This window comes from Achromobacter sp. GW823-FHT04E03 (genome assembly GCF_058796095.1).
In genome coordinates this window covers 280,963-336,360 of record NZ_JBXAIJ010000002.1, presented here as the reverse complement: position 1 = coordinate 336,360, position 55,398 = coordinate 280,963, and the positions used below count along the sequence as shown (strand labels likewise).

Sequence of the window (55,398 nt, the reverse complement as noted above, 5' to 3'; positions counted from 1 at the left end):
GCCGTGCTGTGCGGCGGCAAGCTGATCGCCGTGAAGCCGGTGTCCGAATGGACGCCCGCCACGGTGGGCCTGGCCATGACGGGCACGCAGGGATGAAAACCCGCTGCGTCCCGCGCGTCTCCACTACCTATCGAGCATTACTCGCATGAAACTGATCCTGGAACGCCGCCCGGAGCCCAGCCGCCTGGCGCTGGCCCTGGCGCCCTTCGCGGCCATCGCCTTCACGCTGGCGGTCTGCACCCTGCTGGTGGCCTGGGCTGGCGCCCCCGTGGGCCGCACCTATGCCTTGCTATTCGAAGGCGCGTTCGGCTCGCGCTTTGCGCTGTCCGAAACACTGACCCGCGCCACTCCGCTAATGCTGACCGGCCTAGCCTGTGCAGTGGCATTCCGCGCGCGCTTCTACAACATCGGCGCCGAGGGCCAGCTATATCTGGGCGCACTGGCCGCGGTGGCGGTGGGCGGCCTGCATGACGGCACCGGCTTCGACCTGCCCGTGCCCGCGCTGTTTGCCGGCATGATGCTGGCGGCAGCCCTGGCCGGCGCCTTGCTGCTGCTGATCCCCGCCATTCTCAAGACCCGGCTGGGCGTGGATGAAGTGGTGACCACGCTGCTGGGCAACTTCATCGTGCTGCTGTTCGTGTCGATGATGCTGGACGGCCCCATGAAGGATCCCATGGCCATGGGCTGGCCGCAGTCCGTGGCGCTCAACGGCGACCTGGAGCTCGGCAAGCTGATCGAGCGCACCCGCGCCCATACCGGCCTCTTGTGGGCGGCCGGCCTGGCGCTGGGGCTGTGGCTGCTGAATCGCTATACCGTGTTCGGCTTCCAGATGCGCGCGGTCGGCGCCAACGCGCACGCCTCGCGCTTCCTGGGCTTGCCGGTGAACCGTGTGATGCTGGGCACCGCCATGCTGTCGGGCGCGCTGGCCGGCCTGGCCGGCGCGATCGAAGTAGCGGGCCGCACCGGCTACGTCACGCTCGATATGTCGCCGGGCTATGGCTACACCGGCGTGGTGGTCGCCATGCTGGCCGGCCTGCATCCGCTGGGCGTGATCCTGGCCAGCCTGTTCGTGGCCGGCATGCTGGTGGGCGCGGACAGCATGAGCCGCGCCATTGCGGTGCCGAACTACATCGCCGACGTCATCGTCGCCACTTCGTTGCTCGCCATGCTGGTCGCGACGCTATTCGCGCAGTACCGCCTGCGCCGCAACCGGGCCTGAGGAGCGCGCCATGGAATGGATGGATCTGATGAGCTCGTCGGCGTTCTGGGTGGCGGTACTGCGCCTGGCGACGCCGCTGATACTGGGCACGCTGGGCGTACTGCTGTGCGAGCGCGCGGGCGTGCTGAACCTGGGCATCGAAGGCATCATGGCCGCCGGCGCCTTCACCGGCTGGCTGGTGGTGTACCTGGGCGCGCCGCTCTACGTGGGCGTGCTTGCAGCCGCGTTTGCGGGCGCCGTGTTCGGCCTGCTGCACGCCGTGCTGACCGTGCCGCTGGGCCTGTCGCAGCACGTGTCCGGCCTGGGCGTGACGCTACTGGCCACCAGCCTGAGCTACTTCGCCTACCGCGTCACGTTTCCCAGCGTGAACACGCCGCCCACGATCACGCCGTTTGCGGAAATGAAGTTCCTGGACGGCATTCCGCTCATCGGGCCGGTGCTGGCGGGGCAGACGCCCATGACCTTGCTGGCCCTGGCCGCAGTGCCGATACTGGCCTGGGTGCTGAACCGCACGCCCGTCGGCCTGGCGATCCGCATGGTGGGCGAAAACCCGGCCGCGGCCGAAGGGCAGGGCCTGTCAGTGACGCGCCTGCGCATGGGCGCCATCGTGGCAGGCTCCGCACTGATGGGCGTGGCCGGCAGCTTCCTGACGCTGGCGGCGTTCAACGCCTTCTTCTTCAACATGGTCAACGGCCGCGGCTGGGTTTGCGTGGCGTTGGTGGTGTTCGCGTCGTGGCGGCCCGGCAAGGCGCTGCTGGGCGCACTGATCTTCGCCTTCTTCGACGCGCTGCAATTGCGCATGCAGCAAGGCGGCGCAGCGCTGCCCGGCCTGCCGGAGTTGCCGTACCAGGTCTATCTGATGCTGCCCTACGTCCTGTCCATCCTCGCCCTGGTGGTGATGGCGCGCCGCGCCGCCTACCCGCAAGCCCTGATGAAGCCCTACCGCAAGGGAGAGCGCTGAAGGTTGCGCGCAGTACCATGAACAACAGAAACCTTCCGCAAGGACTTCCATGCTCGATCTGATTCTTAGACACTGCACGCTGCCCGATGGCCGCCAGAACATCGACATCGGCATCGCCGGCGGCCGCATCGTGGCGCTGGAGCCGGCGCTGAAGGCCGAGGCCGCGCAGACCGTGGACGCGGCGGGCCAGCTGGTGGCGCCGCCTTTCGTCGACGCGCACTTCCATATGGACTCCACGCTGTCCTTCGGACTGCCGCGCGTGAATCAGTCCGGCACGCTGCTGGAAGGCATCGCGCTGTGGGGCGAGCTCAAGCCGCTGTTGACGCAGGAAGCGCTGGTCGAGCGCGCGCTGGCCTATTGCGACTGGGCCGTGGCGCGCGGCCTGCTGGCCATCCGCTCGCATGTGGACGTGTGCGATCCGCGCCTCCTGGCCACGGAAGCGTTGCTGCACGTGCGCGAGAAGGTCAAACCCTACCTGGACCTGCAACTGGTCGCGTTCCCGCAGGACGGCGTGTTGCGCGCCCCCGGCGCCCTGGACAACCTCAAGCGCGCGCTGGACATGGGCGTGGACGTGGTGGGCGGCATTCCGCACTTCGAACGCACCATGCAGGACGGCGCGGAATCGGTGCGCATCCTGTGCGAACTGGCGGCCGAACGCGGCCTGCGCGTGGACATGCACTGCGATGAAAGCGACGACCCGCTCTCGCGCCACATCGAGACGCTGGCGTACCACACGCAGCGCCTGGGCCTGCAAGGCCGCGTGACGGGTTCGCACCTGACGTCCATGCACTCCATGGACAACTACTACGTCTCCAAGCTGATTCCGCTGATGCGCGAAGCCGGCGTGTCCGCCATCGCCAACCCGCTGATCAACATCACGCTGCAAGGCCGCCACGATACCTATCCGAAGCGCCGCGGCATGACGCGCGTGCCCGAGCTGCTGGCCGCTGGCGTGCCCGTGGCTTTCGGCCATGACTGCGTGATGGACCCCTGGTACAGCCTGGGTTCGGGCGACATGCTGGAAGTGGCGCACATGGGCCTGCACGTGGCCCAGATGACGGGCCAGGACGCCATGCGCGCCTGTTTCGAAGCCGTCACCACCACGCCGGCCAGGATCCTGGGCCTGGACGAGACCGGCCTGGCCGTCGGCAAGCGCGCCGATCTGGTGCTGCTGCAGGCGCGCGACGCCGTCGAGGCGCTGCGCCTGCGCGCCACCCGCCTGATGGTGCTGCGCGCGGGGCAGGTAGTGGCGACCACGCCGCCCGCCACCGCCACCCTGAACCTGCCAGGCCGTCCGAGCCAGGTCAGCTTCCAGACGCCGGCCCGCTGAGCGCGTCGGGCGCGGCGCTCACACCGCCGCGCCTTACTTCAGCGGCATGCAGATACGCGTCTGCAATTGCGCCGGCGGCGTGGTGCGCGGGTCGTTCAGGTACTGCTCGAACATGGGAAAGTCCGCCGGCACCTCGCCGCTGGCCGGCAGCCATTGCGAGAACATCCAGTTGTAGGCCTTGTCCATCTCGTTATAGGGCCCGGTGTACGTCAGGATGGCGCAACGGCCTTCCGGAATCTCGAAGCGCTCCAGCTCGCCGCCCAGGTCGGCGTCCGGCGCCACCGACATGCCGGCCATGGACCGCAGCTGACTCGCAGGTACCTGCTCGGGGTCGTCGAAATACACGCCGTAGCCGATGGACTCCGGCTGCGCGATGCCGCGGCTGACGGCCAGCATGAAGGCGCGCGTGAACAGCGGGCCGATTTCCTGATAGCTGCCGCGATGCGACAGGACCGCCAGCGTCGCGCCCGGAAAGGTTTCGATCTTGATGGGATACATGCCTAGCTCCTGTGGGTCGAAGGGACGGGAGCGGACAGCCCGGTAGCGCCCCGGCGATATGCCGAAGGTCGCGCCGAATGCCCGGTTGAACGCTGCGTCCGACTCATAGCCGGCGCGCTGCGCCACCTCGCGCAAGGAAGCCTCGGAATTCCCCAACGCCACCGCCGCGCGGTGCATGCGGATGCGCTGCACGGTGGCGTTCACCGTCTCTCCCATCATGGCGCGGTAGACGCGATGGAAGTGGTACGGCGACAGGCAGGCCAGCTCGGCCAGCCGGTACAGGTCCGGATCGGCGTCGGGGTGGCTCGCCAGCCAGCGCAGGACGGGTTCCAGGCGCTGGCCATAGTGGTTCAGGGTTGCAGGCTTCATGCGGTCTCCTTGGAGAGCAATGTAGCGGGCCGGCCTTTGCAGATTTTGCGCTTTTTGCCCGACCCCGGGCAGGAGGCCGTCAGCGCCCGATCTCCCGGTTCCAGCGCGCGTTGAACGCGGGCCGGGTCTCGTTGATCTGATCCCAGTTCGGTATCTTGGCGTTCGACATATAACCCTGGAATCGCTGCAGCGCGTCCGCGTGGCCCGCTGGCGCCAGCACATTGCGGTTGGACGGGAAATGCCCGCCCATCTCCAGCGCCTTCGCTTGCGCCTGCTCGGACAGCAGGTACAGCGCCAGCTTCTGCGACAGCTCCGGTTCGCTATTGCCGGCGACCACGCACTCGCCCACCATCAGGATCATCGAGCCCTCCCTGGGCTGCGCATATTCCACGTGCACGCCGCGCTTCTTCAGGCGGGTGATGGCCGTGGGTGTCCAGGGAAATAGCACCGCCTCGTCGGCCTGCACCATGTCGGCCAGGCGCGCCGAATCCGGCAGGTATGCACGCACGTTCGGGCCGACCACAGCCGGCCAGTGCGCGAAGCCCGGTCCATAGTTCTGATCGTCGCCGCCCAGGATGCGGTTGATCATCAGGAACGCGTGCAGACCGAAGGTGCTGCTCGAAGCCGACTGGACCACGACCTGGCCCCGGTACTTCGGATCGGCGAGGTCCATCCACGACGTCGGCGGCGCCCAGCCCCGCTCGGCGAACACCTTGGTGTTGTAGCCCAGGCCAGTCATGCCGATGTCGATGCCCGCGGCCATGCGGTCCTTCTTCAGGGCGGTGGGGTACAGCTCCTTCAGCACCGGATCTTCGTTGAGCTGCGTGCACAATCCCATGGAAATCGCGCGCGCCATGACGCCGTCGTCCAGGAACATGAGATGCAGCCGCGGCTTGCCCTTGTCGGCCTGGGCGCGCGCCAGCACCTCGGTCGACATGCCCGGCACCACCACGATCCTGACGTTGTGGGCGCGCTCGAAATCCGGAAATACGTACTGCGAGAACGCGCGCGCCATGTCGCCGCCGTTCATGCCCACGTACAGCGTGGTCTGCTGCGCCGCCGCCCCGGCCGACAACAGCACCGCCAGAGCCGCGCCCAGCAGCCGCCTGCCTGCGCCCAGGCGGCGCTGCCCATCTTGTTTGTTACGCGTCATAGAGTCTCCTGCATGGGCTCATGCGACCTCGCCAACCGGCGCGCCAACGAAAAAAGCCTGGCACGCTACCGTATCCAGGCTTTTTCTCATGGGCCGCCGAACCGTTCAGTTCGGGTAGGTTCCGGGCAGCAGGATGCTGCGGTCGCCGGGCTCGATCGAGCGACGGCCGCACAGCGCCATCGTCGTATCCATTTCCTTGTACAGGATCTCCAGCACGCGGGTCACGCCAGCCTGGCCATAGGCCCCCAGGCCGTAAAGGAAGGCGCGGCCGATCATGGCGCCGCGCGCGCCCAGCGCCACGGCCTTCAGGATGTCCTGGCCGGAACGCACGCCGCCGTCCATCCACACTTCGATCTTCGAACCCACGGCGTCGGCGATCGAAGGCAGGGCGGCGATGGACGACATGGCGCCGTCAAGCTGGCGCCCGCCGTGGTTGCTGACGATGAGCGCGTCGGCGCCGCTATTGGCGGCCAGCTGCGCGTCCTCGACATCCAGGATGCCCTTGATGATGAGCTTGCCGCCCCAACGCTGCTTGATCCATTCGACGTCGTCCCAGCTCAGGCGCGGGTCGAATTGTTCGGCGGTCCATGCCGACAGGGAGGACAGGTCGCTCACGCCCTTGGCGTGGCCGACGATGTTGCCGAAGGTGCGGCGCTTGGTGCCCAGCATGCCCATGCACCAGCGCGGCTTGGTGGCCAGGTTGATGAGATTGCGCAGGGTGGGCTTCGGCGGAGTGGACAGGCCGTTCTTGATGTCCTTGTGGCGCTGGCCCAGGATCTGCAGGTCCAGCGTCAGCACCAGCGCCGAGCAGCCGGCGGCCTTGGCGCGGTCGATCAGGTTGGCGACGAACTCGCGGTCGCGCATCACATAGAGCTGGAACCAGAAGGGTTTCTTGGTGGCCGCGGCCACGTCTTCCAGCGAACAGATGCTCATGGTGGACAGCGTGAAGGGCACGCCGAAGTCCGCCGCCGCCTTGGCCGCCAGGATTTCGCCGTCAGCATGCTGCATGCCGGTCAGGCCCGTGGGCGAGATCGCCAGCGGCATGGTCACGTCGTGGCCCACCATGGTGGTGCGCAGCGACCGGCCTTCCATGTTCACCGCCACGCGCTGGCGCAGCTTGATCTTCTGGAAATCGCTTTCGTTGGCACGGTAGGTGCCTTCGGTCCAGGCGCCGGAATCCGCGTAGTCGTAGAACATGCGCGGCACGCGCTTCTGCGCAATGGCGCGCAGATCTTCGATGCAGGTGATCGTAGAAAGGTTAGCGGTCATGGAGTGGTCTATGGAGTGTTGGGGCGCCAGCTGCGGCTAGTTATTCTTGGACGCCGGGCCGCCAGCTGCGGGCAGCTCCAGCGATTGCGCGGGCCTCCCAGGCCTCGCAACGCCGCCCAGTATACGCGCCGAGGCCGGCAAGCGTTGCTTGCCGGCCTCGTTCGCCCCCCTTATCGCAGGGACTCTTGCGGCCCCTGCGCCCCCGTTATCGCGGCCAGACTTTGGACACGGCCCGGATCGTGGCCCAGGCCACCCAGCGTGGGCTGGTCAGCCGCGCGCCGGGCAGACGGCGCATCACGTCCACGGCCAGCCCGCCGCGCTTGTGCCACTGCTTCTTGCGGGTCTGGCTGTCGGTCCAGCGGCCCTCCAGCCACGGGAATTCGCGGCGGCCCGGCTTGTAGACCGGCGGCGTGTTGTAGATCAGGATGTAAGCCAGCCGCGGCGCCTGCGAGGTATTCGGCCCGGTGAAGTGCAGCGTGCGGGCGTCGTGCACCGTGATGCCGCCCGGGTCCAGGGGCTCCGGCACCGCCTGGTCGCGCGGAAAATCGCCGCAGCATTCCAGCGGATGCAGGGTCTTGTCGCCGCCCGGCGAACGGTGCTCCAGCACATCCCATTTGTTGGAACCCGGAATGAACTGCATGCAGCCGTTTTCCGTGGTGGCCGGCTGCAGCGCCAGCCAGATGCTGAGTTCGTTGTAGATGAAGTCCGGCGAGCGGAAAGCCTCGTCCTGGTGCCACGGCGTTTCCGGTCCGTGCGGCCCCGGTTTGAGCAGGGCGTGCTCGCCATACAGGGCGGCCTCGGGGCCCAGCAGCTGGCGCGCCAGCTCCAGGGTGCGCTCGTGGTACTCGGTCTTCAAGAGGCCCGGGGCATAATGGCGTGGATCGTGCAGGCTGGGAAACTTGGCGGGTTTGGACGGGTCGTCACGGCTCACAAAGTCATACTGCGCACCCTCGTTGTAGCCGGTCTTGTTCGCGAACAGGTCGAGCAGCGTCCTGCGGATGTAACCCACCTCGTCCTGCGGGCACATGTCCTTCAGGGCCAGGTAACCCTGTTCCCTGTAGCGCGCTGTCTCAGCTTCCGACAACAAACTGGTCTCTTCCATAATGGCTTCTCCAAGCTCTGGTAACGGGTGTTCCCGCTGGCACGTTTTGACATGAGCTCTAACGTATCGCCAGGCGTCCCCCCGGCCTATAGATCATCCGCCGTAGTCACTAACGTCTACGTACATCGCCGAGCGCGGCGCCTCATCCAAGAGAGAATCGATGCAAGACCCTAAAGCCGATACCCATATCGAGACCGTGCACGTCACGATCACCGGCACCGTGCAGGGCGTGGGCTACCGCCACGCCACGGTCCGGCGCGCCCACATGCTGGGCGCCAAGGGCTGGGTGCAGAACCTGCCGAACGGCACGGTCGAAGCCATGGTGCAGGGCACCGCCGACCAGGTCGACCACATGCTGGAATGGCTGCGGCGCGGCCCCCCGGGCGCCAGCGTGCAGGAAATCACCACCCGCCGGGAGTACACCGATAAGCGTTACATCCGTTTCGAACAGCTGTGAGGCCGTCGCCTCTGCTCGCCGTTATGGGCTAGTCTGGTCGGCCGATACGGACGCGAAAGGGAAAAAAGCGCCTGCCGGAAGGCTCAGCGCGTGCGCAGCCAGCGCCCGCCCAGCTGGTTGAAGAGCAGGCCGGCCAGCACGCAGGCCACGCCTACCCATTGCAGCGTCTCCAGGCGTTCGCCGAAGGCCACGGAAGCGGCCCATAGCCCCACCACGGGCACCAGCAACGAGAACGGTGCGATCTTGGCGGCGGCGTGGCGCGTGAGCAACTGCGTCCACAACGTGTAGGCCACCAAAGTGGCCAGCACCGCCAGGTACAACACCGACAGGATCTCTCCCCAGCCTATGTTCACGATCATGCCGACCACCGGCTGCCAGCCGTCGATCAGCACCGCCAGCAGCAGGAAAGGCAGCACCGGCGCGGCGCTGCTCCAGGCGATGAAGGCAAACGGGTCGTAGCCGGGCGACTTGCGGCTGGCCAGGCGCACGATTATGTTCGACACGGCCCACATGAACGCGCCGCCCAGCGTCAGCACGAAGCCCGCCATGGTCATCTGGCCCGGCCCTTCGCCGCGGCCGCCGGCGATGACCGCCAGCCCCAGCGCCGCCACGCCCAGCCCGATCCAGTGGTGGCGCTGCGCGCGCTCATGCAGGATGGGCGCGGCCAGCAGCAGCGTGAAGAAGGCCTGCGTCTGGATCACCAGCGAAGCCATGCCGGCCGGCATGCCGAACTTCAAGGCGGTGAACAGCAGTCCGAACTGGCCCAGGCCCTGGACCAATCCATACGCCGCGACCCAGCGCCACGGCAGCCTGGGCGCACGCACGAAGAGAATCAGGGGAAAGGCCGCCAGCGCGAATCTCAGGGCGCCCAGCAGCATGGGGGAGAGGCCCCGCATGCCGACTTTCATGGCGACGAAGTTGGTGCCCCAGATGACCACGACCGCCAGTGCGCAGAAATAGTCTTTTCGGGAAAGATGGGTCGTGGTCATGCGGCATTATCGCATCGCGACACCGCTGCTGAACGGAGCAGATCAGCCTGCGTTCAGCACCGTTTCGAAGGCCTGCACAGCCGCGTCGATGTCGGCGTCGCCGATGTGGCGGTGAGTCACGCAGCGCAGCCGCGTGCGGCCCCAGGGACGCACCAGCAAGCCCGCCGCCTGCAGGGCAGCCACCCACTCCGTGTTGCTCCTGCCCGTGTCGGCGGTTTCCACCTGCACGATGTTGGTCTGCGGTTCGGTGGCCGAAAGAGCCGGTCCCAGGCGGTTCACGCCCGCGCTCAGGCGGCGGGCGCGGACGTGGTCCTCCGCCAGCCGCCCGGTCATGGTCTGAACGCCTTCCAGGCCGGCCGCGGCCATGATGCCCGACTGGCGCTGCGTGCCGCCCAGCATGCGGCGCAGCACGCGCGCGCGGGCCATGACCGACTGGCTGCCGGCCAACACAGCGCCCACCGGCGCGCTCAGGCCCTTGGACAGGCACAGGGACACGGTATCGGCATGGCAGGCGATCTCGCCCGCGGCCACGCCCAGGGCCACGGCCGCGTTGTAAAGCCGCGCGCCATCCAGGTGCACCGGCACGCCTGCGGCACGCGCCAGGCCATGGACCGCCTGCATGTGATCAAGCGGCAGCACCGCGCCGGCCGCATTGTTGTGCGAGGTCTCCATCGTCACCAGCGCCGTCTTCAACCGGTGGCCGCCAGCCAGCAAAGCGTCCTCCAGGCGGTTCAGGTCCATGGCGCCATCAGAACCGGGCAGACCCAGGTAGAACGAGCCGGTGAACGTGGCCGCGCCGCGTTCGGACGTGTACATGTGGGCGGCCGACTCCAGCACCACCTGCTCATTGCGCTGCGTCTGCGCCAGCACCGCCAGCAGGTTGGCCATGGTGCAGCTGGGCACGAACAGCCCGCCTTCTTTGCCCAACTGCGCGGCCACATACGCCTCGAGCTCGCGCACGGTAGGGTCGCCGTCCAGGCCGTCATCGCCGATGGGTGCGGTGCGCATGCGTTCATACATGGCCGCGGTGGGATGGGTGACCGTGTCGCTGCGCAGGTCGACGGGTGCGCGGGCGGCGGCGGAGGAGGTCTGGGTCATGGCTGTCAGTGCTGCAGGATTTTGGAAAGAAACTGGCGCGTGCGCGGCGCACGCTCCTCTACATCGCCGAAGAACTGCTCCTTGTCGCAGTCTTCCACGATCTTGCCGCCGTCCATGAAGATCACACGGTCGGCGACGCGGCGGGCGAATCCCATTTCGTGGGTCACCACCATCATCGTCATGCCTTCGGCGGCCAGGTCGGTCATCACGTCCAGCACTTCGTTGACCATCTCCGGATCCAGCGCCGAAGTCGGCTCGTCGAACAGCATCACCACCGGGTCCATCGACAGCGCGCGCGCGATCGCCACGCGCTGCTGCTGGCCGCCCGACAGCTCGCCGGGGTGCTTGTCCTTGTGCGCCGACAGGCCCACGCGCTCCAGCAGGGCCAGCGCGCGCTGGCGGGCTTCGTCCTTGCCGCGCTTGAGCACCTTGAGCTGGCCCAGGCACAGGTTCTCCGTCACCGACAGGTGCGGGAACAGCTCGAAATGCTGGAACACCATGCCGGCCACCGCGCGCAGCTTGGGCAGGTTGGTACGCGGATCGCCCACCGAAATGCCGTTGACCTGGATCTCGCCCTTCTGGAAGGGCTCCAGCGCGTTCACGGTCTTGATCAGCGTGGACTTGCCCGAACCCGACGGCCCGCACACCACCACGACTTCGCCGCGGCCCACGGTGGTGGAGCAATCGTCCAGCACCTGGAAGTCGCCATACCACTTGCTGACCTGCTTGATCGCTATCATCGGGGGCTTGGAAGAGAGTTGCATTGTTGAAACCTGTGGATAACTGGAAGCGCTGCGCTAGCGCAGCACCCGCGTGCGCTTTTCCAGCAACTTGACCAGGCGGGACGCCGTGAAGCAGATCACGAAATACACCACCGCCACGAATAGATAGAGCTCCACCAGACGGCCGTCGCGCTGACCGATCTTGGCCGCCGCGCCGAGGAAGTCGGTGAGAGACAGCACATACACCAGCGAGGTGTCCTGGAACAGGATGATGATGCGGGTCAAAAGCGCGGGCAGCATGTTGCGGAACGCCTGCGGCAAAACCACGTAGCGCATGCCCTGCCAGTGGTTCAGCCCCAGCGCCATGCTGGCCGACACCTGGCCGCGCGCGATGGACTGGATGCCCGCGCGCATGATTTCGCAGAAGTACGCGGCCTCGAACAAGGTGAAGGTGATCACCGCCGAATTGAACGCCCCCACGCGCAGCGGCGTGGGCGACCCCACCACCCAGGCGGCAATGTAGGGCATCAGGAAGTAGAACCAGAAGATCACCAGCAGAAGCGGGATCGAGCGCATCACGTTCACGTAGATGCCCGCCGGCACCGACAGGATCTTGAAGCGCGACAGCCGCATCATGGCCAACAGCGTGCCCAGCGCCAGGCCCATCACGCCCGCCAGCGCGGTCAGCGTGAGCGTGAAGGTCATGCCCGTCTTGAACAGATAGGGCAGCGCCGCCCAGATCACGTCGAAATCGAATTTGCCCATGGTGTCGTCCTAGGGCCTTTTCGCCGAACCGATCAGTCCGGGCACCGCAACATGGCGTTCGAGCAGGCGCATGCCCAGCACCACCACGCCGTTGATGATCAGGTAGATCACCGTGGCGGCGGAAAACGCCTCGAAGATGTGGAAGCTGAATTCCGCCATCGAGCGCGCCTGGCCGGTCAGCTCCAAGAGCCCTATCGTCAGCGCCACCGACGAATACTTGATGGTGCCCATGAACTCGGAGGTCAGGGGCGGCAGCACGATGCGGAAGGCTTCCGGCAGGATGATGTAGCGGTACACCTGCGCCTCGGTCAGGCCCAGCGCCGTGCCCGCCTGGAACTGGCCGCGCGGCAGCGACTGTATGCCCGCGCGCAGCTGCTCGGCCACGCGCGCCGATCCATAGAACCCCAGGCACAGCACCGCGGGAACGAACTGGCCCCAGGGTTGCGGCATCTGCTTCATGGCCAGGCCCCAGGCATGCGGCAGCAATTCGGGCAACACGAAGTACCACAGGAACATCTGCACCAGCAGCGGGATGTTGCGAAACACCTCCACATAGGTCGCGCCCAGCGCATTCATCAGGCGGGAGCTGGCGGTGCGCATCACGCCCAGCACTGATCCCAGCAATAGCGAGAACACCCACGCCGTCAGGGCCAGCGCCAAGGTCCAGCCCACGCCGATGAAGATCGTCTCCAGAAAGGTATGCACGCCGTCCGGCGACATATCCAGGAAGACGCTCCAGCTCCAGTTGTAATTCATGCCCCGTCCCTTGATGGCGATGCCCGCCGCGCCTGGCGGCCAGCGTCCTTGCTAGCAAGCCGCGGGACGCCAGGCGTCCCGCGCACAGCCTGCTTACTCGTACGCCTTGGGATCGCCGGAATCGGTCGGATTGGCCAGCGCGCGCTTGAGCGCATCGCTCATCGGGTACTTCAGGTTGATCTGCTTGGGCGGGATCGGCGCATTGAAGTACTTGTCGTAGATCGCGGCCACCTTGCCCGTCTTGATCAGGTCGCGCACGGCATCGTCCACCACCTTCTTGAAGGCCGGGTCGTCCTTGGGTTCCATGATGCCGTAGGGCGCCATTTCCAGGCCCTTGGTGCCGATCACGAAGGCGTCGGGATTCTTCGACGACGCCACCGCGCCATAAGCGATGCCGTCGTCGTTGGCCGAGCCCGCGGCGCGGCCGGATTCCACCATCAGGATGGTTTCGGCGGTGTCCTTGGTCGGCGCCATGGTGATACCCAGGTTGCCCTTGGCGTTCAGCTGCGAAATCAGCCGGAAGGTCTGGCCGCCGGCCTGCGCAGCAATGGATTTGCCGCGGAAGGATTCCAGGTTGTTGGGATCCACGCCGCCGTCCTTGCGCGCCACCAGCACCACCTGCGCCACGAAGGTCGTAGGCGCGAACGACACCAGCTTGTGGCGTTCGAGGTTATTGGTGGTGTTGCCGCATTCCAGGTCGATGGTGCCGTTGGCCAGCAACGGAATGCGCGTGGCGGAAGTCGTCGGGTTGTAGCGCACTTCCAGCTTGGGCAGCTTCAGGGCGGCCTTCACGTACTGGGCGACTTCCTGGCAGATCTCCACTGTGTAACCGATCGGCTTCTGGTTGCCGTCCAGGTAGGCGAATGGGACCGAGGTCTCCGGATGGCCCAGCGTGATCACGCCGGTTTCCTTGATCTTGTCCAGGCGGCTGGGGCCTTCGGCGTGGGCGGTTGCGGCGCTGCCCAGGAAGGCCGCGGCGACGGAGATCGCAGCAAGTGCTTTCATCTGATTCCCTTGGCGCCGTTCGAGCGGCGCATGTTTATGTTCACGATCGACGGCGCCAGCCAGGCCGACACCCGCCTCGTCCCGCGATGAGCCCCGCGGCTGGCGAAAAGTATCAACTAGCGGTATGGTTTTATCCAGTTCCAATCGAGTATTCCTCTATACGGATTTGACATGGCAATTCCACGGATGGGCTTGAGACACATCGAGGCGTTCCGCGCCGTGATGATGACCGGCTCCATGACCGCCGCCGCACGGCGCGTGCACACCTCGCAGCCGCACGTTAGCCGCTTAATTGCGCAATTGGAAGCCATTACCCAGTTCGCCTTGTTCGACCGCAATGGCAGCCGCCTGACCCCGACGCAGGACGGCTCGCGCTTCTTCCAGGAAGTGGAAAAGACCTTCATCGGCCTGGCCGGCCTGGAATCGGCGGCGGCCAGCATCCGCTCGTTCAGCGCCAGCCGCCTGAGCGTAGCCGCCATGCCGCGGCTGGCAGGCGGGCTGCTGGCGCGCATCGTCGCGGCCTTCAAGACGGAATACCCGGACGTGATGGTGTCCATCCATTCCGGCAACGCCAGCACGGTGCACAACTGGATCAGTTCGGGGTTCTGCGACACGGGCCTGGCCATGCTGTCGGGAGATTCCCCCGGCATCCAGGTCGAGCCGGTATTGACCATGAGCTGCGTCGCGGTGGTACCCAAGGGCCATCGCCTGACCAAGCTGAAAAAGCTCAAGCCCGCGGACTTCGCCGGCGAGCCTTTCGTGGCCTTCACCAGCGGCACGCCGCTGCGCGAGAAAATCGACGCCGTGTTCAGGACAGCCAAGGTCGAACGCCAGACCGTCGCCGAGGCCGGCCTGGGTTCGTCGATCTGCGCCCTGGTCGGCGCAGGATTGGGCGTGGCGCTCATCAACCCGCTGGCCGCGCGCGAGGAATACGCCGCCCACAACGTCGAAATCCGCCCCTTCAGCCCCGCCGTGCCGGTGACGGTGGCGCTGCTGTACCCGCCGTACCATACGCGCACACGGCTGGTCAGCGTGTTTTCACGTTATGCGCACCAGCTCATGCAGGAAGAGATGGGGGATCTGAAGGCGCGGCCGGGGCGGTGACGCCGCGCGCTGGTGCCATCAGCGCTCTGCGGCCCCTTGCTCCAGATAGCGTTGGGCCTCGCCCGACTGCTTCAGCGCCTCCCACTGCGCCAGCGTCAACTGCGGCATCTGGAAAGCCGCCTGCGGCCGGCAATACCAGCCGGGGTTATGCAGCCGCGCCAGCAGGTCCATCGCGGGGCCATCCAGATACAGATGCTCCCGGTCCGCCACCACGTCATCGCGCACGTGCATGGCCGCGACTTGCGCCACGATCAGGCTGCGGCGGTCGATGCGCATCAGTTCATGCACGCGGCACTCGAACGCCACGGGCGACTGCGCCACCCAGGGCACTTCGATGCGCCGCGACGGCGACAGCTCCAGGCCAGCCTCACGGGACTCGTCCACGTCCGCCGGAAAATCCACCGCCGTCACGTTCATCCGGCCAGCCTGCGGGGCGGATACCAGACTCACGGTGAACTCGCCGCGTTCGGCGATGTTGCGCGCGGTGTCCTTGGGCGCGTCGCCGCGCACGCCGATGCCGACGCAGATCAGCGGCGGATCGCCCGACATCAGGTTAAAAAACGAGAACGGCGCCACGTTCGTCGTCCCTGCGGCGTCGCGCGACACGATCCAGGCGATGGGCCGCGGCACGATCGCCGCGGTCAGCAGCTTGTAGCGCGCCGGGCCCGCCAGGTCATTCAGATCGATGAACATGGCTTATCCCCAGCCCCTCAGTCCCGGCCCTGCGACGGCGCAGCGCCTTGCGCGGCCTTCGCGTCGGCAAAGGCGCGGTCGCTGCGCTTGCAACGGCAGCGGCCGATCTGGTGCAGCTCGATCAGGTTGCCCACCGGGTCGCGCAGGAACAGCTGCATGAGCTCGGGCGCGGCCACGTTGTCCAGCTTCCAATAGTCCACCGCAAGGCGCTGCAGTTCCGTCTCGGCCGCCGCGATATCGCGCACGGCCAGCGCCACGTGGTTTTCCACAGGATCACAGCCCGGACCTTGGGAATAGGGCGAGGGGCCGTCGCTGCCCAGCAGGTGGATCTGGCAGTCGTTGCCCATGTCCAGGAAGTACCCGGCGATGCCCGGAATCTCCCAGCGGCCACGGTCCGTGTCCAGTCCCAGCACGTCTCCGTAGAACGCGCCCATGGCCGCGACCTTGTCCAGCGACATGCGCACGGCGTGATGATGCAGTTCCAGAACTTCCAGCGCCATTTGTCTCTCCTCGTTTCTCATACGGCCTGCGCCCACGCGCGGCCACGGCTCGAATGTTGGTCCCGGACGAGATGCCGGGGAATGCCGTCTGGCGCAATCCAGAAGTGCAGCAGACGCAACCCTGAAACGCCCGCCCGGTTTGCCCGCCGCGCTATGCTTGGTCACATGAAACCGCTAGACCTGAATCTGCTATTGACCCTGGACGTCCTGATCCAGGAAGGCAGCGTCGTCGGCGCGGCGCGCCGGCTGAACCTGAGCACTCCCGCCATGAGCCGCAGCCTGGCGCGCATCCGCGAAGCCGTCGGCGACCCCGTGCTGGTACGCTCCGGCCGCGGCCTCGCGCCCACGCCTCGGGCGCTGGCCCTGCACGCGCAGGTGCGCCATGTGATCGAACAGGCGCAGGCCGTCTTCACGGCCTTCGGCGAGGACGTCAATCTGGCGACCCTGACGCGCGTCTTTACCTTGCGCGCCAACGATGTGTTCGTGGGCGGCTACGGCGGCCGGCTGCGCGAGCACCTGCGCCGCTACGCGCCCCGCGCCGTGCTGCGCTTCGTCTCCGAAGGCAATCACGACGCCGACGCGCTCAGCGGCGATGCCGACCTCTATATCGGTTCTTCCCAGAAGTTCGGCGCCGACATCAAGGTGCAGACCCTGTTCACCACCGCCTTCTGCGGACTGGCGCGCAAGGAACACCCGATCTTCAAGGCGCCCATCACCCCGCGGCGCTTCTGCGCCTACGACCACGTCAGCGTCTCGCGCCGGGGACGTGCGCACGGACCAATAGACGACACCCTGGAAGAACTGGGACTGGCGCGCCACGTCACGCTGATCACGCCCACCTTCCACGCCGCGATCTTCGCGCTGGCCGATTCCGACCTGGTGCTGCCGTCCATGCCCCAGAACCTGATGCCCGGCGTCGAACGCCTGGGCCTGAAGCTGAGCGCCTTCGAGGTGCCGGTGCCCATGCGCCCGGTCACCGTGGTGCAGGCCTGGCCGCCGCGGCTGGACAGCGACCCCGCCCACCGCTGGCTAAGGCAGACGATCAAGCAAGTTTGCGGCACGCCGCCGGATGCGGCAGCCGCCGCTTAGCAGCCGCTCAGGCTCCGGGCGCTGGCGGGCTTCGATTCCCGCAAATCCAGCCACGCCACCAGCAACAACCCGCCGGCCAACCCCAGGTGTTCAAAGAACGAGTTGGCCGCCATGAAGCGTTCCTGCCCCACCGGCATCTCCCAGAATCTCAGCGCGATCCCGGTCGCCACCAGTGTGAAGGCGGCCAGTGCCAGCGCACCCAGCCATCGCAACCGGCCCGTCAGGATCATGAGCGAAGCGACCAGTTCCAGCGCAATCACCAGCACCGCGAACAAAGGCTCGGGCGACAGCCCGAAATGCGCCATTTCGCGCAGCGCCCCCGGAAAATCGAAGAGCTTCACCAGCCCGCCCTGCAGGTAGGCGGCGCATAGCCCCAGATAGGCCAGGAACCGCAGCGCCGAGGCGCCGAACAGCGGGCGGGCCAAGCCGGCCAGCCGACGTTCCCATTGGAAAGCAGTGTTCATGGCCAACCTCCTCAGACAGCCCAGCAGGAGCAGCCCAGCGCGCCGAAGAAGCCCTGCAGATCGGAGCTGGGCGCATTGGATGCCCATGCGCGGGCATGGTCGTGTCCATGCAGGCCGCAAGAGCTGGCGCACGCGCAGGCCGCCATGTTGCGGTAGCCCAGCGAATTACGGCCGGCGCCGTCAGGATCGCCCCAGGCGCCATAGCCGCCGAACAGCCGGGTAGGCGACCAGTCGGGCATGGCGGGCGGCAGCGGGTTGTCGTCCAGCGGCGCGAACTCTCCCGCGCCGTAGACCACGCGCCCGCCCACCACGGTCAGGTCCGAGGTCAGGAAGGAGATCTCGTCCTCGGTGCAGCTGAAGTAGTCCTTGTCCGGCACGATGAAGTCGGCCAGCTGGCCGGGTTCGATGCGGCCGCGCTTGCCTTCCTCGTTGGAGAACCAGGCCACGTTCTCGGTCCACATGCGCAGCGCGGTCTCGCGGTCCAGGCAGTTGCGCGCAGGGTAGAGGCGGGTGCCGCCCACGGTCTTGCCGGTGACCATCCAGGACAAGGACACCCAGGGGTTATAGGACGCGACGCGGGTCGCATCGGTGCCGGCCGAGACCTTCACGCCGCGCTGCAGGATCTTGGCGACAGGCGGCGTGGCTTCGGCGGCCTTTGCGCCGTAGCGTTCGATGAAATACTCGCCCTGGTAGGCCATGCGGTGCTGCACGGCAATGCCGCCACCCAGCGCCGCGATGCGGTCGATCGATTTGTCGGAGATGGTCTCGGCGTGGTCGAAGAACCAGTTCAGCCCGGTCAGCGGCGTATCGCGATGCACTTTCTCGAACACGTCCAGCGCGCGCGAGATGGTCTCGTCGTAGGTGGCGTGCAAGCGCCATGGCCACTTGTTCTGCACCAGCACGCGCACGACCTCTTCCAGTTCGCCTTCCATCTCGGGCGGCATGTCCGGACGCTCGACGCGGAAGTCCTCGAAGTCGGCTGCCGAGAACACCAGCATTTCGCCCGCGCCGTTGTGGCGGAAGTAGTCGCTGCCCTGCTTGTACTTCACGCTCGACGTCCAGTTAAGAAAGTCCTCCTTTTCCTGCTTGGGCTTTTGCGTGAAGAGGTTATAGGCCAAACGCACCGTCATCTGATTCTCGTCGGCCAGCTTCTGGATCACGGCGTAGTCGTCCGGATAGTTCTGGAAGCCGCCGCCCGCATCGATCACGCCGGTCACGCCCAGCCGGTTCAGCTCGCGCATGAAGTGGCGCGTGGAGTTGACCTGGTAGTCGAAGGGCAGCTTGGGACCCTTGGCCAGCGTGGCGTACAGGATGGTCGCGTTGGGTTTGGCCAGCAGCAGCCCCGTGGGATTGCCCTGGCCATCGCGCATGATCTCGCCGCCCGGCGGATTGGGCGTGGTCTTGGTATAGCCCACCGCGCGCAGCGCAGCGCCGTTGAGCAGCGCGCGGTCATACAGGTGCAGGATGAACACCGGAGTGTCGGGCGCGATGGCGTTGATCTCTTCGATCGTGGGCAGGCGCTTCTCGGCGAACTGATGCTCGGTGAAGCCGCCCACCACGCGCACCCATTGCGGCGCGGGCGTGATCGCGACCTGGCGCTTCAACATGGCCATGGCGTCGGCCAGCGAGCGCACGCCGTCCCAGCGCAGCTCCATGTTGTAGTTCAGGCCGCCACGCACCACGTGGGTGTGATTGTCGAACAGGCCAGGCAAGGCCGCGCGGCGCTTCAGGTCGACGACCCGCGTGCCGGCGCCTGCCAGCGCCATGACTTCGGCATCGGAACCAACAGCCACGAAACGGCCGTTCTTGATCGCGACGGCGCTGGCCTGTGGCTTGCTGCGGTCCAGCGTGGTGATGCGGCCATTGTGGAAAATGACGTCCGGCGTGGCGTTGGACATGTTGGGGTCTCCTTTGGAACTGGCGATGGCGGGGCGTCCCAACATACCGTTGAGCGCCAGGGCGGAAGCTACACCGATAAGGTCGCGGCGGGTAGGCATGCAATATCTCCTGGATGCGGGAACCGGCTCAGCCGTGTTCCTTGTCTTGGGCCTGATGGCGGCCGGGCAATTGCCCGAGCACGTGGCTGACGGTTTTTTCCTTGTCGCAGGCGGCGACAAAGGCGGTACCGTTCAGCAGTTGCCTGCCCACCGGAATGACCTGTTCACCGACCAATATGCCCAGCAGGCCGATCAGCGCCACCAGCGGCGGGGCGGGCGAGCGGACCTGCAAAAGGCTGTAGACCACGCCGACCAGCAGTCCGGCGCCCAGGGAAAGCAGATAGATCTTCATGTGCGTCCTCGCGTTGTGTAGGGGTTATGAGCACGCCGCTCATGCGTGCGTATCGGCCAGGAGCACTTCGGCGTCGTCCAGGGCCATAAGGCGCACATCGGTTTCGTCCCGGATGGCGGCGCCGTCGCCTGAGCCGATCTCCACCCCGTTGACTTGCAATCTGCCCTTGGAGGCGACCAGATAGCCGCGGCGGCGGCCGCGCGCGAAGCGGTAGGTGGCGGCTTCGCCTGCTTTGAGCGCCACCGCAAGCACGCGCGCGTCGCTGCGGATGGGCAGCGCGTCTTCATCGCCGTCGATACCGCTGGCAAGCGTGATGAACTGGCCCTTGCAGGCTTCGCGGGTAAAGGACTTCCGGCCCCAGCTGGGCGGCGCGCCGCGGCGGTCGGGTTCGATCCAGATCTGGAACACATGCGCCGGACCGCCTTCCATATTGAATTCGGCATGCGTCACGCCACTGCCTGCGCTCACGACCTGCACCTCGCCAGCGCTGGTGCGGCCGCGATTGCCCAGATCGTCTTCATGGGTGAGCGCGCCTTCCCGCACGCAGGTGATGATTTCCACGTCAGCATGCAGCGAAGGCGGAAAGCCCGCGCCCGGTGCGATGGTTTCGTCGTTCCAAGCGCGCAGCGCGCCCCAGTTCATGCGTGCGGGGTCCTGGTAGGCCGCGAAGGAAAAGTGGTGCTTGGCATCGAGCCAGCCGCGGCGTTCGTGGCCCAGGCTCGCAAGCGGACGGCGCTCAATCATGGTGCGCCTCCGTCGCCGGGTTATCGCCGATCATGGCGGCATGCTTCATGTGGTTCATGGACGTGTTCCCGATGCTGCCCGTCAGCGCTTCAAGGCCAGGAAGTGATGCACCTCGGGCTTGTCCGGCCCCATGTGAAAGCGCAGCGCTTCCGCTTGCAGATCGGCATCGGCATGCGACACCCGGTGATGCTGGCGCAGATGTTCGGCCCAGGATTCGACGAAGAACCATTCGACCACCCGCTGCGGGTCATTGGTGTGCTCGACCACGCCCCAGGCATAGGCGCCGTCGCGCAGTCGCTCTTGCGACAGGCGTTGCATCGCATCCAGAAAGGCAGGGCGGTCTTCCTGGCGGATGCGGTACTCCACCTGCACCAGCACCGGACCGCGATCGTGGGCCACAGGCTCAGCGAGCAGCGGCTCCGGCCAGTGATTCGACGCCTGCAGATCCGCCTCGCCGACCGGCAGGCTGGCGCGGTGAAACAACAGCGCAACCGCGACCAGCCCGGCAGCGCTGACTGCCAGTGCATAGGGCACGCCGATCTCGCGCGCCACCAGGCCCCAGCCCAGGCTGCCAGCGGCCATCGCGCCGTTGAAGACCATCAGGTACACCGCCAGCCCGCGGCCGCGCACCCAGTTGGGCAGCACGGCCTGGGCCACGCCATTGAACGTGGTGAGCGCGGTGATCCAGCCCATGCCCAGCACTACCAGCATCAGCACGGCCAGCCATTGCGGCGGCGCGAACACCAGCACGGCCATGACCGCCGCGCTGGCCACCGACGCCAGCAGCACCAGCCCGTCGGCATTCAGGCGGGCGCCCAGCCTGGGCAGCAACAGGGCGCCGATGATGGCTCCTGCGCCCACCGCGCCCAGCAACACGCCATAAAAGCCCGAGGAGCCGCCCAGCATCTGCCGCGCCACCAGCGGCAGCAAGGCCCACACCGCGCTGGCGAACAGGAAGAAGACGGCGGCGCGCAGCAGCACGCGGTGCAGCTCCTTGCTGGCCCGCGTGTAGCGCAGGCCGGCGCGGAACGCGCCGAAGAAGTTCTCCGACAGCGCGCTATCGACGGCCGCGGGACGCTTCCACCACAGCAGTGCGGCAATGACGAACACGTAGCTCAGCACGTCCAGCCCGTAGGTGACCGCCGCGCCGAAGCTGGCGAGGATCAGGCCGCCCGCCGCCGGACCGATGGCGCGCGCGATATTGATGCCCAGCGAGTTCAGCGCCACCGCGCCCTTGAGTTCTTCGCGCGGCACGAGTTCCGGGACGATGGATTGCCAGGTCGGCCCCATCAAGGCCGCGCCGATGCCGCCGACGAAGGTCAGGGCAATCAGGTAATCGACCGTCAGCGCGCCAAAATGCGACAGGAGCAGCAGCGTGCCGCTGACAGAGGCCAGCAGCAGCTGCACGAAGATCAGGAAGCGGCGCCGGTCCAGGATGTCGGACAGCACGCCGGCGGGAATTGCCAGCAGGAAGATGGGCAGGGTCGCAGCAGTCTGGATCAGCGCCACCGCGGCCGGGCTGGCCGACAGATCGGTCACCAGCCAGGAACTGGCCACGTCCCGCATGAAGCTGCCCACGTTGCCCAGCACGGTCGCGGCCCACAGCACGGCGAATACGGACTGGCGCAAGGGCGCGAAAGTGCCGCGCGCGGCGGGATTCTTCTGGTCTGGCATGGGACTCTCCTGGATCGCGCCAGGCGGCATTCGGACCCGCAAGTCCCGCCGCCCGCCGTGTTCAAAACGCCGTGTTCAAAGACAAGGCGCCGGACCGGCCAGACGCTGTCTGGACGATCCGGCTTGCGGTTTACTTGGCGGGGTTGGGGCCGATGCGTTCGCCGTGCTGCACGCGCTCTGCCAGCTTGTGCACGTGGGTGACGGCGTAGTCGATGCCCATGCCGTAGGCGCCGGAGTGTTCCTTGACGATGCCGGTGACGGCGTCATAGGTTTCCTTGCGGGCCCAGTCGCGCTGCCATTCCAGCATCACCTGCAACCAGGTCATCGGCACGGCGCCGGCCTGCACCATGCGGTCCATGGCGTACTTGTGCGCGTCCACCGAGGTGCCGCCCGAAGCATCAGCCACCATGTAGATTTCGTACTCGCCTTCCAGCATGGCGCACAGCGCGAAGGTGGTGTTGCAGACTTCGGTCCACAGGCCGGCAACGATGACCTTCTTGCGGCCATTGGCGGCCAGCGCGTCACGCACGTTCTGGTCGTCCCAGGAATTCATGGAGGTGCGCTCCAGGATCTTGTGCTCCGGGAACACGGCCAGCAGTTCGGGGTAGGTATTGCCGGAGAAGCTGTCGGTTTCGACGGTGGTGATGGTGGTGGGGATATTGAAGGCGCGTGCGGCCTTGGCCAGGCCCACCACGTTGTTCTTCAGGGTCTGGCGGTCGATGGATTGCACGCCGAAGGCCATCTGCGGCTGCTGGTCGATGAAGATGATCTGGCTGTTCTGCGGGGTCAGGACTTCGAGGTATTTGTTGGCGGACATGGCGGATCTCTCTTTAAGGAAAACTATCAAATAGAGCGGCAGCAAAGAATTCGGTGTAGCTGGCAAACCATTCCGGTCTGCCCCGTTGCGACGATGGCGGGGTGCCGCTGGAAGGTCCCGTGCATCTCGTCTGTCGGTGTATGCATAGTAGGGAGAGGCCGCTTTCCTGAGAACCCGCAGCATGGAATTCCATCCTTTCCATTTTTTGCATGATGACCATGGCGTGACAGTCTCTGCTGCACTGCGTTCAACACCATTCTTGTCCATGCCATAGGCAGGGGCTATCATCGGCGCGGGCATTTCCCGAGAACACAAGATGAGCAAGCTGCCGGATTTAGAGGGTTGGGCGATCTTCGCCAAGGTCGCCGATACAGGGTCGTTCGCCAAGGCGGCGGCCGAGTTCGGCTTGGCGCAGGCCACGGTTTCCAAGACCATCAGCCGTCTGGAAGCGCGCATGAAGACCACGCTGTTTCATCGCACCTCCCGCAGCATGACCTTGACCGAATCCGGCTACGCGGCGCTGGAACGCGCAGCGCGCATATTGGAGGAAGGCGAGGCCGTCGAATCCGAGGTGACGGAAAAGTCGAGCAGCCTGCGCGGCAAGATCAGGCTGTCCGCGCCCATGTCCTTTGGGGTCACGCATCTGGCGCCGATGCTGCCGCCATTCATGCAGGCCAATCCCGACGTGGCCCTGGAAATCGAATTCAGCGACAAGCAGGCCGACCTGGTCTCGGAACGCTTCGACCTGGCGCTGCGCATCTCCAACCTGGTGGACTCGACGCTGCTGGCGCGGCGGCTCTGCTCGGTGCGCATCCTGCTGGTGGGCGCGCCCAGCTACTTCAAGCGCGCGGGACGCCCCAAGCATCCAAAGGACCTGGCGCAGCACACGGCGCTGCAATACATGTATGCGCGCAACGGCGCGAGCTGGCGCTTCCGCCATGAAAAACACGGCGAGTTTTCGCAGTCGCTGCCGGTGCACCTGAACGTGAACAACGCCGAAGCCCTGACGCCGGCGCTGCAGGCGGGCATGGGTCTGGCCCTGCAGCCCGAGTTCCTGGCGTGGAAGGATTTGCAATCGGGCGCGCTGGAAACCGTGATGGACGACTGGCAGGTGGATCCCATCGCCCTGCACATCGTCACCCCGCCTGGCCGCCGCCGGCCGGCCCGGGTGCAGGCGTTCATTGAATATCTGGCCGAGCGCTTGACGGCCGAGCCTTGGGCCAATGATGTGCAGGTGTAGAAGGATTGCGTTGTCCGGGCCGCGCCGGACTGGCGCATGAAAAAGGGGCTGCGCAAGGCAGCCCCTTTTCTATGGCGTCCAGGATCTCTGTCGAGATCCAGCGCGATCAGGCGTCGATATTCCCCGCCGACAACGCATGCGTCTCGATGAAGTTGCGGCGCGGTTCGACGTCGTCGCCCATCAGCGTGGTGAAGACCTCGTCGGCCGCGATGGCGTCCTCGATCTGCACGCGCAACAAACGGCGCACCTTCGGGTCCATGGTGGTTTCCCACAGCTGTTCCGGGTTCATTTCGCCGAGACCCTTGTAGCGCTGCTTGGAGATGCTGCGGTCGGCTTCGCTGCGCAGCCACTGCATGGCTTCGCGGAAATCGGACACGGTCTGTTCCTTGCGCTTGTCGCCTTCGCCGCGGGCGGCCAGCGAACGCGCGCCGACCTTGCCGGAGAAGCTCTTGGCGGCCTTGGACAGGACCGCGTAGTCCGAACCGTTGACGAAGTCCGCATCGATGATGCTCACGCGCACGTTGCCGTGGTGCATGCGCTGCACCGACAGACGATGGCGCTCGGTGGATTCGTCGAACTCCGGCACGACTTCCACGCCGTTGCCGCTGACCGGGTCGCGCATGGCGTCGGCCAGGCGGCGGGCGGAATCGGCGGTGGACTCGGCCGATTCCAGGTTGATCTCCACGCCTTCGGCCATGGCCGACAGCGCGCCTACGTCGAATACGCGCGACAGGCGCGCGATCACGGCATCGGCCGCGACGTACTGGCGGGCCAGGTCGTTGAGTTCGTCGCCGCGGATGATGTTGCCGCCCGAGATGATCTCGGCATCCTTAAGCGCCAGTTGCAGCATGAACTGCGCTTCTTCCTGGTCGTCTTTCAGATAGCGTTCTTCGCGGCCGACCTTGACCTTGTACAGCGGCGGCTGGGCGATATACACGTAGCCGCGCTGCACCAGTTCAGGCATCTGACGGTACAGCAGCGTCAGCAGCAGGGTGCGGATGTGCGCGCCGTCCACGTCCGCGTCGGTCATGATGATGAGGCGGTGGTAGCGCAGCTTGTCGACGTTGAAGTCAGGACCAATGCTGGTGCCCAGCGCGGTGATCAGCGTGGCGATCTGCTCGCTGGCGATCAGGCGGTCGAAACGCGCCTTCTCGACGTTCAGCACCTTGCCGCGCAACGGCAGGATGGCCTGGAACTTGCGGTCGCGGCCTTGCTTGGCCGAGCCGCCTGCGGAGTCACCCTCGACGATGTACAGCTCGCACAGCGCGGGGTCCTTTTCCTGGCAGTCGGCCAGCTTGCCGGGCAGGCCTGCGCCTTCCAGCACGCTCTTGCGGCGCGTCATTTCGCGCGCCTTGCGCGCGGCTTCGCGGGCGCGGGCGGCTTCGACGATCTTGGCGCACAGCGCCTTGGCGTCGTTCGGGTGTTCCAGCAGCCAGGTTTCCAGCGTGCGCGCCACGGCTTCTTCAACCGCCGGACGCACTTCGCTGGAGACCAGCTTGTCCTTGGTCTGGCTGCTGAACTTGGGCTCGGGCACCTTCACCGACAGCACGCAGGCCAGGCCTTCGCGCATGTCGTCGCCGGACGTCTCGACCTTGGCCTTCTTGGCCAGTTCGTTGTCGGTGATGTACTTGTTGATGATGCGGGTCATCGCCGCGCGCAGGCCGGTCAGGTGCGAGCCGCCGTCGCGCTGCGGAATGTTGTTGGTGAAGCACAGCACGCTTTCGCTGTAGCTGTCGTTCCACTGCATCGCCACTTCGACGCCGACCGGCACGCCGCCCGCCGAGGACTCGGTGGTGACCGAGAACACGTTCGGGTGCAGCACGGTCTTGCTGCGATTGATGTATTCGACGAAGCCCTTCACGCCGCCGGAGAAGGCGAAGTTCTCTTCCTTGCCCTGGCGCTGGTCGATCAGGCGGATCTTCACGCCATTGTTCAGGAACGACAGTTCGCGCAGGCGCTTCGAGAGGATCTCGTAGTGGTACTCGATGTTGTTGAAGATGATCGGGTCGGCCAAAAAGCGCACTTCGGTGCCGCGCTTGTCGGTCGTGCCGGTCACGGCCAGGGGCGCGACGCGCTCGCCCTGGCGGAACTCCATCTGGTGCACTTCGCCGTTGCGGCGGATGGTCAGCCGCAGCCATTCGGACAGCGCGTTCACGCAAGACACGCCCACGCCGTGCAGGCCGCCGGACACCTTGTAGGAGTTCTGGTCGAACTTGCCGCCAGCGTGCAGTTCGGTCATGACGATTTCGGCCGCGCTGCGGTGGAATTCGTCATCCTTGTGGATGTCGGTGGGGATGCCGCGGCCGTTGTCGGTGACCGAGATCGAGTTGTCGGTGTGGATCGTGACGACGATGTCGTCGCAGTAGCCGGCCAGGGCTTCGTCGATGGCGTTGTCGACGACTTCGAACACCATGTGGTGCAAGCCGGTGCCGTCGGATGTGTCGCCGATGTACATGCCGGGGCGCTTGCGCACGGCCTCCAGCCCCTTGAGCATCTTGATCGAGTCAGCGCCGTAGCCGCTGTTCTCGGGAGTGGTGTTCTGCTGATCTGACATGTCTGTATCGATAACGCTTTAAAGAACGGCCTGGCGGCCGGACCGCCCACGGGCCCTCGGGCCCGCAAGCGGCACAAACCCACGATGGGTGCGGATCAAATCCGCATGGGCATGACGACGTACTTGAACTGGTCGTCTTCGGGCAGGGTGATGAGCGCCGACGCGTTGGCATCGGGCATGACCGACCACTGGATGTTGTCCACCTTGACGTTGGACAGCACGTCGAGCAGGTAGCCGACGTTGAAGCCCACATCGAGGGCTTCATGGCCGTAGTCGATGTCGATTTCTTCCTGCGCCTCTTCCTGCTCGGCGTTGGAGGACGAGATCTTCATCTGGTTCTGCGCCAGTTGCAGGCGCACGCCCTTGAACTTGTCGGTGGTCAGGATGGCGGCGCGCTGCAGGCTGCCCTGGAGGGCTTCGCGGCCGACCAGGAAATGGCGCGTGTAGTTCGTCGGGATCACGCGCGTGAAGTCCGGGAACTTGCCTTCCACCAGCTTGGAGACGAGCTCCACGTCGCCGAAGCGGAAGCGGATCTGGCCCGGCGCCACGTCGATCGAAACCGGCTCGTCGGAGTCTTCCAGCAGGCGCTGCATTTCCAGCACGGTCTTGCGCGGCACGATCACTTCGTGGCGTTCGCTGATGCCGTCGGCTTCCGTCGAGCAGTGCGCCAGGCGGTGGCCATCGGTGGCGACCGCACGCACGCGGCCCGGTTCAAACACCAGCAGCATGCCGTTCAGGTAGTAGCGGATGTCCTGTTGCGCCATGGCGAAGTGCACCATGTTGAACAGGTGGCGCAGCGTGCGCTGCGGCATGGTCAGCGACACGTCCCACTGCTCGGGCTGAGCCACGGTGGGGAATTCGCTGGCGGCCAGCGTCTGCAGGGCGAAGCGGCTCTTGGCCGATTGCACCGACAGCTTGTTGCTGGCCAGCGCCAGGCGCACGTCGCCGGTGTCCGGCAGGGCCTTCAGGATATCCAGCAGCTTGCGCGCCGCGACCGTGGTGGATTCGTTGTCTTGACCCACGCCGAAGTCAGCATGGGTGGTGATCTGTACTTCCAGGTCGGTCGCAATGAAGGCAACCTTGTTGCCTTCCTTGCGCATCAGGATGTTCGCCAGGATGGGCAGGGTATGGCGTCTTTCGACGATGCCCGCCACAGTCGACAGCGGTTTCAGCAATGCATCGCGTGTGGTTTGTACGAGTTGCATGTTCATCCTTTTAGAGTTTGTTCCAACACGTGCAGGGTATGGTTGAGCTCCGCTTGCTTGGCGCGGGCGTCGGAAATCTTGCGTACGGCATGCAGCACGGTGGTGTGATCACGGCCACCGAACAGATCGCCGATTTCCGGCAGGCTTTTCTGGGTCAGCTCCTTCGCCAGGTACATCGCGACCTGGCGCGGCAAAGCGATATTGGCGGGCCGGCGTTTCGAGTACATGTCGGCCACTTTGATCTTGTAGAAATCCGCCACCGTCTTCTGGATGTTCTCCACGGTGATCTGGCCGTTGGACACGGACAGCAGGTCCTTCAGGGCTTCCTTGCAGACATCCACCGTCAGCACGTCGCGGCCGTGGAAGCGCGCATAGGCCAGCACCTTGCGCAGCGCGCCTTCCAGTTCGCGCACGTTGCTGCGCAGATGCTTGGCGATGAAGAACGCCACTTCCTCGGGCATGGGCACGCCTTCGGATTCCGCCTTGCGCAACAGGATCGCCACGCGCATTTCCAGTTCCGGCGGCTCGATGGCCACCGTCAGGCCGGAGTCGAAGCGCGAGATCAGGCGGCTGTCGATGCCCGACAGTTCCTTCGGATAGGTATCGCTGGTGATGATGATCTGCTTGCGCTGAGCCACCATCGCTTCGAACGCGTAGAAGAATTCTTCCTGCGTGCGGTTCTTGCCGGAGAAGAACTGGATATCGTCGATCAGCAGCAGGTCGAGCGAATGGTAATAACGCTTGAAGTCGTCGAACGCCTTGCGCTGGTAGGCCTTCACCACGTCCGACACGTATTGGTCGGCATGCACATAGCGCACGCGCACACCGGTCCCCGCCGCCACCATCGCATTGCCGATGGCGTGGATCAGGTGGGTCTTGCCCAGGCCCACGCCGCCGTACAGGAACAGCGGGTTGTAGGACGTGCCAGGGTTCTCGGCGACCTGCAACGCAGCGGCGCGCGCGAGCTGGTTCGCCTTACCCGTCACGAAGTTCTCGAACGTCAGATCGGTGTTCAGGCGCGAGCGCTCGTACACGATGCTTGCCGCGTCCGCGTTCACCGCTTGCGCGGCCTGCGCGGCCGCCGTGGTCGCCGGGGCTGCGGGTGCAGGCGTTACCGGGGCCATCGGTGGCGGCGCGCCGCCTGAAGGGGAAGCAGCGGACGGATACGCGGGCGCCGCGGGTGCGGCGCGTACGGGCGCGACCGGCATGCGCGGCGTGGCGCCTTGCGTCGGCAACTCGAACAGCACCTGCACCGGACGCTCGAACCACTCCGCGGCCAACGCTTCGATCTGGTGGGAAAAGTTCTTCCGTACCCAATCCAGTTTGAACCGGTTGGGAGCGGCAACGCGCAGCACCGCCTGCGTTTCGTCGTACGCAAGCGGGACCAGCGGTCGTATCCACGCGCTGATTTGTTGGGGGGGGAGTTCCTGCTCAAGACGACTGACGCAGGTCTGCCAGAATTCTTTCATGTCGCTCTTATTCAAACCTCGATTCTACCTTGCCTGGGCTGGGGTTATCCACAGGGTAGGGCATAAGCGTCCGTGCGGCGCAGTCTTAACTGTTTGACAAGACAGGGAAAACTTGCTGAAATGGTGGGCTTTTCCGAATTCTGTCTGTCAGAAGGTTCCACAGAGAGCTTAGCCGCGCTTTGTTGGCAGTGGTGTCTAACGATGCCTACCGCCCACGCAACTGCCTGGTTTTGCTTCTAATAGGTCGCCCGGGGTTTCCCGGTCAGAGCCCCGTCTACGAGCTGTTTTTTTGCACCTGTTGCAAAAATGCTCATTAGATACCCGCTTCCTGAATGCGCGACCAGGAACCCTTCCGGGCAGGTCCCTTCTGACTTTTGTTCTTTTTGTGGATCGTCCATGAAACGTACCTACCAACCTTCCGTTACCCGTCGCAAGCGCACCCATGGTTTCCGCGTGCGCATGAAAACCCGCGCTGGCCGCGCCATCCTGAATGCCCGCCGCGCCAAGGGCCGCAAGCGTCTGGCCGTCTAAGTCCTGTTTTTCCGGCTTGTCCGGAAAAGCCTGACGCCTGATTTTGCAGTCCATGCCGCGCTCCACGCTTCCGCCGGAGGCGCGGCTGCATCGCCCCTCCGAGTTCGCCGCCGCCCTCAAAGGCCGGCGTCTTGCCCGAGGGGCGTTCTTCATTGTGAGCGCGGCTCCCAATGATCTGCCTCCCGGCCAGGACGCCTGTGCGCGTCTGGGCCTGGTGATCGCCAAGCGGTTCGCCGCCCACGCCAGTACGCGCAACGCCATCAAGCGGGTCATCCGCGAGGCGTTCCGCCACCGGCGCCTGGGACTGCCGGCCAAAGATTACGTTGTGCGCCTGCATAGCAAGGTTGCGCCCGCCACGCTTACCGCGCTGAAACGCGCGGCAAGAGCCGAAGTGGACGCTCACTTTGAGCGGATAGCGCGATGATCAAGGCTTTACTCATTGCCCCGATCCGGTTCTACAGGTTTTTCCTGAGCCCCTGGATCGGCAGGCAGTGCCGCTTTACCCCGACCTGCTCGGCGTATGCGATCGAAGCGATCGAGCGCCACGGCGCCTGGCGCGGCTTCTGGCTGGCAGTCCGGCGCATCGGCCGCTGCCACCCTTGGTCGCCGGGCGGATTGGACCCGGTTCCGCCCTCCAAGGGAACCAATGGCCCCTCGTGCTGTTCCCACAGCCACCGCACCGAGCATGATTGACGCTAAACTGGCGGGCTTTGCTGGCCCGTATTCACCTCAGTAGGCACCATGGATATCCGACGAACCGTCCTCTGGATGATTTTTTCCTTCTCGCTGTTGCTCCTATGGAACAACTGGCAGATCCATAACGGCAAGCCGTCGCTGTTCGGCCCCACGCCTGCCGCCACCACGAGCGAGCCGCAGGCCGCCACGAACAACGCAACGCCTTCGGTGCCCAGCACGCCCGCCCCCGCGGCTGCCGCTGCGTCCGCCGTGCCCGGCGCCGCCGCGCCTGCTGCCGCGCGCTCGGAAGAAGTCGTCATCACGACCGACGTGCTGCGCCTGACGTTCGACACCATGGGCGCCCAGCTGGTGCGCGCCGAACTGCTGAAGTACCCGGCCACCGGCCAGCCCGACAAGCCCACGGTGCTGCTGGACCGCGCCGCTGGCCTGAACTACGTGGTGCAGACCGGCGTGGTCGGCGCCCCCAACGGCCAAAGCTTCCCCACGCACCAGACGCCTTTCCGCGTCGTGTCCTCGGAACGCCAGCTGACCGGCGACAACCTGGTGGTCGCCTTCGAGGGCGAATCCGGCGGCGTGAAGGTCACCAAGACGTTCACCCTGCACCGCGGCCGCTATGACATCGACGTGCGCCACGACCTGGCCAACGTCAGCGCCGGCCCCGTGTCGCCCGCCCTGTACCTGCAGCTCGAACGCGACGGCAACGACCCCGCCGACACGTCCAGCTTCTATCACACCTTCACCGGTTTCGCCGTCTACTCGGAACAGGACAAGTTCCAGAAGATCACCTTCAGCGACATCGAAAAGAAGAAGGCCAGCTACATCAAGCAATCGGACAACGGCTGGATCGCCGTGGTCCAGCACTACTTCGCCACCGCCTGGGTGCCCCCGCAGGGCAAGCCGCGCACCAACGAACTGCTGGAAGTGCAGAAGAACCTGTACGCCGCCCGCAGCATCGAGGCAGTGGGCGAGATCGCCCCTGGCGCCGCCACGCGCGTCGATTCGCACCTGTGGGTCGGTCCGCAAGACCAGAAGGCCATGGCCGCCCTGGCCCCCGGCCTGGAACTGGTGGTCGACTATGGCTGGCTGACCATCATCGCCAAGCCGCTGTTCAAGCTGATGACCTGGCTGCATTCCATCCTGGGCAACTGGGGCTGGACGATCGTGGCGCTGACCGTGCTGATCAAGGCCGTGTTCTACCCCCTGGCCGCCGCCAGCTACCGCTCCATGGCCCGCATGAAGCAGGTGGCTCCGCGCCTGCAGGCCCTGAAGGAAAAGTACGGCGACGACAAGCAGAAACTCAATGCGGCCATGATGGAGATGTACCGCACCGAAAAGATCAACCCGCTGGGCGGCTGCCTGCCCATGCTGGTGCAGATCCCGGTGTTCATCTCGCTGTACTGGGTGCTGCTGGCCAGCGTGGAAATGCGCGGCGCGCCGTGGATCCTGTGGGTGCACGACCTGTCGATCCGCGACCCGTACTTCATCCTGCCCGCCATCATGATGGCCACCATGTTCCTGCAGATCAAACTGAACCCGACGCCCCCGGACCCCGTCCAGGCCAAGGTCATGATGATCATGCCGCTGGTGTTCGGCGGGATGATGTTCTTCTTCCCGGCTGGCCTGGTGCTCTACTGGTGCGTCAACAACACCCTGTCGATCGCCCAGCAGTGGTCCATCACCCGCGCCATGCAGCGCAAGACGGAAGCCGCAGCCAACCGCTGATATCTGCTGCCGCGCAAGAAACCGGTCCCATGCGGACCGGTTTTTTTTCGCCTGGCGGCCGCCACCGATGCCGATTCCTGATTTTCTTGATAGTTATTCTTTATCAAGTTTTATAGATCAATCAACTTCACACGGTAAGGCAAGACCCCTATGATGTGTCGGAGATAGCCCCAGGCCGGCAATGCCGGGCTATCCCAGACACGGCGCGGGCCCCTCTGCGGCCCCCGCATTCCAGGCATTTCATAGGGAGTGTGCTATGACCGACAAGAAGACGCATCTGACCACCGCCGCTGGCGCGCCGGTGGCCGACAACAACAACACGCTGACTGCCGGCCCGCGCGGCCCGGCGCTGTTGGAAGACTTCTGGCTGATTGAAAAGCTCGCCCACTTCGACCGCGAACGCATCCCCGAACGCGTGGTGCACGCCAAGGGTTCGGGCGCCTATGGCACCCTCACTGTCACCCACGACATCTCGCGCTACACCCGCGCCAACCTCTTTTCCCAGGTCGGCAAGCAGACCCCGCTGTTCCTGCGTTTCTCGACCGTGGCCGGCGAGCGCGGCGCGGCTGACGCCGAACGCGACGTGCGCGGTTTCGCCATCAAGTTCTACACCGAGGAAGGCAACTGGGACCTGGTCGGCAACAACACGCCGGTCTTCTTCATCCGTGATCCGCTGAAATTCCCGGACTTCATCCACACCCAGAAGCGCGACCCCAAGACCAACCTGCGCAGCGCCACCGCCGCCTGGGACTTCTGGTCGCTCAATCCCGAATCGCTGCACCAGGTCACGACCCTGATGAGCGATCGCGGCATTCCCGCCAACCTGCGCCAGCAGCACGGCTTCGGTTCGCACACGTTCAGTTTCATTAACAAGGACGGCGAGCGCTTCTATGTGAAATTCCACTTCAAGTCGCAGCAAGGCATCGCCTGTCTGAACGACGAGGAAGCGGCGCAAGTGGTCGCCCATGACCGCGAAAGCTCGCAGCGCGACCTGTTCGAGAACATCGAAAAGGGCAACTTCCCGAAGTGGACGCTGAAGGTGCAGATCATGCCCGAGGCCGAAGCCGCGACTTACCATATCAACCCCTTCGACCTGACCAAGGTCTGGCCGCATGGCGACTATCCGCTGATCGAAGTCGGCGTGCTGGAGCTGAACAAGAACCCCGAGAACTACTTTGCCGAGGTCGAGCAGGCCGCCTTCACCCCGGCCAACGTGGTCCCCGGTATCGGATTCTCGCCGGACAAGATGCTGCAAGGCCGGCTGTTCTCCTACGGCGACACGCACCGCTATCGCCTGGGCATCAACCACCACCAGATCCCGGTGAACGCGCCGCGCTGCCCGTTTCACAGCTTCCACCGCGACGGCGCCGGCCGTGTCGACGGCAACGTCGGGGCGACGCTGAACTACGAGCCCAACAGCGCGGGCGAGTGGAAGGAAACCCCGTCGGCAGGCGAGCCGCCGCTGGCGCTGGACGGCCAGGCGGCAGCGCGCTGGAATCACCGCGTGGACGATGACTACTACTCGCAGCCGGGCGCCTTGTTCCGCCTGATGACGCCTGCACAGCAGGAGCTGCTGTTCGGCAACATCGGCCGCCACATGGCCGGCGTCCCGGAAGAAATCCAGCGCCGCCAGCTGGAACACTTCCGCAAAGCCGATCCCGCCTACGCCGCAGGCGTGGCCAAGGCGCTGGGACTGAAGCTGTAATCCGCGACGCGCCCATGCGCAAGGCGGCCCCGAGGGGCCGCCTTTTTTTGGCTGCTGCGCGGCTCTGCGCCGAGACAATCAGCGCTGCATGCCCCAGCGCCTGACCGTGAAACGCTCCACGGTGTCGAACACCAGGTTTTCCACAAGCAGGCCGATGATCACCACCGCCGCCAACCCCGCGAACACGCGGTCTGTGTATAACTCGTTGCGGTTCTGAAAGATGTACCAGCCCAGGCCGCCCTTGCCGCTGGACGCGCCGAACACCAGTTCCGCAGCGATCAATGTGCGCCACGCAAAGGCCCAGCCTATCCTCAGCCCGGCCAGGATGGCGGGCAGGGCGGCAGGCACCAGAATCTGCAACACGTAGCGCAGACCGCTCAATCCATAGTTGCGGCCCGCCATGCGCAAGGTATCCGATACCCCCAGAAAACCCGCGTACATGTTCAGCGCCAGCGCCCACAACACCGAATGGATCAGAACGAACACCAGGCTGCCTTCGCCCAGGCCGAACCACAGCAGCGCCAGCGGCAGCAGCGCAATCGCCGGCAGGGGATTGAACATGGCCGTCAAGGTGGACAGCAGATCGCGACCGAAACGCGTCGACACCGCCAGCGTGGTCAGCACAAAGGCCAGCAGCACGCCCGCCGCATATCCCTGCGCCAGCACGCGCAACGATTGCCCGGCGCGTGCCAGCAGTTCGCCGCCTGCGATGCCCTGCACGAAGGCGACCGCCGTCTGCGATGCGCTGGGCAGCAGCAGATCATTGTCGGTGTAGCGCGCCGCCAGCTCCCAGATGCCGGCCAATAGCGCCAGGATCGCCAGCTTGCGCAGGCTGGCGTGCTGCCACAGGCGTTCATGCCAGGGCAGGGGCGCTTCGCCCGCTTGCGCGGGCAAGGGCGGCAGCTCGTACTCCACTTCGGGACGGATGGGCACGGCGCCTGCGTATGCGTTGTTCATGCGGAAGTCCTTCAGGCCGCGGCCCGTTCAGCGGCAAGCTCAGCGGACTTTTCCGCAGGCGCCACATCGAACAGCAGATCATGGACGCGCCTGGCCGCAGACTGGAACGCAGCCGAGCCCTGGCTATGCAGCCCGTAGGCATGGGCGTTCAGTTCCGCGCGCACGCGGCCCGGATGCGGCGACAGCAGCAGCACGCGGCTGCCCAGTACCAATGCCTCTTCGATGGAATGGGTGACGAACAGCAGCGTGAAACGCACGTCTTCCCACAGCGCCAGCAATTCTTCCTGCATGCGCCGCCGCGTCAACGCGTCCAGCGCCGCGAAGGGCTCGTCCATCAAAAGCACACGCGGCTGCATCGCCAGGGCGCGCGCAATGGCCACGCGCTGCTTCATGCCGCCGGACAACGTATGCGGATAGGCATCGGCGAACGCGGACAACCCCACCTTGTCCAGGTAGTGCATGGCGCGCTCGTCGGCCTCGCGACGGTTTAGTTTGCGTGAAGCCACCAGCGGAAACGCCACGTTCTGCCGCAACGTCTTCCATGGCGGCAGCTGGTCGAATTCCTGGAACACCACGATGCGGTCCGGCCCCGGGCCGCGCACGGCATTGCCATCGATGGCAATGCGGCCTTCGGTCGGTTCGATGAAGCCCGCAATTGCCTTAAGCAGCGTGGATTTGCCGCAACCGGACGCGCCCAGCAGGATGAAACGCTCTGCTTCGTGCACGTCGAAACTGACCTGATGCGTGGCGCGCACGCGCCTTTCGCGCGTCTTGTATTCGATCGACACCTTATCCACAGCCAGCAAAGGCGTGGCCTTTTCGGTGTTATCCACAGGGGAGGCAGCGCTCAATCCCATCTCAACTGCCTTGGGCCGTGACGGGGTCGTCAAAGAAATAATCGCGCCAACTGGCCGGCGCATTCTTGATCGCGCCCACCTTGTGCATGAACTCGGCCAGCGCATAGGTATTCTGCGGTTCCAGCTTGAACTGCACGTCGGGGTTCTTGATCACTTTGATCAGGAAATCGCGGTCCAGCTTTGCGCCGGTAACGCGCAGATAAGTATCCGCGGCCTTTTCCGGGTTGGCGCTGGCGAACTGCGCCGCTTCCTTCAGCGCGGCCTGGAATGCCTTGTAGGTCTTGGGATTTTCCTTGCGGAATTTCTCGGTCGCAAACAACACCGTGGACGAACTGGGCCCGCCCAGCACGTCATAGGAATTGAGCACGATGCGCGCCTTGGGATTCTCGGCCAGCTCCTGCTCCTGGAAGGGCGGGTTGCCGAAATGCCCCGTGATTTCCGTGCCGCCCGCGATGATGGCGGCGGCCGCGTCCGGATGCGGCAGGGCGACGGAAATCTTGTCCAGCTTGTTGAACTGCGCGTCGCCCCACAGTTTGGCCGACGCCAGCTGCAACACGCGGGACTGCACCGACACGCCCACCGCCGGCACCGCGATGCGGTCCTTGTCGGTAAAGTCCGCAATCGTCTTCACGTTGGGATTGTTGCTGACCAGGTAATAGGGAAAATTGCCCAGCGAAGCCACGCCCTTCACGTTCTGCTTGCCGCGCGTGCGGTCCCAGATCGTCAACAGCGGCCCCACGCCTGCCCCCGCGATATCCACAACCCCGGACAACAGCGCATCGTTCACGGCCGAACCGCCCGACAGCTTGGCCCACTCGACCGAGATATCCACACCATCGGCCTTGCCGTGCTTTTCGATCAGTTGCTGATCGCGCGCCACGTTCAACAGCAGATACACGATGCCGTACTGCTCGGCGATGCGGATGCGGCCCTCCGCCATGGCCGGCGTCGGCGAAGCCAGCGCCAGCACGGCAAGTATCAACGCCAGGCCCGCGCCGGTGGCGGCCTGAACCAAACGATCACGTACAGCGGAGGAAAAACCCATGGCGGACCCTGTGGATAAATGGTTTTGCGCGAAATTATGGGGAGCGCGACGTCAGAACGGCACGTCGCCTTCGATCGTCGTGCGGTACAGCTTGCGGCGCAGGTGATCCGGCGTACCGCCGGCCAGATGGATCAACGAGCGGTTGTCCCAGAACACCAGATCATGCGGCTGCCATTGGTGGCGGTAGATGTGTTCGGGCCGGATGCTGTGGACAAACAGTTCGTCCAGGATCTGGCGGCTCTCGTCTTCGGGCAGACCCTCGATGCGGGTGGTGAAGCCTTCGCTCACGAACAGCGCGCGGCGGCCCGTCTCCGGATGCGTGCGCACGACCGGATGCACCACTTCCTGCACCTGCGCCACCTGTTGCGCGCTGAGATTGGGACGCCACGAGCCTTCCTTCTGCAGCTGGCCGTACTTGGCCAGGTAGGAATGCACGGCGCGCTTGCCTTCGATGGCGTCTCGCAATGCGGCGGGCAGGGTGTCGTACGCCACGTGCATGTCGGCGAATAGCGTGTCGCCGCCTTGCGCGGGCAGCTCCTGCGCGTGCAGCAGCGACCCCAGGCTGGGCAATTCCTTGTACGAGATATCCGAATGCCAATACTTGCCGGCATCACCCAGCCCTATCGGCTTGCCGTCTTCAACGATGTTGGAAACGATGAGGATCTCGGGATGCCCGGCCAGATGGAACTGATGCAGCACGTGGATCATCAGACGGCCAAAGCGGCGGCTGAAATCGATGTGCTGCTGCGGCGTGATGCGCTGATCGCGGAACACCAGCAGGTGATGGTCCAGATGGGCGCGATGCACCTGCGCGAAATCGGCCGGGGTCAGCTCGCGCGACAGGTCGACGCCGATAATTTCGGCGCCGGTCACGGCTGCCAGCGGGCGGATCGAAAAGGCTTGCGCAGCGGGTTCGGCATACACCTCGGACCGGCGCAGCGCGTTGCTCTGGGACATGGATCGCTCCTTGCGCGAATGCCGGCCAGGCCGGCTCAGGAACGGTCCATTATGAAAACGCGCAACCCCTACGCAAACGAATTATTCGGCCTTTGTTCAAGCCTGCGCGTCATATAAGGGACGGCTAAGGTCGCATTCAACCCTGTGGATAAGTCTTGGGATAAGCCTGGTGGCAAGCCAGGGAAAAGCGGTGGATTGTCGGGGGATATCCCGGTGGATAGGCGGTGAATAGCAGGTGGACAGCCTGTGTACAACCTTGCCCCGCCATGAAAAAAGGCGCGGTCCGTAGGGAGCCCGCGCCTTTTAAATCAAAGACTTGCGTCGATCAGGACTTCGGCAGAAAAGCCTGAACCAGTTTTACCCAATATGTTGCACCCACCGGCAGCAAGGCGTCGTTGAAGTCGTAATTCGGGTTGTGCAACTGGCACGGACCCATGCCGTGATAGGTCTCCATGCGATGGTCGCCGTCGCCGTTGCCGAGGAACAGGTAGGTCCCAGGCACCGCTTCCAGGAAGAAGGAAAAGTCCTCCGCCCCCATGAAGGGCGGCATCTCGCGCTGCACGTTTTCAGCGCCGAACGCGTCTTCGGCGACTTGGGCGGCAAAGGCGGTTTCCTTTTCCCAATTCACCAGCGGGGGATATGCGCGCACGAAATCCAGTTCGCCCGTGCCGCCGTAGACCTGCGGCAAGGTGGTCGCGATGCGGCGCATGTCCGCCTCGATCTTGTCCAGGGTCTCCACCGAATAGGTGCGCACGGTGCCGCGCAGCACGGCTTCGCCGGGAATCACGTTGTAGGCGTCGCCCGCGTGGATCTGCGTGATCGAAAGCACGGCCTGCTCCAGCGGATTCTTGCTGCGCGAGATCACCGTCTGCAGGGCATGCACCATGTCGGCCGCGACAATGATGGGGTCCACCGATGCATGCGGCTGCGCCGCGTGGCCGCCCACGCCCTTGATGACGATGTCCCAGCGGTTGCTGGAGGCCATGGTCGGGCCCGCCCGAAAACCGAACTGGTTGACCGGCATGCCGGGCATGTTGTGAATGCCGAACACCGCGTCGCACGGGAATTTGTCGAACAGGCCGTCCTGCATCATGGCGCGCGCGCCGGCGTTGCCGCCTTCCTCGGCCGGCTGGAAGATGAACACCACCGTGCCATCGAAATCGCGGTGTGTGGACAAGTATTGCGCCGCCCCCAGCAGCATGGTCGTGTGTCCGTCGTGGCCGCAGCCATGCATGCGTCCGCTGATGGTGGACTTGTGCGCAAAGCGGTTGTGCTCGGGCATGGGCAGCGCGTCCATGTCGGCGCGCAAACCTATGGTTTTCTTGCCGTTGCCGCCACGCAAAATACCCACCACGCCGGTTTTCCCCAGCCCCGTGTGGACTTCCAGGCCCCAGCCGCGCAAACGCTCCGCGACCAGCGCGGACGTGCGCGTTTCCTGGAAAGCAAGTTCCGGATGGGCGTGGATATCCCGTCGCAGCGCGGTGAGGTCGCCGTGGGCGCGTTCGATTTCGTCTATGGTTTTCATGGCTGTGGATAAGGCGTAAGAGTTGAATTCACGTATCGTTCAGATGGCAGGCGCTGAACTGACCCGGGGCGACTTCACGCAGCAACGGCCGTTCTGCCTTGCAGCGCGGCATCGCATGCGGGCAACGCGGGTGGAAGGCGCAGCCCGTCGGCGGGTCCAGCGGCGACGGCAGTTCGCCCTTGATGGGCTGGTAGGTGCGCCGCCCCGGCTGCAGCGTCGGCAGTTCCTTCAGCAAGGCCTGCGTGTACGGATGGTTGGCCCGCTGAAAGACCGTGTCGGTAGGCGCCAGCTCCACCACGCGGCCCAGATACATGATGGCCACGCGGTCCGAGATGTGGCTGACTACGCTGAGGTTGTGGCTGATGAAAAGATAGGTCAGGTCCAAGTCCGCACGCAACCGTTCGAACAGATTAAGCACCTGGGCCTGGATCGACACGTCCAGCGCGGCGACCGCCTCGTCGCAAACTATGACCGAAGGCTTGAGCGCGAGCGCCCGCGCAATTCCTACGCGCTGCCTCTGGCCGCCAGAGAATTGATGGGGATAACGCTGTGCAAAAGCCGGATCCAGCCCCACCTGGCGCATCAGCCCGGCGACGTACTCGGCTTTGTCGCGCGCGCGGACCAGGCCGTGCGCCACGGGCGCCTCGCCGATGATCTCGCGCACGCGCATACGCGGGTTCAGCGAGGCATAGGGATCCTGGAAGATCATCTGCACGCCTAGCTCATAGGCACGCCGTTGCGGGCCCGCCATGGCCTTCACGGCGCGGCCCTTGTAGCTGACTTCGCCCGCCGTCGGCGGCAGGATGCCTGACACGATACGGCCCAGCGTGGACTTTCCACAGCCGGATTCGCCCACGATGCCTATCACTTCGCCCGGCCGCACATCCAGGTCCACACCCGCCACTGCATGCACGACCTGCGTCTTCAAACCGGCGCCCAGCAGGTTGGCGATTCGGCCGGCCAGGTCCACGGGCTGCACGAAGCGCAGCTCGACCTCGCGCAACGACAGGATAGGGACCGCGGGATCTCGTTCTGCGGCGTTCATTTGGTATCTGGCCCTCCGGCATGCCAGCAACGCACCCATTGCGCCGGGCGCACCTCCACGGGCTGCGGTTCGACCAGACAGGCGTCGGTGGCGCGCGGGCAGCGCCCACGGAACGCACAGCCTTGCGGCAGGTTGAGCAGCGACGGCGTCATGCCGGGAATCGGAACCAGCGGCCTGCCACGGGATTCGGGCGTGGGTATGGAAGCGATCAGGCCATGCGTGTAGGGATGCATGGGATGGCTGATGACCGCCTGCGTGGTGCCGGTTTCGACCACGCGCCCCGCATACATGACCGACACGCGGTCCGCCAGGCCCGCGACCACGGCAAGGTCGTGCGTGATCCAGATCAGCGCGGTGCCGGTTTCGCGGCACAGCTTCTGCACTTCGAACAGGATCTGTCCTTGTATGGTCACATCCAGCGCCGTGGTGGGCTCGTCGGCGATGATCAGGCGCGGCGAATTCAAGAGCGCAATCGCGATCGCCACGCGCTGCCGCATGCCGCCCGATAACTGGTGCGGATAGGTGCGCAGGCGCTCCTCGGGCGAAGGGATGCCCACCATGGCGAGCGTCTGCAAGGCGCGCTGGCGGGCTTGCTCGCGCGATACCTTGCTGTGCGCCTGCACCGCCTCGATCATCTGCGTATCGACGCGCAGTACCGGGTTCAGGGTCATCATGGGATCCTGGAAGATCATGGCGATCTCCTGGCCCCTGAGCTCGCGCCAGCGCGCGGGTGTCGCGTTGCGCAAGTCCTCGCCGTTCAAGCGCAAGGTGCCGTCGACGATGCGGCCCGGCTCATCCAGCAGCCCCATCAGCGAAAAGCCGGTGATGCTCTTGCCCGACCCCGATTCGCCCACCAGTCCCAGGATCTCGCCTTCGGCCAGCGTCAGGTCCACACCATCCACCGCCTTCACCACGCCATTGCGGGTGTAGAAGTGCGTCTTCAGGCCATGCACCTCGAGTATGGGCGTCGCCGGGGACTTTTCCACAGGTGTCTGCATTGCGCCCGTCCTCAATTCGCGTGGCGCGGGTTGAGCACATCGCGCAGGTGGTCGCCCACCAGATTGATGGCGATGATGGCCAGCGCCAGCGCAATGCCGGGGAAGAACGAAATCCAGTACTGACCGGACAGCAGATATTCGAAGCCGTTGTAGATCAGCATGCCCAGCGACGGCTCCGTCACCGGCACGCCCACGCCCAGAAACGACAGCGTGGCCTCCAGCGCAATCGCATGCGCCAGGTCGATGGTGGCGATCACGATCAGCGGCGGCATACAGTTGGGCAGCACGTGACGAAACAGCACGCGCCCCCACGACAGCGACATGCAGCGCGCCGCTTCCACGTATTCCTTGCCGCGCTCGACCAGCGCCGCGCCGCGCGCGGCGCGCGCGAAATACGCCCACTGCACCACGATCAGCGCGATGATCACCTTATCCACACCCTTGCCCAGAATCGCCAGCAACATCAGCGCAACCAGGATGGCGGGGAACGACAACTGGATATCCACAACCCGCATCAGCAAAGCGTCGATGCGGCCGCCGAAATAGGCTGCGATCAGGCCCACCGTGGCGCCGATGCCGAAGGCCGCCAGCACCGACACGCTGGCCACCAACAGGCTGGTGCGCATGCCGTAAAGGATGGCCGAGAACAGGTCGCGCGCCAGGCCGTCTGTGCCCAACCAATAACGCATGCTGCCGTCGCCGCTTTCGCTGCCCGGCTTGAGCTTGGAATCCATGATGTCCAGCGTCGCCAGATCATAGGGATTCTGCGGCGCGATCCAGGGCGCAAGCAGCGCGGCGCCCACGATCACGACCAGCATGATCAAACCCAGCGTGGCCAGCTTGCTGGCGAAGAAGTCCGACAGGAATCGGCGCCAGGGCGTCTGCTCCTTGGCCTGAACCGGGGGCGCGGCGGCGGTGGCGGGTGTGTTCATCGGCGGCTATCCAAGCGTACGCGGGGGTCCAGCACCGTGTAGATGATGTCCACCACCAGATTCAGCATGACCAGGAAGAACACGATCAAGAGCAGATACGCCACCACCACCGGACGGTCCAGGTTGATGATGGAATCGATCAGCAGCTTGCCCATGCCCGGCCAGGAAAACACGGTTTCCGTCACGACGGCGAAGGCCATCACCTGGCCGAACTCCAGGCCCGCCACCGTCACCACGGGAATCAGGATGTTCTTGAGCAGATGCACGCCCAGTACGCGCTTTTCAGACAGGCCCTTGGCGCGCGCGAACTTGATGTAGTCCATGGGCAGGGCTTCGCGCGTGGCGGCACGCGTCACGCGGATGATCATTGCGCATTTGGCGAAGGCGATCGTGGCCGCAGGCAGCGCCAGGCTCAGCCAGCCGTCGAAAGTCAGCACGCTCAACTGCAGCGATCCGATGCTGACGGTCTGGCCGCGCCCACCCGCCGGCACCCAGCCGAGTATCACGGCGAACACCATGATGAGCATCAGGCCAACCCAGAAGTTAGGCAGCGAGAAACCGAGCACCGAGCCCGTCATGATCGCGCGCGAGCCCACTGCCTTGGGCTTGAGGCCGGCCAGGATGCCCAACGGCACGCCGATCAGCACCGACAGCAGCATGGCCACACAAGCCAGTTCCACCGTGGCCGGCATGCGCTCCAGGATCAGCCTCATGGCCGGTTCGCCCGTCAGGAAGCTGTTGCCGAAATCACCGCGCACCGCCTGGCCCATGAAGATCAGGTACTGCCGCCACAGCGGCAGATCCAGGCCCAGCGATGCGCGCACCGCCGCGCGTTGCGCTTCGGTCGCTTCCGGGCTGGCCAGCATCGAGACCGGGTCGCCCACCATGTAGATGCCGGCAAAGACCAGCGCCGACATGACCAGCATGACGACGATGGTCTGCAGCAGCCTTCTTACGATTGTTGCAAGCACTAGCGCCTTACTTCTTCAGCGTTGCAAACTGCGCGAGCGTGACCTGGTCCGGGCGGCCCTGATAGCGGATGTCGCTCTTCATCGCCCATACCGACAACTCGAAGTGCACAGGCAGCATGGCGTAGTCATCCATGGCGATGTTGCTGGCCTTGGACAACAGATCCGCTCGCTTGGCGTCGTCCATGGTCGACGAAGCTTCCTTCACCAGCGCGTCCATCTTGGGATTGGAGTAGCGGCTGCGGTTGGTGGTGCCCAAACCTGCTTCGGGATTGCGCGTCACCAGCAGCGAGGTCAGCGCGTTGGACATTTCGCCGCTGGTCACGGACCAGCCCGCCAGATAGGCCGAGAACGCATAGCTGTCGCGGTTCTTGAAGAACACCGGGGGCGCCATCGCATCCACGCTGGTCTTCACGCCGATGCGGGTCCACATCGACGCGATCGCCTGCGCCACCTTCGAATCGTTGACATAGCGGCCCGACGGCGAGCCCAGCGTGATGGAAAAGCCGTTGGGATAACCAGCTTCCTTCAACAAGGCCTTGGCCTTTTCCACGTCGGCCTTGGGAGCCTTCGAATGCTCCTTGCTGGAACCGAACATGGGGTAGGGCAACAGATTTCCCGCGGGCAACGCCACCCCGCCCATCACGCGCTCGACCAGCGCATCGCGGTTGATGGCCAGCGACAGCGCTTCGCGCACGCGCTTGTCCTTCATGGGGTTCTTTTCGGTGCCTTGCACGCCCGGCGAGGGCTCGGCGAACTGGTCCAGCGCCACGTAGACGACACGCACCGACGGCGTTTCCTCTACATAGAGTTTCTTGTCGCCCTTGAGCTTGGGCAGGTCATCGGTTGGGGGATCCTCGATCATGTCGACGTCGCCGGCAAGCAGCGCGGCCACGCGCGCGGCCGCGTTGCTGATGGGACGGTAGACCACGCGATCCCATTCGGGCTTCTTGCCCCAATAGTTGTCGTTGCGCGCCAGCACGAATTCGGCGCCGCGCTTCCAGGACACGAACTTGTAGGGACCGGTGCCTATCAGGCCGTCGCCGCTATTGAGTTCCGTCGTCGTCTTGCCCTCGGCCGCGGGGCCCGACGCCGCTTTCTTGGACATGATGGGCAACTGCGCCAGGTTGACCAGCAGGTTCGGCGCCACGTCCTTGGTGGTGATGCGCACAGTGCTGGGATCGACCGCTTCGGTCTTCTCGACCGAACCCAGATACAGCGTGAACGGCGAGGGGCTGTTGGGCACCTTGGGGACGCGCGCATACGTAAAGACCACGTCTTCCGCGGTGAACGGCGTGCCGTCGGAGAACTTCACGTTAGGGCGCAGCTTGAAAGTCCACACCTTGCCGTCCACGGTCCAGGACTCGGCCAGCGCGGGCTGCGGCTTGAGCTGCGCGTCGGTGGCAACCAGGGTATCGAATATGGTCTGGGAGATCTGCGTATTGGGCGTGAGCGCGTGATACTGCGGATCCATCGACGAAGGTTCGGTCTTCAAGGCGATCACCAGATCGCGGGCCATAGCCGAACTGAAGGTGCCGAAGGCCAATATCACCGCGGCTGAGCCGCAGGCCAAGACACGCGAAAACCGAGATGCCATTGTGATCTCCCTGGATTGTTTCGGGTTTTGAACCTCCGGGCCACATTAACCAGCAAACAAGGGACGGCGCAACAGTTATATTCCCTTATTGTTCTCGCCTTGCCTTGCCCGAAATATGTCCGCCTACGCCCCCATCGCCGCCATCGCAACCGCCCCCGGAAGAGGCGGTATCGGCGTCGTCCGCGTCTCCGGCACGGACCTGTCCGAACTCGTGCGGCGCCTGTTCCAGCGCGAACTCACGCCGCGACATGCGCACTACCTGCCGTTCAAATCCGGCACGGGCGAATTGCTGGACGAAGGCATCGCCATCTATTTCCGCGCGCCGCATTCCTATACCGGCGAAGACGTGCTGGAACTGCAAGGGCATGGCGGCCCCGCCGTGCTGCGCCGCGTGCTGGAAAGCTGTCTGGCCGCCGGCCGCGATCTTGGCATCCGGCTGGCCGAGCCGGGCGAATTCACGCGCCGCGCCTTCCTCAACGACCGCATGGACCTGGCTCAGGCCGAAGCCGTAGCCGATTTGATCGAGGCCTCGTCGGTAGCGGCCGCGCGCGGCGCCATGGCGTCGCTCTCGGGCGATTTTTCCGCGCGCGTGAACGACCTGTCGGACCGCATCATCCATTTGCGCATGCTGGTCGAAGCGACGCTGGATTTCCCCGAAGAGGAAATCGACTTCCTCGAGAAGTATCAAGCCCGCCCGACCCTGGAAGCGTTGACCGCGGACCTCGCCAAACTGATCGCGCAAGCGCGCCAGGGCGTGATTCTGCGCGAAGGCCTGCACGTGGTGCTGGCCGGCCAGCCCAACGTCGGCAAGTCCAGCCTGCTCAATGCGCTGGCCGGCGACGACATCGCCATCGTCACCCCGATCGCGGGCACCACCCGCGACAAGGTAGTGCAGGAGATCCACATCGACGGCGTGCCGCTGCACATCGTCGACACCGCCGGGCTCAGGGAAACCGAGGACACGGTGGAAAGCATAGGCATTGCGCGCACCTGGCAGGAAATCGAGCGCGCCGACGTCATCCTGCATCTGCAGGATGCCACCCAGCCCGGCGACGAGCTGGACGCCCAGATCACCGCGCGCCTGCCGCCGCGCACGCCTGTGCTGAAGGTCTTCAACAAGGTGGATCTGTTGTCCACGCCTTTTGCCGCCGGTCCTCAGGAACTTGGAATCTCGGCCAAGCGCGGTGCGGGCCTGGACGAACTGCGTGCAGAGTTGCTGCGCATCGCAGGCTGGAATCCCGGCGGCGAATCCCCGTGGCTCGCGCGCGAGCGCCACCTGCATGCCTTGCAAGATGCGGCGGAACATCTGGAGTTGGCCGGCGCGCATGCGGAACAGGACGACCGCGTGCTGGACTTGTTTGCGGAAGAACTGCGGCTGGCACATGACAGCCTGTCCAGCATCACGGGCAAGTTCACCAGCGACGATCTGCTGGGCGAGATCTTCTCGAGCTTCTGTATCGGGAAATAAGCCTGCGCGGCGGCATGTTGCAGCGCTGCATCTCAGGGCTTGCGCGCCGCTTCCACCAGGCATTCCGACAAGCGGTCGAAATGCGACAACGCCGCCTGGCTGAGTTCGACCTGCTTGCGGCGCGCGTCCTCGGTATCGACGAGCAGCACCCAGCCTTTCTCGCGCATCGATTTCAAGCGCGCGTGCAAGGTCGCGGGTGACCCTATGCTATCCACCGCCATCACATCGCGCACCGACAAGCGGCGTTGTTCCTGCGACGCGCGCGCGATCAGCGTGAGTATGCGTTCTTCCAGGGGATCGAGCGACGGCAGCGCGGGCAGGCCGCGCAGCGCATCGGTCAGGCGCAGAAAGCGCATGTAGATGTCGGCGGGTCTCTTTTTTTCTTTCATGGATAATGGACGCGGCGACTGACAAGCGGCGGAATTCGAGGTATGGGGAACATTCTAGATCAGGGTAAGTGGGCTCTGGTGACGATGGCGCTGTTCCTGGGCAGTCTGGCCGTCAATGAATGGGTGTTCACCAATCTTGAGTTTGTGCGGGGCATCAATTGGATCTATCTGCCGGCGGGCGTGCGCCTGATATGCACCTTGCTGTTTGGCCTGCCTGCGGCGCTCGGGCTGCTGGCCGGATCGTGGATCGCCTGCTTCTGCTACTACTTTCCTGACGACATGCTCCGCTCCGTGGCGGGGGGCATCATGGCCGCTGCCGCTCCCTACCTGGCCTATCGCTGGGCCCGTTCGGCACTGCGATTGCAGCCCGACCTGGCCAACCTTACGGCCTGGCGTCTGCTGATCTGCGCCGTAGTCTATGCGGTAGTGAATACGACCATTCACCATCTCTGGTTCTTTCTCCAGGGAGAGAGAGCCGCGCTCGCCGACGGCTTCATCGCGATGCTGACCGGAGACATTACGGGATCCTTGTTCGTGTTGTACACGCTCAAGGTAATCAGCGCCTTGGGACGCGCGGTCCTGCGCCGGCGCGCTGCCTGACTGCCTGAAGGAACCTGCCTCGGGCTTAGCCCGTCACTGCGGCCGGGTCATCTTCGGACTCGCTGTCTTCCTGTATCGGCGCAAGCGCCGAGGCTGCTTCGGCCTTGCCCAATGCCCGTTCGGCACGCTCAGCCAGCAGGCGCATTTCCCGCGCTCTTTTTCCGTGCAGCACCCGGCCGAATGTATTGAGGTTGAGCGCCATGGTTCTCAACTCCGACAACTCACTCTCCGACAAGGCGATGCCGCTATCCCTGTGCTGCTCGACCCGGTCCAGCACGCCTGAACAAGCCTCGAAGAACTTTGCATAGTCGTTCCACAGGTTGTCGGACACGCTGTTCCCCGGGAAAGACGTATTAGGTGCCATCGACACTCCTTTGCGGAATCACTCTGCGACTTTCTGCGGTGATCGCACATCATCTTCGGGGTATACAAGCGAACTATTAGTTATAAATTTTATAACTAATTATAAAAATAATCCTGCGACGGTCCGGACGTCCTATATTTCCGGGAAATCCGCCCACGCCGGGCAGCGCTTCATCCGGACCTCGCATGCACCCTGACATACGCCTCGCCAGCCTCGACGATCTGCCTGACATCGAACGAATCGTCGCGCAAGCCTATGGCCACTATGTTGCGCGCATCGGCGCGACGCCCGGACCGATGCTTGATGATTACCGTGCCCGCGTCACGCAGGGCGTGGTCCATGTGCTGCGGGTGCGCGATACCGTGCAAGCTGTGCTGGTCCTGATTCCGGAAGCCGATTGCCTGCTGCTGGACAACATCGCGGTGGATCCGCAAGCGCAAGGAAAAGGCTATGGCCGCGACCTGATGCAGTTCGCGGAAACCGCGGCGCGCCAGGCCGGCTATGCCAGCATCCGGTTGTACACGCAGGAGAAAATGACCGAGAACATCGCGATCTACACGCGATACGGTTATGTGGAAACCCATCGCGCCGAGGAAATCGGTCTGAAGCGAGTTTTCATGAAAAAGCCCCTTATTTAAGGGTTATTTTCCTATTTCACCAATGCGAGTATTCACTCGTATTAGTGAAATACCGTCATTCCTCACGTTCCTTGACAACGACGCGCTGCGCGCGCCGATTGCTGGCCAACGATTTCGCATAGACCGAATCCGGCCTTATCCGATGCGCAATCACATAGCCTGTGATGCAGGCCAGCATGAGCGGCAGCATGACTTCGTAGCTGAGTGTCATCTCGAAAATCATCAGGATGGACATCAATGGCGCATAGGTGGTGGCGGCCAGCAACGCCCCCATGCCCACCACCGCATAGCTCGATACCGCCGACAGATCCCCAGCGGGGAACAGAGCCTGCAGGCCGGTCCCGTACAAGGCGCCCAGCGCCGCCCCCACGAATAACGTCGGCGTGAAAACGCCGCCTACCGCGCCCGATCCCACGCTGGCGGCGGTGGCCAGCGTTTTCAACAGCAGAATGGCGGCCACCGCCTGCCAGGCCCACTGCGTATGCAACATGCTGTTGACCACGCTGTAGCCATTGCCCCAGACCTCGGGATTCACGACTGACAAGGCGCCGACAATCAGGCCGCCCAAGGCCATGCGCACCCACAACGGCGCGGGTACGCGGCCGAACGCGGCGCGTGCAGTGTCCAGGAAGCGCAGGAATTGCGGCGCCGCCAGGCCGGCGATCACTCCCAATCCCAGATAGTTGATGACTTCCCACCCGGACACGAAAGTGAAGGGCGGCATATGAAAAACCGCGTCGTAATGCAGGATCTGGCGCGTCACAATGTTCGCAACGACCGACGATACGACCAGCGGCACCAGCGTGGCTGAAGCTATCGCGCCATAAACGATCTCGGAAATGAACAGGGCTCCGGCGATGGGCGCGTTGTAGGCGGAAGTAATCCCCGCCGTGGCGCCACAGGCGACCAGCAGACGCAGATGCCTGGGAGGCAGCACCAGATAGCGGCCGGTCAGGGATGACAACATCGCTGCCAACTGCACCATGGGACCTTCCCGGCCAATCGAGGCGCCGGAGCCGATGGAAAAAATCGACGACAGGCTGCGCGCGACGGTCTGGCGAAAGCCGATGACCCCGCGGCCGATGGAAATCGCCTCCATGTAGTCCGCCGCGCCGCGCTTGGGCAACCACCTGGCCGCCATTTGCAGGACCGCGCCCGCGATGGCGCCGCCTATGGCCGGCATCAGGAAGCGTTGCCAGGGACTCAGCCCGCGCGCCAAAGACACCATGCCGTGGGGAGTGTCCTCGCCGCCCAGCACGATTTGTGTCCAGGCCAGCATTTCGCGAAAGACCACGGTGGCCAGCGCCCCCAAGAGGCCCATCAGCGCCGCCGCGCAAAGCGTGGCCGGCAAATTGTCCGCCAACAAACGGCTTCTCAGCCAGATTGCCCAACCTGATTTCTTGATTCTGATTTCTGTCGCCATGGCGGAATTCTACGGCGGAACCTGCTCACTTTTTGTTCAGTTCCCAGTCAAGAATGGCTGCGCTCCTCCCCTCGAATGCCCCTTTCCGCGAACGTCCTGGAGGGCCTCTAAAGGCCCCTGGAAGGGCAAAAAAGCAGGGTGGCAACCGGACGTTTTTCGGGGTAAAAGTGCCGTTTTTGGAACCCGTCCGGCAGAAACGCCCTGTGGATAACTCCTAAGTAGACGCCTTGTGCACATTTTGTGGAGGCAAGTTGAACAAGCAGGGGTTTCGGACAGGGTCCAAAATCTTGTCCAACTTCAGCTTTTTTCCCACACAGAGTTCTTGCACAGCCAAAAACGGTCGCAAGCTGATGAAAAAAAAGAGGTTTTCAAGGTTAAGGTAGTTATCCACAGGCCTTATTAATCATTAGTCTTTATATAAAGAGAAATAAAGGAAAAGCCAAACATGCTCTCCCATTCCGCCCAGCCATCCCCCCCCGGACTCCGTCCATGCGCATCCTTCTGATAGAAGACGAAGCCGAACTTGCACGCTGGCTTTCAAGAAGCCTGGCCAGGCACGCTGGTTTCGTCGTTGAATGGGCTGATGACGGGCTGGTAGCCGAAAGAAGGCTGGCGATGGAAGAATTCGATGCCGTCATCCTCGATCTGGGACTGCCGGGCATGGATGGCCATGCTTTGCTCGCGAAGATTCGCGCGCGGGACGACCGTACGCCGGTGCTGGTCTTGACCGCGCGCGATTCGCTGGCCGAAAAAATCGGGACGCTCCACCAGGGAGCGGACGATTTCCTGCCGAAACCGTTTGTTGTGGAAGAGTTGGAAGCGCGGCTGATCGCGCTCATCCGTCGCAGCCGCGGGAGAGAGCACCCGCGGCTCACGCTGGGAAACCTGGCCTTCGAAACTTCCGCTCAAAAATTCACGGTCAACGGGCAGCCCTTGCAGTTATCCCCACGTGAACACTCGGTTCTGCGGGTACTGATCCAAAAAAGCGGCGAACCCATCAACAAGCAACAGATCCTGGATCGCATCCTGACGGACGATGCAGACATCAACCTGGAGGCCATCGAGGTCCTGGTGCACCGTTTGCGCAAAAAATTGGCGGATACCGGTGTGCAGATCGTGACCATGCGAGGCATGGGCTACTGCCTGGAGAACCTTGTTGACAACTAGAAGTGCGGAAAAAAAGGGGTTTTTCGCGGCAAAAAAACGTAATCGCACCCTGAAGAGCCAGCTCCTCTGGTGGCTGATCCCCACCCTGGTCTTCGTGATGATGGGCGCCTTGTGGCTGTCGAACCACCAGCTGCGCAACCAGGTCGACATTGCCTACGACCGTTCGCTCTCTGGGGCGCTGCGCGCGATCGACCACAACATATCCACAGCCAGCGGTGGATTAGCCATGGAGCAGCCATACCTGATGCTGGAATTTTTCGAGCTGACGGCCAATGGCAGCGTGTTCTACCGGGTTGCCACGGAGGACGGACTGGCCGAAATCGGCAGTCCGGGCCTGCCGATGCCTGCCGAGCCGCTGGTTTCGGGGGAACCGCGGTTTTTCTATGCCGACTACCAGGGCACGCCCGTGCGCGTTGCGGCGCTGGCGCGCCCCATGGATCCTCCGCTATACGCCAACAAAGGGGGACGGGTTATCGTGCAGGTGGCCGAAGGCCTGGATACCCGGCAGGCCTTCCTGCACCAAGTGCTGGTACGCTCGGTGGAACGGGACCTGGCCGTGATCCTGATCAGCGTCCTGGTGATCGTCCTGGGCGTTTTCATGGCCCTGCGTCCCCTGGCCAGGCTGCGTCAGGAGGTGGAAGGGCGTTCTGCGGACGATTTAAGCCCCGTGAGCGCGTCGGACATGCCAGGGGAGGTCCTACCCCTAGTCGCGGCCGTAAACCTCCACATGGCCCGTTTTGCGGCTCAGGCGAGGGTCCAGAGCCAGTTCCTGGATGACGCCTCGCACCAGTTGCGCACCCCTTTGTCGGTTTTGCGGACCCAGACGGCCTATGCCTTGCGTGAAACAGACCCCCAGGAGGTCCGTACAGCCCTTCTGGCGATGCAAGAGGGGTTGGACAGGGCGGTACGCACCACCAACCAAATGCTCGCGCTGGCGCGCGCTAAAGACGCCTCGCTGGCCGAGGGCGGTTTCAGCCCCGAGCCAGTGGATCTGGTGGAGCTGGCTGATGGGGTCATCCGCAGCCTGCTGCCGACCGCCCGAGCCCGCCAGCTCGACATAGGCCTGGAAGCCGAGATCCGCCCGGTGGTGGTCCAGGGGGCGGACTGGCTGCTGAGGGAGGCGGTCAGCAACCTGGTGGACAACGCCATCCGTTACACCTCGTCTGCGGGAGAAGTGACGGTAAGGGTCCAGATCGACACTGGCCAGGCCAGGCTGGTGGTCGAGGACAGCGGCCCGGGTATGTCGGCGGAGGACATTGCCCGCGCCTGCATCCGCTTTCGCCGGGGCGCCGCCGGCAAGAACAAGCCCGGGGCCGGGTTGGGGCTTGCCATTGTCGGGACGATTGCCGAAATCCTGGGGGCGCGGCTGGTCCTGGAGAATCGGGTGCCCTTGCCGGGCCTGAGAGCGGCATTGGTGTTTACCCTGGAACGCCCGGAAGATGCTGCGCCGCACCAGAAAAACGGCGGAATTTGAAAGCTTTTGGAAAGCTTCGTTTTTGTACGGTTGCGTCCACTGGGGCCGTTATTGCGGAAAGAACCGTCTGAGCAGAGCTTCCAGCCATACCTAGACCTATAAATCTCGGAGACGCAAAAAATGCAGACTAGTCTGAAACTGCGCCTGGCCGCCGTCGCGGCGCTGGGCACGATTACCTTGTCCCTTGGCGCCGCCCACGCGGCCGACGAGCCGCGCCGCCCGGAATGCATCGCGCCCGCCCAGCCTGGCGGCGGTTTCGACCTGACCTGCCGCCTGGCCACCGAAGGCTTGAAGCAAAGCGGCGCGCTCAAGAGCGCCATGCGCATCGTCTACATGCCTGGCGGCATCGGCGCAGTGGCCTACAACAACATCGTGGCCCAGCACCCGAACGAACCGGGCACCATCGTGGCGTTCTCGGGCGGTTCGCTCTTGAACCTGGCCCAGGGCAAGTTCGGCAAGTACAACGTCAACGACGTGCGCTGGCTGGCTGCCATCGGCACCGACTACGGCGTGGCCGTGGTTCGCAACGATTCCCCGTACAGCGACCTGAAGAGCCTGATGGACGCCTTCAAGCAGGATCCGACCAAGATCGTGCTGGGCGCCGGCGGCACCGTGGGTAGCCAGGACTGGATGAAGGCCGCGCTGACCGCCAAGGCGGCTGGCGTGGATTTCAAGAAGATGCGTTTCGTGGCATTTGAAGGTGGCGGCGAAGCCGTCACGGCCCTGCGCGGCGGCCACATCCAGGCCTACATGGGCGATGCGGCAGAAGCCTTCACCATGCTCGAAGGCGGCGCACCCATCCGTGTGCTGGCCGTGTTCAACGATCAGCGCCTGCCGGGCAAGCTGGGCACCGTACCTACCGCCAAGGAGCAGGGCTATGACATCGTCTGGCCGATCATCCGCGGCTTCTACGTCGGCCCGAAGGTGTCGGACAGCGACTACCAGTTTTGGGTCGACGCCTTCAACAAGACCGCGGCCTCGCCCGAGTTCGACAAGCTGCGCCAGCAGCAGGGCCTGTTCCCCTTCAACAAGACCGGTCCCGAGCTGGACGCCTACGTGAAGAACCAGGTCAAGGTCTACGGCGAACTGGCCGATTCGTTCGGCTTGGTCAAGAAGTAAGCCGCAAGGCTCCCCCTTATCGCGTTTTTCAGGATTCCCCGCCGCCGGCATTGCCGCGGCGGCAGGGGAGCGCTGCGCCGCGCGATGCGACTACAACGGAAAAGTGATCATGAACGATCGAATATTGGGCGTGGCGGCGCTAGCGCTGGCCGCCTTCATGACCGCGGCGGGTTGGGGAATCGAAGCCCCGTTCGCCTATGAGCCTGTGGGCCCGCGCGCCTTTCCCTTGCTGCTGGCCTTGATCATTGGCCTGTGCGGCCTGTGGCTGGTCTACAAGGGCGGTCATCAGGTCGAGGCCAATCCGCCCGGCGCCAATGCGCGCATCGCGCTGATGATGGCGTTTGTGGTGGCCTATGCCTTCCTGTTCCAGTGGCTGGGTTTCGTGATTGCGACAACCCTGATGACGATATTCGTCGGCCGCCTGTTCGGGGGCGGTTGGGTCAAGTGCGCCATCGGCGGCGCCATCATGAGCATTCTGTTTTTCTTGCTGTTCGACAAGGTGCTGGACGTGGTCCTGCCCACCGGTTTGTTGGAGACCCTGATATGAGCGGCATTCTTGATCACTTGGCGATAGGCTTTGGCGTCGCCTTTTCGCTGACCAACCTGCTGGTGGCCATGATCGGTTCGTTCATCGGGACCATGGTGGGCGTGTTGCCGGGCCTGGGACCGGTCAACGGCGTGGCGATGCTGATTCCGATCGCGTTCGCGATGAACCTGCCGCCCGAGACCGCGCTGATCCTGCTGGCTGCCGTGTACGTGGGCGCCGAATACGGCGGCCGCATTACCGCCATTCTGCTGAACGTGCCGGGCGAGGCCAGCGCCATCATGACGACGCTGGACGGTTATCCGCTGGCGCGGCAGGGCATGGCCAGCGTGGCGCTGTCGCTCTCCGCCTGGTCCGCGTTCTTCGGCGCCATCGTGTCGGTGGTGGGCATCATCCTGCTCGCGCCGTTGCTGGCGAAGTGGGCGTTGGCCTTCGGTCCCGCCGAGTATTTCGTGCTGATGATTTTCGCGTTCTGCTGCCTGACCAGCTTGCTGGGCAAGCAGCCCGTCAAAGGCGTGCTGGCAGCGATGATCGGCCTGTCGATTTCGGTGGTGGGCGTGGACGCGAATTCCGGCGTGTATCGCTACACCTTCGAGTCGGTGCATCTGGCCGACGGCATCGAATTCGTGGTGGTGGTGATTGCGCTGTTCGCGGTCAGCGAGATGCTGGAGATGCTGGAGAAAGTGGTGGCAGGGCATAGCGTCGAGGTCAAGCCCAGCGGCCGCAAACTTTTCAACTTGAAGGAAATGGCGCTTACCTGGTGGAGCGTGGTGCGCAGCTCGCTGGTGGGATTTGGCGTGGGCGTGTTGCCTGGCGCCGGCGCCAGCGTGGCCGCGGCCGTGGCGTACTCGCAGGAAAAGCGCATCATCGAAGCCAAGGATCCGGACGCGAAGTTCGGCAAGGGCGACATGCGCGGCCTGGTCGCGCCGGAAGCCGCCGCCACGGCGTCGGCCATCGGCTCGTTCGTGCCCATGCTGACGCTGGGCGTGCCCGGTTCGGGTACCACTGCCGTGATGATGGGCGCGCTGACGCTCTACAACATCACACCGGGTCCGGTGCTGTTCGACTCCAAGCCCGAACTGGTGTGGGGCTTGATCGCCTCACTGTTCGTGGCCAACGTTCTGCTGTTCGTCATGAACGTG

At 64.7% G+C, this 55,398-nt stretch carries 55 protein-coding genes (2 of these 55 cut by a window edge); 21 read left to right on the top strand and 34 right to left on the bottom strand.

Annotated features, from left to right (window positions below):
* The 4 genes in view from AC1RHV_RS12865 to AC1RHV_RS12850 are tightly spaced (at most 49 nt apart) and all read left to right on the top strand, a layout consistent with a single transcriptional unit that may run on beyond the window.
* Positions 1-96: the 3' end of an ABC transporter ATP-binding protein gene (locus tag AC1RHV_RS12865; protein ID WP_492300975.1), read on the top strand. 1,434 nt of this gene lie to the left of the window's left edge; only the last 96 of its 1,530 coding nucleotides appear in the window; the start codon falls outside the window, past its left edge; the stop codon is at positions 94-96.
* Between the two features lie 49 nt (positions 97-145).
* Positions 146-1,219, top strand: coding sequence for an ABC transporter permease (locus AC1RHV_RS12860; protein WP_054455738.1), 1,074 nt, complete (start codon positions 146-148; stop codon positions 1,217-1,219).
* A gap of 10 nt (positions 1,220-1,229) precedes the next feature.
* Entirely contained in the window at positions 1,230-2,180 is a 951-nt protein-coding gene (locus AC1RHV_RS12855) for an ABC transporter permease (RefSeq protein ID WP_054455740.1), read from the top strand.
* A 49-nt stretch (positions 2,181-2,229) separates the two neighbouring features.
* The gene (locus AC1RHV_RS12850) at positions 2,230-3,510 is read left to right on the top strand and encodes an amidohydrolase family protein (RefSeq protein WP_192493104.1); all 1,281 of its coding nucleotides are present in this window, start codon (positions 2,230-2,232) and stop codon (positions 3,508-3,510) included.
* A gap of 33 nt (positions 3,511-3,543) precedes the next feature.
* Here the strand turns inward: AC1RHV_RS12850 and AC1RHV_RS12845 are convergent, their stop codons facing one another.
* The 4 genes from AC1RHV_RS12845 to AC1RHV_RS12830 form a co-directional block, all read right to left on the bottom strand.
* Positions 3,544-4,377, bottom strand: coding sequence for an AraC family transcriptional regulator (locus tag AC1RHV_RS12845; RefSeq protein ID WP_119449788.1), 834 nt, complete (start codon positions 4,375-4,377; stop codon positions 3,544-3,546).
* A gap of 79 nt (positions 4,378-4,456) precedes the next feature.
* On the bottom strand, positions 4,457-5,530 hold the full coding sequence (locus AC1RHV_RS12840) for an extracellular solute-binding protein (protein WP_119449787.1): 1,074 nt from the start codon (positions 5,528-5,530) through the stop codon (positions 4,457-4,459).
* A gap of 105 nt (positions 5,531-5,635) precedes the next feature.
* The gene (locus AC1RHV_RS12835; protein WP_054455749.1) at positions 5,636-6,799 is read right to left on the bottom strand and encodes an alpha-hydroxy acid oxidase; all 1,164 of its coding nucleotides are present in this window, start codon (positions 6,797-6,799) and stop codon (positions 5,636-5,638) included.
* A gap of 205 nt (positions 6,800-7,004) precedes the next feature.
* Positions 7,005-7,901, bottom strand: a complete 897-nt coding sequence (locus AC1RHV_RS12830; protein WP_054455751.1) for a phytanoyl-CoA dioxygenase family protein — start codon at positions 7,899-7,901, stop codon at positions 7,005-7,007.
* Positions 7,902-8,061: 160 nt separating this feature from the next.
* On the opposite strand from AC1RHV_RS12830, the gene AC1RHV_RS12825 reads away from it, so the two are divergent.
* On the top strand, positions 8,062-8,358 hold the full coding sequence (locus AC1RHV_RS12825) for an acylphosphatase (protein WP_054455753.1): 297 nt from the start codon (positions 8,062-8,064) through the stop codon (positions 8,356-8,358).
* Positions 8,359-8,441: 83 nt separating this feature from the next.
* Here AC1RHV_RS12825 and AC1RHV_RS12820 read toward each other — a convergent pair whose 3' ends face one another.
* From AC1RHV_RS12820 to AC1RHV_RS12795, 6 genes are all read right to left on the bottom strand, one after another.
* The gene (locus AC1RHV_RS12820; RefSeq protein WP_054455755.1) at positions 8,442-9,347 is read right to left on the bottom strand and encodes an EamA family transporter; all 906 of its coding nucleotides are present in this window, start codon (positions 9,345-9,347) and stop codon (positions 8,442-8,444) included.
* Positions 9,348-9,389: 42 nt separating this feature from the next.
* A complete protein-coding gene (locus AC1RHV_RS12815; protein ID WP_054455757.1) occupies positions 9,390-10,445 on the bottom strand; it encodes a threonine aldolase family protein in 1,056 nt (351 codons plus the stop codon).
* A gap of 5 nt (positions 10,446-10,450) precedes the next feature.
* Positions 10,451-11,185, bottom strand: a complete 735-nt coding sequence (locus AC1RHV_RS12810; RefSeq protein WP_041652034.1) for an amino acid ABC transporter ATP-binding protein — start codon at positions 11,183-11,185, stop codon at positions 10,451-10,453.
* Positions 11,186-11,242: 57 nt separating this feature from the next.
* The gene (locus tag AC1RHV_RS12805; protein WP_054455759.1) at positions 11,243-11,932 is read right to left on the bottom strand and encodes an amino acid ABC transporter permease; all 690 of its coding nucleotides are present in this window, start codon (positions 11,930-11,932) and stop codon (positions 11,243-11,245) included.
* A 9-nt stretch (positions 11,933-11,941) separates the two neighbouring features.
* Positions 11,942-12,688, bottom strand: a complete 747-nt coding sequence (locus tag AC1RHV_RS12800; protein ID WP_054455762.1) for an amino acid ABC transporter permease — start codon at positions 12,686-12,688, stop codon at positions 11,942-11,944.
* A 93-nt stretch (positions 12,689-12,781) separates the two neighbouring features.
* Positions 12,782-13,693 carry an amino acid ABC transporter substrate-binding protein gene (locus AC1RHV_RS12795; protein ID WP_054455764.1) on the bottom strand — a complete coding sequence of 304 codons (912 nt, stop codon included), beginning with the start codon at positions 13,691-13,693 and terminating at the stop codon, positions 12,782-12,784.
* 171 nt (positions 13,694-13,864) lie between these two features.
* On the opposite strand from AC1RHV_RS12795, the gene AC1RHV_RS12790 reads away from it, so the two are divergent.
* The gene (locus AC1RHV_RS12790; RefSeq protein WP_082401101.1) at positions 13,865-14,797 is read left to right on the top strand and encodes a LysR substrate-binding domain-containing protein; all 933 of its coding nucleotides are present in this window, start codon (positions 13,865-13,867) and stop codon (positions 14,795-14,797) included.
* 18 nt (positions 14,798-14,815) lie between these two features.
* Here AC1RHV_RS12790 and AC1RHV_RS12785 read toward each other — a convergent pair whose 3' ends face one another.
* On the bottom strand, positions 14,816-15,490 hold the full coding sequence (locus tag AC1RHV_RS12785; protein ID WP_054455767.1) for a flavin reductase family protein: 675 nt from the start codon (positions 15,488-15,490) through the stop codon (positions 14,816-14,818).
* Between the two features lie 17 nt (positions 15,491-15,507).
* The gene (locus AC1RHV_RS12780; RefSeq protein ID WP_054455770.1) at positions 15,508-15,990 is read right to left on the bottom strand and encodes a VOC family protein; all 483 of its coding nucleotides are present in this window, start codon (positions 15,988-15,990) and stop codon (positions 15,508-15,510) included.
* A 165-nt stretch (positions 15,991-16,155) separates the two neighbouring features.
* Here AC1RHV_RS12780 and AC1RHV_RS12775 point away from each other — a divergent pair, with 165 nt between their 5' ends.
* Positions 16,156-17,079, top strand: a complete 924-nt coding sequence (locus AC1RHV_RS12775) for a LysR family transcriptional regulator (protein WP_175181611.1) — start codon at positions 16,156-16,158, stop codon at positions 17,077-17,079.
* On the opposite strand, the gene AC1RHV_RS12770 is transcribed toward AC1RHV_RS12775, so the two are convergent.
* From AC1RHV_RS12770 to AC1RHV_RS12745, 6 genes are all read right to left on the bottom strand, one after another.
* On the bottom strand, positions 17,076-17,543 hold the full coding sequence (locus AC1RHV_RS12770; protein ID WP_492300967.1) for a DoxX family protein: 468 nt from the start codon (positions 17,541-17,543) through the stop codon (positions 17,076-17,078). The two genes, AC1RHV_RS12775 and AC1RHV_RS12770, sit on opposite strands and share 4 nt — an antisense overlap.
* An 11-nt stretch (positions 17,544-17,554) precedes the next feature.
* Positions 17,555-19,441: an amidohydrolase gene (locus AC1RHV_RS12765; protein WP_054455776.1), complete on the bottom strand. Its 1,887-nt coding sequence runs from the start codon at positions 19,439-19,441 to the stop codon at positions 17,555-17,557.
* 127 nt (positions 19,442-19,568) lie between these two features.
* Positions 19,569-19,832 carry a XapX domain-containing protein gene (locus AC1RHV_RS12760; protein ID WP_175160116.1) on the bottom strand — a complete coding sequence of 88 codons (264 nt, stop codon included), beginning with the start codon at positions 19,830-19,832 and terminating at the stop codon, positions 19,569-19,571.
* Positions 19,833-19,871: 39 nt separating this feature from the next.
* Positions 19,872-20,576, bottom strand: coding sequence for a pirin family protein (locus tag AC1RHV_RS12755; RefSeq protein WP_054455780.1), 705 nt, complete (start codon positions 20,574-20,576; stop codon positions 19,872-19,874).
* 81 nt (positions 20,577-20,657) lie between these two features.
* Positions 20,658-22,250: an MFS transporter gene (locus AC1RHV_RS12750; RefSeq protein ID WP_054455782.1), complete on the bottom strand. Its 1,593-nt coding sequence runs from the start codon at positions 22,248-22,250 to the stop codon at positions 20,658-20,660.
* A gap of 130 nt (positions 22,251-22,380) precedes the next feature.
* Positions 22,381-23,067 carry a hydrolase gene (locus AC1RHV_RS12745; protein ID WP_088143563.1) on the bottom strand — a complete coding sequence of 229 codons (687 nt, stop codon included), beginning with the start codon at positions 23,065-23,067 and terminating at the stop codon, positions 22,381-22,383.
* A 316-nt stretch (positions 23,068-23,383) separates the two neighbouring features.
* Here AC1RHV_RS12745 and AC1RHV_RS12740 point away from each other — a divergent pair, with 316 nt between their 5' ends.
* On the top strand, positions 23,384-24,307 hold the full coding sequence (locus tag AC1RHV_RS12740) for a LysR family transcriptional regulator (protein WP_119449782.1): 924 nt from the start codon (positions 23,384-23,386) through the stop codon (positions 24,305-24,307).
* 106 nt (positions 24,308-24,413) lie between these two features.
* Here AC1RHV_RS12740 and gyrB read toward each other — a convergent pair whose 3' ends face one another.
* The 3 genes from gyrB to dnaA form a co-directional block, all read right to left on the bottom strand.
* The gene (gyrB, locus tag AC1RHV_RS12735) at positions 24,414-26,861 is read right to left on the bottom strand and encodes a DNA topoisomerase (ATP-hydrolyzing) subunit B (RefSeq protein WP_054455788.1); all 2,448 of its coding nucleotides are present in this window, start codon (positions 26,859-26,861) and stop codon (positions 24,414-24,416) included.
* A gap of 95 nt (positions 26,862-26,956) precedes the next feature.
* Positions 26,957-28,066 carry a DNA polymerase III subunit beta gene (gene dnaN, locus AC1RHV_RS12730; RefSeq protein ID WP_054455945.1) on the bottom strand — a complete coding sequence of 370 codons (1,110 nt, stop codon included), beginning with the start codon at positions 28,064-28,066 and terminating at the stop codon, positions 26,957-26,959.
* A gap of 2 nt (positions 28,067-28,068) precedes the next feature.
* Entirely contained in the window at positions 28,069-29,535 is a 1,467-nt protein-coding gene (dnaA, locus tag AC1RHV_RS12725; RefSeq protein ID WP_054455790.1) for a chromosomal replication initiator protein DnaA, read from the bottom strand.
* Between the two features lie 396 nt (positions 29,536-29,931).
* On the opposite strand from dnaA, the gene rpmH reads away from it, so the two are divergent.
* The 5 genes from rpmH to AC1RHV_RS12700 all read left to right on the top strand — a co-directional run bounded on the left by rpmH (position 29,932) and on the right by AC1RHV_RS12700 (position 34,189).
* Positions 29,932-30,066, top strand: a complete 135-nt coding sequence (rpmH, locus tag AC1RHV_RS12720) for a 50S ribosomal protein L34 (RefSeq protein WP_003816025.1) — start codon at positions 29,932-29,934, stop codon at positions 30,064-30,066.
* 52 nt (positions 30,067-30,118) lie between these two features.
* Entirely contained in the window at positions 30,119-30,490 is a 372-nt protein-coding gene (locus AC1RHV_RS12715) for a ribonuclease P protein component (protein WP_013397083.1), read from the top strand.
* Positions 30,487-30,759, top strand: coding sequence for a membrane protein insertion efficiency factor YidD (gene yidD, locus AC1RHV_RS12710; protein WP_059376344.1), 273 nt, complete (start codon positions 30,487-30,489; stop codon positions 30,757-30,759). Before AC1RHV_RS12715 ends, yidD begins: the two co-directional genes overlap by 4 nt.
* A 48-nt stretch (positions 30,760-30,807) precedes the next feature.
* The gene (gene yidC / locus AC1RHV_RS12705) at positions 30,808-32,484 is read left to right on the top strand and encodes a membrane protein insertase YidC (protein ID WP_175181610.1); all 1,677 of its coding nucleotides are present in this window, start codon (positions 30,808-30,810) and stop codon (positions 32,482-32,484) included.
* Positions 32,485-32,740: 256 nt separating this feature from the next.
* Entirely contained in the window at positions 32,741-34,189 is a 1,449-nt protein-coding gene (locus AC1RHV_RS12700) for a catalase (RefSeq protein ID WP_492300961.1), read from the top strand.
* 78 nt (positions 34,190-34,267) lie between these two features.
* Here the strand turns inward: AC1RHV_RS12700 and AC1RHV_RS12695 are convergent, their stop codons facing one another.
* The 10 genes from AC1RHV_RS12695 to AC1RHV_RS12650 form a co-directional block, all read right to left on the bottom strand.
* Positions 34,268-35,146 (bottom strand): ABC transporter permease, encoded by an 879-nt coding sequence (locus AC1RHV_RS12695; RefSeq protein WP_054455794.1) that lies wholly within the window; start codon positions 35,144-35,146, stop codon positions 34,268-34,270.
* A gap of 11 nt (positions 35,147-35,157) precedes the next feature.
* Positions 35,158-36,003 (bottom strand): ABC transporter ATP-binding protein, encoded by an 846-nt coding sequence (locus tag AC1RHV_RS12690; RefSeq protein ID WP_054455795.1) that lies wholly within the window; start codon positions 36,001-36,003, stop codon positions 35,158-35,160.
* Position 36,004: 1 nt separating this feature from the next.
* On the bottom strand, positions 36,005-37,048 hold the full coding sequence (locus AC1RHV_RS12685; RefSeq protein WP_492300958.1) for an ABC transporter substrate-binding protein: 1,044 nt from the start codon (positions 37,046-37,048) through the stop codon (positions 36,005-36,007).
* A gap of 51 nt (positions 37,049-37,099) precedes the next feature.
* Complete coding sequence (locus AC1RHV_RS12680; protein ID WP_492300956.1) at positions 37,100-38,005, bottom strand: TauD/TfdA dioxygenase family protein; 906 nt, start codon at positions 38,003-38,005, stop codon at positions 37,100-37,102.
* Between the two features lie 325 nt (positions 38,006-38,330).
* The gene (locus AC1RHV_RS12675; protein WP_054455809.1) at positions 38,331-39,530 is read right to left on the bottom strand and encodes a M20 aminoacylase family protein; all 1,200 of its coding nucleotides are present in this window, start codon (positions 39,528-39,530) and stop codon (positions 38,331-38,333) included.
* 28 nt (positions 39,531-39,558) lie between these two features.
* Complete coding sequence (locus tag AC1RHV_RS12670) at positions 39,559-40,575, bottom strand: ABC transporter ATP-binding protein (RefSeq protein WP_175160106.1); 1,017 nt, start codon at positions 40,573-40,575, stop codon at positions 39,559-39,561.
* Complete coding sequence (locus AC1RHV_RS12665; RefSeq protein ID WP_119449775.1) at positions 40,572-41,573, bottom strand: ABC transporter ATP-binding protein; 1,002 nt, start codon at positions 41,571-41,573, stop codon at positions 40,572-40,574. The genes AC1RHV_RS12670 and AC1RHV_RS12665 overlap by 4 nt, the downstream gene beginning before the upstream one ends.
* Before the next feature lie 11 nt (positions 41,574-41,584).
* Positions 41,585-42,505: an ABC transporter permease gene (locus tag AC1RHV_RS12660; RefSeq protein WP_054455815.1), complete on the bottom strand. Its 921-nt coding sequence runs from the start codon at positions 42,503-42,505 to the stop codon at positions 41,585-41,587.
* Positions 42,502-43,476, bottom strand: coding sequence for an ABC transporter permease (locus AC1RHV_RS12655; protein ID WP_042795861.1), 975 nt, complete (start codon positions 43,474-43,476; stop codon positions 42,502-42,504). The genes AC1RHV_RS12660 and AC1RHV_RS12655 overlap by 4 nt, the downstream gene beginning before the upstream one ends.
* A 7-nt stretch (positions 43,477-43,483) precedes the next feature.
* Complete coding sequence (locus AC1RHV_RS12650) at positions 43,484-45,070, bottom strand: ABC transporter substrate-binding protein (protein WP_054455818.1); 1,587 nt, start codon at positions 45,068-45,070, stop codon at positions 43,484-43,486.
* A 115-nt stretch (positions 45,071-45,185) separates the two neighbouring features.
* Between AC1RHV_RS12650 and mnmE the strand changes: the two genes are divergently transcribed.
* Positions 45,186-46,538 (top strand): tRNA uridine-5-carboxymethylaminomethyl(34) synthesis GTPase MnmE, encoded by a 1,353-nt coding sequence (gene mnmE, locus AC1RHV_RS12645; RefSeq protein ID WP_119449773.1) that lies wholly within the window; start codon positions 45,186-45,188, stop codon positions 46,536-46,538.
* 32 nt (positions 46,539-46,570) lie between these two features.
* Here mnmE and AC1RHV_RS12640 read toward each other — a convergent pair whose 3' ends face one another.
* Entirely contained in the window at positions 46,571-46,927 is a 357-nt protein-coding gene (locus AC1RHV_RS12640; RefSeq protein ID WP_054455821.1) for a transcriptional regulator, read from the bottom strand.
* 42 nt (positions 46,928-46,969) lie between these two features.
* Here AC1RHV_RS12640 and AC1RHV_RS12635 point away from each other — a divergent pair, with 42 nt between their 5' ends.
* Positions 46,970-47,527, top strand: a complete 558-nt coding sequence (locus AC1RHV_RS12635; protein ID WP_054455823.1) for a hypothetical protein — start codon at positions 46,970-46,972, stop codon at positions 47,525-47,527.
* Positions 47,528-47,552: 25 nt separating this feature from the next.
* On the opposite strand, the gene AC1RHV_RS12630 is transcribed toward AC1RHV_RS12635, so the two are convergent.
* Positions 47,553-47,858, bottom strand: a complete 306-nt coding sequence (locus AC1RHV_RS12630) for a hypothetical protein (protein WP_125470748.1) — start codon at positions 47,856-47,858, stop codon at positions 47,553-47,555.
* A 218-nt stretch (positions 47,859-48,076) separates the two neighbouring features.
* Between AC1RHV_RS12630 and AC1RHV_RS12625 the strand changes: the two genes are divergently transcribed.
* Positions 48,077-48,529, top strand: a complete 453-nt coding sequence (locus AC1RHV_RS12625; RefSeq protein ID WP_054455825.1) for a GNAT family N-acetyltransferase — start codon at positions 48,077-48,079, stop codon at positions 48,527-48,529.
* 55 nt (positions 48,530-48,584) lie between these two features.
* Here AC1RHV_RS12625 and AC1RHV_RS12620 read toward each other — a convergent pair whose 3' ends face one another.
* Entirely contained in the window at positions 48,585-49,952 is a 1,368-nt protein-coding gene (locus AC1RHV_RS12620) for a ClcB-like voltage-gated chloride channel protein (protein WP_492300950.1), read from the bottom strand.
* Positions 49,953-50,441: 489 nt separating this feature from the next.
* Between AC1RHV_RS12620 and AC1RHV_RS12615 the strand changes: the two genes are divergently transcribed.
* The 5 genes from AC1RHV_RS12615 to AC1RHV_RS12595 all read left to right on the top strand — a co-directional run.
* Positions 50,442-51,119, top strand: coding sequence for a response regulator (locus AC1RHV_RS12615; protein ID WP_054455828.1), 678 nt, complete (start codon positions 50,442-50,444; stop codon positions 51,117-51,119).
* Entirely contained in the window at positions 51,109-52,593 is a 1,485-nt protein-coding gene (locus tag AC1RHV_RS12610) for a sensor histidine kinase (protein WP_119449770.1), read from the top strand. Before AC1RHV_RS12615 ends, AC1RHV_RS12610 begins: the two co-directional genes overlap by 11 nt.
* Before the next feature lie 120 nt (positions 52,594-52,713).
* Entirely contained in the window at positions 52,714-53,712 is a 999-nt protein-coding gene (locus tag AC1RHV_RS12605; RefSeq protein WP_492300948.1) for a Bug family tripartite tricarboxylate transporter substrate binding protein, read from the top strand.
* Between the two features lie 109 nt (positions 53,713-53,821).
* Positions 53,822-54,259: a tripartite tricarboxylate transporter TctB family protein gene (locus AC1RHV_RS12600; RefSeq protein ID WP_119449769.1), complete on the top strand. Its 438-nt coding sequence runs from the start codon at positions 53,822-53,824 to the stop codon at positions 54,257-54,259.
* A protein-coding gene (locus AC1RHV_RS12595; RefSeq protein WP_192493116.1) for a tripartite tricarboxylate transporter permease crosses the window boundary here: on the top strand, positions 54,256-55,398 show its 5' portion. The gene runs 384 nt beyond the window's last position; the window shows 1,143 of its 1,527 coding nt (coding positions 1-1,143); it begins with the start codon at positions 54,256-54,258; its stop codon lies beyond the right edge, outside the window. Before AC1RHV_RS12600 ends, AC1RHV_RS12595 begins: the two co-directional genes overlap by 4 nt.

Coding starts and splice junctions, on each gene's coding strand:
- AC1RHV_RS12855 (WP_054455740.1), top strand. CDS start 1,230: ATGGAATGGATGGATCTGATGAGCTCGTCGGCGTTCTGGGTGGCGGTA.
- AC1RHV_RS12780 (WP_054455770.1), bottom strand. CDS start 15,990: ATGGCGCTGGAAGTTCTGGAACTGCATCATCACGCCGTGCGCATGTCG.
- AC1RHV_RS12815 (WP_054455757.1), bottom strand. CDS start 10,445: ATGACCCAGACCTCCTCCGCCGCCGCCCGCGCACCCGTCGACCTGCGC.
- AC1RHV_RS12680 (WP_492300956.1), bottom strand. CDS start 38,005: ATGTCCCAGAGCAACGCGCTGCGCCGGTCCGAGGTGTATGCCGAACCC.
- AC1RHV_RS12715 (WP_013397083.1), top strand. CDS start 30,119: ATGCCGCGCTCCACGCTTCCGCCGGAGGCGCGGCTGCATCGCCCCTCC.
- AC1RHV_RS12785 (WP_054455767.1), bottom strand. CDS start 15,490: ATGTTCATCGATCTGAATGACCTGGCGGGCCCGGCGCGCTACAAGCTG.
- AC1RHV_RS12840 (WP_119449787.1), bottom strand. CDS start 5,530: ATGACGCGTAACAAACAAGATGGGCAGCGCCGCCTGGGCGCAGGCAGG.
- AC1RHV_RS12850 (WP_192493104.1), top strand. CDS start 2,230: ATGCTCGATCTGATTCTTAGACACTGCACGCTGCCCGATGGCCGCCAG.
- AC1RHV_RS12660 (WP_054455815.1), bottom strand. CDS start 42,505: ATGAACACACCCGCCACCGCCGCCGCGCCCCCGGTTCAGGCCAAGGAG.
- AC1RHV_RS12635 (WP_054455823.1), top strand. CDS start 46,970: ATGGGGAACATTCTAGATCAGGGTAAGTGGGCTCTGGTGACGATGGCG.
- AC1RHV_RS12675 (WP_054455809.1), bottom strand. CDS start 39,530: ATGAAAACCATAGACGAAATCGAACGCGCCCACGGCGACCTCACCGCG.
- AC1RHV_RS12805 (WP_054455759.1), bottom strand. CDS start 11,932: ATGGGCAAATTCGATTTCGACGTGATCTGGGCGGCGCTGCCCTATCTG.
- AC1RHV_RS12615 (WP_054455828.1), top strand. CDS start 50,442: ATGCGCATCCTTCTGATAGAAGACGAAGCCGAACTTGCACGCTGGCTT.
- yidD (WP_059376344.1), top strand. CDS start 30,487: ATGATCAAGGCTTTACTCATTGCCCCGATCCGGTTCTACAGGTTTTTC.
- AC1RHV_RS12775 (WP_175181611.1), top strand. CDS start 16,156: ATGAAACCGCTAGACCTGAATCTGCTATTGACCCTGGACGTCCTGATC.
- AC1RHV_RS12740 (WP_119449782.1), top strand. CDS start 23,384: ATGAGCAAGCTGCCGGATTTAGAGGGTTGGGCGATCTTCGCCAAGGTC.
- rpmH (WP_003816025.1), top strand. CDS start 29,932: ATGAAACGTACCTACCAACCTTCCGTTACCCGTCGCAAGCGCACCCAT.
- AC1RHV_RS12665 (WP_119449775.1), bottom strand. CDS start 41,573: ATGCAGACACCTGTGGAAAAGTCCCCGGCGACGCCCATACTCGAGGTG.
- AC1RHV_RS12770 (WP_492300967.1), bottom strand. CDS start 17,543: ATGAACACTGCTTTCCAATGGGAACGTCGGCTGGCCGGCTTGGCCCGC.
- AC1RHV_RS12640 (WP_054455821.1), bottom strand. CDS start 46,927: ATGAAAGAAAAAAAGAGACCCGCCGACATCTACATGCGCTTTCTGCGC.
- AC1RHV_RS12790 (WP_082401101.1), top strand. CDS start 13,865: ATGGCAATTCCACGGATGGGCTTGAGACACATCGAGGCGTTCCGCGCC.
- AC1RHV_RS12830 (WP_054455751.1), bottom strand. CDS start 7,901: ATGGAAGAGACCAGTTTGTTGTCGGAAGCTGAGACAGCGCGCTACAGG.
- AC1RHV_RS12670 (WP_175160106.1), bottom strand. CDS start 40,575: ATGAACGCCGCAGAACGAGATCCCGCGGTCCCTATCCTGTCGTTGCGC.
- AC1RHV_RS12755 (WP_054455780.1), bottom strand. CDS start 20,576: ATGATTGAGCGCCGTCCGCTTGCGAGCCTGGGCCACGAACGCCGCGGC.
- AC1RHV_RS12835 (WP_054455749.1), bottom strand. CDS start 6,799: ATGACCGCTAACCTTTCTACGATCACCTGCATCGAAGATCTGCGCGCC.
- AC1RHV_RS12860 (WP_054455738.1), top strand. CDS start 146: ATGAAACTGATCCTGGAACGCCGCCCGGAGCCCAGCCGCCTGGCGCTG.
- yidC (WP_175181610.1), top strand. CDS start 30,808: ATGGATATCCGACGAACCGTCCTCTGGATGATTTTTTCCTTCTCGCTG.
- AC1RHV_RS12845 (WP_119449788.1), bottom strand. CDS start 4,377: ATGAAGCCTGCAACCCTGAACCACTATGGCCAGCGCCTGGAACCCGTC.
- AC1RHV_RS12745 (WP_088143563.1), bottom strand. CDS start 23,067: ATGTCCGCCAACAAATACCTCGAAGTCCTGACCCCGCAGAACAGCCAG.
- AC1RHV_RS12650 (WP_054455818.1), bottom strand. CDS start 45,070: ATGGCATCTCGGTTTTCGCGTGTCTTGGCCTGCGGCTCAGCCGCGGTG.
- AC1RHV_RS12795 (WP_054455764.1), bottom strand. CDS start 13,693: ATGAAAGCACTTGCTGCGATCTCCGTCGCCGCGGCCTTCCTGGGCAGC.
- AC1RHV_RS12760 (WP_175160116.1), bottom strand. CDS start 19,832: ATGAAGATCTATCTGCTTTCCCTGGGCGCCGGACTGCTGGTCGGCGTG.
- AC1RHV_RS12810 (WP_041652034.1), bottom strand. CDS start 11,185: ATGATAGCGATCAAGCAGGTCAGCAAGTGGTATGGCGACTTCCAGGTG.
- AC1RHV_RS12625 (WP_054455825.1), top strand. CDS start 48,077: ATGCACCCTGACATACGCCTCGCCAGCCTCGACGATCTGCCTGACATC.
- AC1RHV_RS12700 (WP_492300961.1), top strand. CDS start 32,741: ATGACCGACAAGAAGACGCATCTGACCACCGCCGCTGGCGCGCCGGTG.
- dnaA (WP_054455790.1), bottom strand. CDS start 29,535: ATGAAAGAATTCTGGCAGACCTGCGTCAGTCGTCTTGAGCAGGAACTC.
- AC1RHV_RS12620 (WP_492300950.1), bottom strand. CDS start 49,952: ATGGCGACAGAAATCAGAATCAAGAAATCAGGTTGGGCAATCTGGCTG.
- AC1RHV_RS12600 (WP_119449769.1), top strand. CDS start 53,822: ATGAACGATCGAATATTGGGCGTGGCGGCGCTAGCGCTGGCCGCCTTC.
- AC1RHV_RS12765 (WP_054455776.1), bottom strand. CDS start 19,441: ATGTCCAACGCCACGCCGGACGTCATTTTCCACAATGGCCGCATCACC.
- AC1RHV_RS12685 (WP_492300958.1), bottom strand. CDS start 37,048: ATGGGTTTTTCCTCCGCTGTACGTGATCGTTTGGTTCAGGCCGCCACC.
- AC1RHV_RS12750 (WP_054455782.1), bottom strand. CDS start 22,250: ATGCCAGACCAGAAGAATCCCGCCGCGCGCGGCACTTTCGCGCCCTTG.
- AC1RHV_RS12690 (WP_054455795.1), bottom strand. CDS start 36,003: ATGGGATTGAGCGCTGCCTCCCCTGTGGATAACACCGAAAAGGCCACG.
- AC1RHV_RS12605 (WP_492300948.1), top strand. CDS start 52,714: ATGCAGACTAGTCTGAAACTGCGCCTGGCCGCCGTCGCGGCGCTGGGC.
- mnmE (WP_119449773.1), top strand. CDS start 45,186: ATGTCCGCCTACGCCCCCATCGCCGCCATCGCAACCGCCCCCGGAAGA.
- AC1RHV_RS12820 (WP_054455755.1), bottom strand. CDS start 9,347: ATGACCACGACCCATCTTTCCCGAAAAGACTATTTCTGCGCACTGGCG.
- dnaN (WP_054455945.1), bottom strand. CDS start 28,066: ATGCAACTCGTACAAACCACACGCGATGCATTGCTGAAACCGCTGTCG.
- AC1RHV_RS12825 (WP_054455753.1), top strand. CDS start 8,062: ATGCAAGACCCTAAAGCCGATACCCATATCGAGACCGTGCACGTCACG.
- AC1RHV_RS12695 (WP_054455794.1), bottom strand. CDS start 35,146: ATGAACAACGCATACGCAGGCGCCGTGCCCATCCGTCCCGAAGTGGAG.
- gyrB (WP_054455788.1), bottom strand. CDS start 26,861: ATGTCAGATCAGCAGAACACCACTCCCGAGAACAGCGGCTACGGCGCT.
- AC1RHV_RS12800 (WP_054455762.1), bottom strand. CDS start 12,688: ATGAATTACAACTGGAGCTGGAGCGTCTTCCTGGATATGTCGCCGGAC.